Genomic DNA, 57,671 nt, shown 5'->3' with positions numbered 1-57,671 from the left:
CTGAACATTGGTCTGAATATTATCTGCAAGTAATGAAGAGCATTCACTAATAATTATTTTTGATTAAGCAGTTACTAATTTGATGTGACATAATCTTAAATCAACAGAGCTAACCTGATAGATGAAATGAAAAAAATTATTCAAACCATTATTTTAATGACGCTTTCGATACATACCTTTTCTCAAAATATTTGGGAAAACGAAGAAGTATTTGAAAGAAATAAATTAGATGCAAGAGTACCCTCTTACTCTTACACTTCAGAGGAAGATGCCAAAACTTTGGATAGAAGTAAGAGTAAATTGATGATGCTAAATGGCACCTGGAAATTTAATTATAATGATGATGTTAAAAGTCGTCCTTTAGAATTTTATAAAAAAGATTTTAAAAGCAGTAATTTTAAGGATATTGAGGTTCCCTCAAACTGGGAACTAAAAGGGTATGGACAACCAATTTATACGAATATAGTTTACCCATTTACCCCACATATTTTGGAAGGTAAATTACCAAATTATGATTGGAGAGGTCCAAGACCACCTATGCCTCCTTATATTTATAGAGATAACCCTGTTGGATCCTATTACAGAGATTTTGAAATAGCAGAAGATTGGGAAGGTGATGATATAATTTTACATTTTGGAGGAGTAACATCCGCTTTCTATGTATGGATCAATGGAGAAGAGGTAGGCTATAGTCAGGGGAGTAGATTGGCTGCAGAATTTGATATCACAAAATATATTGTTAAAGGTAAAAATAGAGTAGCAGTTCAAGTGTTTAAATACAGCGATGGCAGTTATCTTGAAGATCAAGACATGTGGCGATTAGCGGGTATCCATAGAGAAGTAATGATCTTGGCTCAACCGAAAATATCTATTACAGATTTTAGGGTGAAGACCTTTTTAAATGATGATTTAACGGAGGCCACTCTAAAAGTTGAACCCGAAATGTGGAAATCATCAGAACATATTCAACTGAAGGATTATACAATAAAAGCGAAACTATTTGATGATAACGGAAAAGAGTTAGTGAAAAATCTATCTGATGTTTCTGCTGATGATGTAGTGAATGTTCGTTGGCCTCAAAGAGATCTTCCTATTATACCAAGCCTAAAAGCAACTTTAACTAATCCAAAGTTGTGGTCTGCAGAACATCCAAATCTTTATACTTTAGTACTATCTTTATATGATAATAAAGGGGAATTATTAGAAGCAAGAAGCGAAAAAGTTGGTTTTATCAAAGTTGCTTTTGATAACAATAAAGCACTATTAATTAATAATGTTCCAACAAAAATCATGGGTGTTAACCGACATGATCATCACCCTAAAAGAGGGAAAGCGGTAACAAGAGAGGATATGGAAGAAGAGGTGAAAATAATGAAACGTTTCAACATCAATGCAGTTAGAACGTCTCACTATCCCAATGATCCCTACTTCTTAGAACTATGTAATAAATATGGTTTGTATGTAATGTCTGAAGCCAACATAGAAACGCATCATTTAGGTGGGTATATTCCGAATAAAACTTCTTGGATTGCTCCATTAATGAGTAGGGTTTTCCGTATGGTGGAAAGAGATAAAAATAACCCAAGTATTATATCTTGGTCGCTAGGAAATGAGGCGGGAACTGGTCCTGCTTTTGCAGCAGCAGCAGCTTGGATTAAAGATTTTGACCCTTCTAGATTTATCCATTATGAAGGTGCACAAGGAGACCCAACACATCCACAATATAAAGAAGGCTTTGATATTGGGAGATCACCAGAAATGGCGAATCCTACAGACCCTCCATATGTAGATGTTGTTAGTAGAATGTACCCTAATTTGTCGCAAGTAGTCAATATGTCGAAAAGCGAATACATTAAGAGACCAATTGTAATGTGTGAATATATGCATGCAATGGGCAACTCTATGGGTGGCCTTGGAGAATATTGGGATTATATCAGAGAAACTCCAAATACTATTGGAGGATTTATTTGGGATTTTAGAGATCAAGGGTTAGAAACAAAAAATAATAAAGGAGAAAAGTATTATGCCTATGGTGGGGACTTTGGTGATGTTCCTAATAACCAAAATTTCTGTATGAATGGTGTTTTTGCATCAGATCTTACTCCTCATCCTCATGCTTACGAAATGAAATATGTTTTTCAACCCTTTGAAATCAAGTGGGATGATCAAGAAAATGGGGTAGTGAAAATAAAAAATAGATTCCATGATTCATCGTTTAGTGACTATCAGTTCGTATTAGAACTTTTAGAAAATGGGGTAGAGGTTCAAACCACAGTATTAGATAAAATAGATGTAATGGCAGGTGAGGAATCGACCTACACACTTCCAATCAAAAAGAAACTCATTAAATCTAATGCAGAGTATCTAGTTAACATCAGATTATTAGAGAAAAGAGATAGGTTATGGTGTAAGGCTGGGAGTGAAGTGGGGAAAACTCAACTAATGTATCAAAATAAACATCAATCTATTGTAGTAAAAAACAAAAGAGCTTCAAAAAATCAATTTAATATTAAAGAAGAAGATGATCAGTTAATCGTTAAGAGTGAAAACACGAATGTTGTTTTCTCTAAGAAAAATGGAGAATTGATATCTTATCAAATAAAAAACGAAGAATTTTTAAAACAACCAGTAAAGGTGAACTTCTGGAGACCATCAACAGATAATGACTTGAGAGGCTCGTCTGCATTCTCGATGCGTCAATCCAATAAATTTTGGAAAAACATTGATCAGAAATGGTCTACCAAAATTACTTCAAATCAATTGAAAGGTGGTGAAGTAGAGGTGAAAGTTCATCATAAAATGGAAGAAAAAGTGGACCTTCAACTAACCTATACCATAACAAACGAAGGTGTTAAAATTGATATGCAACTGAATGCAGCTACCGATTTGCCTGATCTGATTAATTTTGGATTGACTATGGGTATCAATAAAAGTTTAAATCAAACTACCTTTTATGGAAATGGTCCTTATGGAAATTATATAGATAGAAACAGAAGTGGACAAAAGGGTCTCTATACAATCAATACGAATGACTTGTATTATGCTTATCCAAAACCACAAGAAAACGGAAATAGAACAAATACAGATTGGGTGAAATTTACGAATAACAGTTCATCAGAATTATTTGTACAAGGGGAACCAACTTTCGAGTTTTCTATATGGCCGTATTCAGCTTCTAAAATTAGAAAGGCATCACATCAATATAAATTGATTGAAGATGATTTTTATACTTTAAATATCGGTTTACGACAAGCAGCCCTTGGTGGAACTTTAACTCACATACAAAAACAGTTTTTGATGAAATCTGGTGAGTATCATTTTAGTTGTACCATAGGTGGTAAAAAAGATACTAAACAAGTAAATTAAAATAGATAAAATCCCACAAGATATACAGCTTGTGGGATTTTTTATTTCTAATATGTATGCAGATGTGCAATCTCTATCAGTCATTCTAAAATCTAGTACATTTATTTTTCGGCATAATACAATGCTTATCGGTTGACAAAATAAAGTCGTAGACAAACTAAAGCCTTTATTTTAGATTTTACTGTAGAATAAGAGGTGGAGGGAATGCCTTTAAATAATATAGTTCTATTTAACATAATATGAATTATATGTAATTTAAAATAAAGATACATAACAGCAAAAATATCAATCAGCCTTATGTTAAATGCCTTACTGCACTCCGTTAAGAGTTACTGAAAATTTCTAGTGTATCATATAGGAGTTCTCTTTCCCGACTAGGGCCGACAAATGATCCACTTCACTACCCTTTTACTGGGCTACATCTTCCCCGTCCACCGCGAGTGTGTACATTTTTACGAAGATAAATCTGCCCAAAGATTAGTTTCCAGGTTCGTAACCTCAAATCTCATCAAGAGAAATAGTTTGAAAACGGATTTTTGTATAGTTTATAGAGGAAGTTCTTTTCCCTATACATCTACATATGGGCATGGAATATACTGAATATGTGTAATGTCTAAAACTTTCCCTACAAATTCTATGTCTAATTTTTGATTATCAGGTGTACAAGATAAATGTTCAATAAGCTTATCTTTATATGAACTTATAAGAAAGTAGTTACCTTGTATTTTAAATAATTCAGGTAAGGCATATATGTTTCTATAGATACCTTTTTTTTCTTAATACGTTTTTATTGTCATCACTGATTCTTGAATATCCATTAACTCTACCTTTGATTTTTTTTAACTGATCAATGTTTGGAAACCTTTTATAGGTATAATCATCAAGTATATGTCATTAAAATGAAAGCTTAATCTGGATCTTCGATAACGCTATGTAGCATTCCTGCACACTGATATTGATCCAAGTAGGTGTTATATTTTCCTTGTGTCATAATTTTAGTTTTTAAATTATCATTTATAAATATCAAAAAAACCTTCTTCTAAAAACTCTGAAGTTTCAAGATATAAATTTATTGATCTCCATTCTCTAAGGTTTATTACAATTGAATTTAATCCATTATAGTCAAAATTGTCGATCTGTACGTGTTATTACAGGGACATTATTAAGCATCTTTTCAAGTATATTTATTTGAGCTGTAACAGCTTCAACATCATTATATGTCTTAACTTCATTCTCAACTTCTTTAAAATAAATTAATAATGATAGAAAATAACAATGGTTTTGAGTTTCCTTACATATTACCCATTCTTTAGTTGACTTTGCTAATTTTGATTTTTCATTCCATCTGTCTGCTAAATCGAACACTTCTTTGGCTTTATCAATGTCTTGATTCGACAACATATTCAAATGTTCAGCTACATGACTGTGAGTAATGTTACGTCTTTTATTAAATTCTTCCTCACTATTTAATAATTGATTTATTTTATACTTCTTAATTATTATATTATATGCTAATAAAGAAAATAGTGTTACGATTAATCCTACTATATATTCCATGATTATTATTTTTTATTTCAATTATAATAGTGTTAATAGAGGCCAAAAACCCTAATTGTTATAAAAAATAAAATGATTTACTTCATTAAAATTATATAAAACTACTTCTCAAATGCTAGCTATCAAACACCTTACAGAAGGCTTAATATTCACAGCCACATTTTGTACTTCCAAGACATCAATATTTTTGAAAAGCTTGAATATTTGGCACTTACTATATTCGGATCATTTGCACCAGACATTGACAATACAAAATTTTATTAGAAATTCAGCTCAATAAAGAAGTAATTCGACTAAGGCAAAAACAAAAACTTTATACTTTCAAATTGGAATTGATACAAGTTGCCAAGGAGAAGAGGCAAGAAATCAGAAATAAGATCTTTGAAATTTACGAAGAAGCCTATTCAAAAAAAAATGGACTTACTAGAATATTTACAACATAACTTGGGAAATATGCAGATAAAGAAAGATTCTTGATAATGAAAAATGAGATTCTAGAAATTAAAGGAGAGATAGAATATTTAGCGAAGTATAACCTATCGATTAGTAGTAGAGTAAAAATCAAGAAAGTTTGTAGCATCTAGCATGGAAAAAATAAAAATCAGTGACTAAGTTTTTTGGCTTTTTGTGGGCCAAAACTTTCTCGCACTTTTTTATTTTTTATCTGAAGTATTGAAAGGGAAGTTTTTCAAACAAGCAGGAGAACTAAGGCCCACCCTCCACCCATAATAAATGACAGAAACCTCTAAATAATTAACAATTACTAATTTTATTCAATCGTTCGATTTATTTGAATTACCTTTGAATCAAATTTATAGGTGATTGATCTATTAAGATTACCTTTTATGTTTAATAACTTAAATATATTCTTTATATGAAGAATTTTACTTTTACAATTTTGATATTGTTTTCATTGTCATTTTATTCTTATTCACAAGACATTTCTAAAGATCAAGAATTGAAAATTGAAGAAATTGATGCTGAAATAAAAGCTGCCGAAAGAAAGCTATCTAGAAATAGAATCAATAAGACAGCAGGTATCATTACTACTGGTATTGGGGCTTTTCTTTTTTGGCCAGCTTCAATACCTGGAATCGCAGTATGGATTGCGTATCCTACCAAAAGATGGGTTAGAGAAATTCAGCGATTAGAGGACAAAAAAGAAATGATTCAATCGAAATAATTGAATCCTAACCCTTTCATTGCCTTAAAAACACTCCGCGGAGCGAAGAACCACAAGAAAAAAATATTATATTGTGGTATTGAAGGCTCTGCTGGGAAGCAACCTTTGTGCAAGAAAGGGTTATACTCTAAATAATTGTGTTTCAGAATGACACTATAAAGAATTCGACCAAAAGGCTCTGATATAATCAGGGCCTTTTGTTTTATGAAATAATTTGTATTTCAATCAAAAATAGACTTATATTCAACACCTTAATTTCTCAATAGCTATTAGCGATCATGATTCATACAAATTCCACTGCTAACGATATATTTCTCACTATTCTTTTGCTAAAAATTTGTATTTCTTTCACGCAAGCTACTAAACTAAATTTCTCTTTTTAAGAGACAACTAACTATGTCTTATAACTCCAATAAATCCAAAAAAACGGGGGGTGCTCTTGATACATTAGCACAACTGAGTACCCCACCTTCTAAAAATGCAAAAATAACAATTTAAATATTACTCTTGCTGAGTCAAGAGAGAATCATAAAAATAACTTAGTAAGGAGAGCTAGAGCTAAATATTTAAGTGACTCAATTACTATGAATCTTATTGATGTCAAAAGTTCATTTTCACCAAAATATTGGACCAGTTGGCATTGTGCAAGGAAACTAAAACATGAGCAAAATAAAATTACAACAAAGTATTGTAATCAAAGTTGGTGTATGTTTTGTAATCGAATCAGAACTGCAAAAGCAATTAATGCTTATTCAAGTAAAATAAGAAGTAATGAAATACAGGTCTTTACTTCCAAAATTAGGAGGAAAAAACTACATTATTTGATGTAATATTTTTTGTTTTCTAATCAAATAAAAATTGGTAGGGATCAGTTGTTCAAATATTTAAGAGAATCTAATTTACTAGTAAGTAGAAAACAAAAGTATCATAAAACAACGAATTCAAAACACTGGATGCGTAAATATCCAAATTGTGTAAAAGGACTTCATATTCATCGTCCTGAGCAAGTATGGGTAGCTGATATCACTTATTTAACTTGTAATACAAAGCACCATTACTTACATTTAATTACAGATGCTTACTCTAAACGTATTGTAGGTTATAAATTATCTAATAACATGCAGGCTGAAACCACTGTAGAAGCATTAGAAATGGCTTTAAAGGGTCGTATATATGATGAAAAATTGATACATCACTCAGATAGAGGACTTCAATATTGCAGTCAGTTATATACAAAAATTTTAAACGCGAATGATATTAAAATCAGTATGACTGAACAAGCTGATCCTTATGAAAATGCAATAGCAGAAAGGGTTAATGGAATACTTAAAGATGAATTCCTTCTTGATATTCATTTTGGAAGTAAAGAAATTATGGAAACACAAGTTAAAGAGTCAATTGCTCTATATAACCAAACTAGACCTCATTTTTCTATAGGTCTTTTAACTCCAAACCAAGCTCATTTACAACAAAAGGTGAAATGGAAAAAGAAAACCCATCTACAAGCAATATGAAGATGGGTATAATGTATTTTTAAATGTCAACTTTTTTCAGGACAAGTCAGTATAATCATCCTTGGATTCCCTTGACTCGATTCCCATGAGGCTGTTTTCATATGAGTCAAAACATTACATAAGAGCTGTTTGCCTAAAGATTAATCACATCTCTACTTGCTGAGACGATACCATAATAATGAAAATCCTTGACAGAATGTTTGTAACTAGGTTTATCAAACTCCTTAATTTCACCATGAGTGGTACTACTGAACCAATTTATAACAAATAACTTTTTCATATTAATGATAATTTAAAGAGTATCTTTTCTGAATTATTTAATTTCGATTGTGAAATCTTTTTGATTGGGGAAGTATTCTCCTTCGTAAAACTCACCTAATGGAGCGTAACCAAATGATTTTGAAGACTCAGTTTCATAATCCGAAGTAATCACTTTAAAATTCCCAATGTATGACCTTCCCTTTTTAGATTCTTGCGTATTTATTAGAATATATTGAACATAGCTATAGTTGTTTGTATATCCGTCATATATTTCCGTTCTGTATTCAATTATTTCGCCTTCTGAATTTATTTTATATTCATTTCTTGTAGAACTATTTGCAGTATTTGATATTTGCATATGAAACCCCTCCTTTAAATATTGAGACTCATTATATTCAGGGAATTGAATTGTAAAGCCTTCAATTTTTTCAGCCTCCTTTCCATTAATAAATACCGTACCAGAGGGATTAACTTCAAAGGTTCTTTCAGTTTTCATTCCTTCGAGTTTGAAAAATTCATCTTCAAACATTTCAAATACTTCCGTATTACCTTCACCTCTAAAGCGACCTTCAGATACTTCTTGAAAAGTTCCTTTTTCGTTGCTAAAATTTTCGATTTCATCACCCACAAAGTGTTTTTTTTCAATAAAGTCGCTTCCTGTGAAATTTATTTCATGAAGTGTATTTTCATTTTGGATGCTGTAAAAACCTTGGAGTTTCGATGTTGGTTCCATTTCATCAGAAGTTGAACATGAAGAAATAACTAATACGATTATTGGAAATAAAATTTGAATATTTTTCATTGAATTAGATTATTTTGATAAATTCATCTTGATTAGTTATACGGGTTTAATCGATACTGTATTTCCAATAAAAAGTCAAGAATTACCTTAAACAGGTCATAATATTTATTGAATGTTGCAAATAGGCTAAGACTTCTTATCATATTACTACAGATTCATATTATGGTAACTATGCTCTTACAGACGGCATAACACCTCAGGGTGAGTCAAGTACACTTAGCTATTAAACCTCGAATTTAGATTAATAGAAACAATTCAAAAGTTAAACAATACTCTTCTAGGGTAGGAAGATTGGAGGTAGCTGTATAACTTCTGAAGCTTGTAGAAAATGTTTTTTTATCAATTGCCACTGTTGGCTTCAATTGGATAATTTTATTTTTGTTCTATTCTAGTAGAGGGTAGCAGAATGATGGTCTTGTGTTAGTAGGCCTTTCTCAAATGTTTTTTGTGTTAATTACAATCATTTATAAATAAAGATGATAGTAAAAAAATCAAAACTTTGGTTCTGTTTTTAAATATCATAGACAATAAAGGTTATGATATTGTTGATTTAACTTATGTAACTAATTGAACCTCTGGCGCTGACTTTTGAGAGTAACATTTAAGTAAAGAGATCAATAAAGATAACAACAAAAAGAAAGGATCAAAGTTTAATTTGATCCTTTCCTACTATCATTTTGAAATACATTTAAGTAATTTTCTTTACTTTTATTCCTCTATAAATTATTACTAATCAAGAAAGAGCTGCACCTAAATTTTGCTTCTCTCCTTTGATATTAATGTTTTAATAATTTGTGCAATTGTACTGTTTACATTCCGACTTGAAGTGCGGATTTTCAGCCAATGGATCACAAACTTCATCACTATCTGTTAATGGTGCACATGAACTTACAACAAGTGCAATTAATAAAATTAGGCAGTATCTCATTTAAATTTTTAAGTTAAAGCATTGAGATTCTTGATCTGATTAGTACTCTTTTAAATGGATCAAGAATTATTAAATTAATTAGATACACACTTAGTAACTTGAAGATCTTAAATGGTTTAAACTACCCTATTTATTCTTTATCAAATTAAGCTCATTTATGATTTACTAACCCTTTTTAAAGGATTGGAATTATTTACCTTGGAACAACATCGATGAATGCTCGCATAATATCTAACCAGAAAAGTTCTTCTTCCGGATAAGTTGCTGCTTTCTTCTCCAATTCTTTCAAAATAGCATCATATCTTTCTACCCAAAATAAACGATCTTCAATATCTGTATCATTAAGATATTGATCTAATGTCTGATGGATTTCTTTTAGATCTCTATTCTTTATTGCATTAAATAATAATAGCTGAATGTTTGTTTGTTCCATATTATAAAAAAATGAGTTACCTCCTCGAAGGTAACACATTTTCTACATCAAACTATATACTTAAGCACCTATTCTTGTCTTATTTTTATGGTTATTTACCCAATTCACCATCATTTCTGAAAACTTTTCATGTTGATCTTGATAAGCAAAATGCCCGCAGTTTTGAAAAATATGTAATTGACTATCTTTCATTCTTTCATGAATTCTAACACCATTATCAAAAGGTAATATTTGATCATTACCTCCCCAGAATATTAATGTGGGAATATCAATGGTATCAATTAATGGATCTACTGTGGCAATACTTTCATTATAAAATTTAAACCAAGCAATCGGTAATTTCAAACGACCTTCATACGATTGGATGTAATCTGATAATTCCGTTTCGTTAGGTACATAATTAAGATAGCCTAATCTATTACCTACTTCTACAAATGCCCCTGATCCTACAAAATTACCAATTAGAAATTGCCAGATTTTAGAAAACCCTAGTTTATCTATGATAGATCCATTGGTTGATGGAGCTATTGCTGGACCATCACCAATCATAAGACTTTGAATATCATTTTTAAATGTTCCTGCATAATATAAGGCTGTTGGCATACCAATGTCTGGTGCCATAATATGAGGCTGACGAATATCAAAAGCATTAATGAAATTGTATAAAAATTCGCCTTGTGCTTTGAATGTCATGAATTCCATTCCACCTTCACTACGACCAAACCCAGGTAAATCATAGGCATATACTTCAAACTCATTGGTTACCTTTTCCCAAATAGGTGCATAGGCTAATATACTTTGAGGTAAAGGTGATAGCATCACTAAAGTATCTTTCCCTTCATTAGGATAATGAGCATATCTAACTTTTACTCCATTTATTTTTGCATACTGCGTTTTAATTTTGACAGGGTTTGCTATCGTAGGTATTTTATTATTATAATTATTATTTACTCTAAAACTTTCTAATTCAGAATATTCTTTAGTAAATGCCATTAAAAATGATGCATAGAATTTATCGATTAATGATACCTTTTTCATAGTTGTATAATTTATAATTTGATACTATATTTTTTATTGAAGATGGATCGCCCTATACATGAACGGGCTTAATTTTTTCAGTTATTTGGGCGGATTGATAGAAATAAACCGCAAAACCAATCACTTGAAGTGAATCAGCAATCATTACAGGAATAAAACTTTCTCCTAATATTGGATCATTCATTAATAGCCAAAAACCACCTGATACCATATATATCTTTTCTAATGTTGCATAAATTAAAGTCGATTTTCTTATTGCAATATTTGATGCTGAATGATAAATCAATACGCCTATTCCGACAATCATTATTCCCCAGTGACCGATGACAGGTACTAAAGCGTCTAAATTAGAAAGATCAATATTTAAGGTTAATAATGTTCCTTTTACAGGAGAAATCATAGATGGTAATGGACCTAATAGAGTAACTATACCTGCTACTTTTAAAAACGCTTTCCAAAATTTAGTATTCATTGTTTTATTCTTTAGATTGAAAGAAGTAATCATCTGATTACCTTACAATTACAAAGGTAGGGAGTCGTGTTCTGAAAAAGTTGAACAAAAAAGTACAATAGTTGAATATTTATTTTCGTGATATATGAAACACTTTATTTCTTCATTTGAAGATCATAAGCAGGTTCAAGAGAAAATGTTCAAAGGTGAGTTTAAAAATGAGATTGAGTTAGCATTAGAAAACGGCAGTATATATTTTCATTCCCTTGATGATCATTTAAAGTCCATATTATTTAATGTTCAGCATTTTAATAAGAACAATATTGAGACGCTACAATTTAGTTCTGATTATGAAATGGATTATGTCTTTATATTTTTTGCGAAAGGTTTATTATTCAAATTAGATGATCAAGTATATGAAATAGATTCCAATCAGGGGTTTATAGTTATGAAAGCAGATTTTGATATTGATATCAATTTTCCATCTTCTAACGAAGCGCATCATATTACTATTTTATGTAGCAAAGAATACATTCATACTTTACATCCCGAACTCTATACTTCTTTCTTTCAACCGTTAAATTTTATGTTTTTTGATGAACACCACGATTTAAGTTTGTGTCGAAATATCTTATCACAAAGTTTTCATTATAGTGGGAAACATCAATATGAAATTCAGAATAACATTTTAAGATCTTTATTCTTTATTGGTTTAGAATATATAGAGAGACATGATAATCCTTTGCTATCAGAACAGATGAATAATTTATCGACTGATATTTTACCTACTATAATTAAGGTTCAGAATTATATCATCCAACATATTGATCAAAAATTAAATACCCAAGACTTATCTGAGATCTTCACTATTTCCGCAAGTGATTTAGAAAATAATTTTCAGATTATTTTTGGAAGTAGTATTAAACAATACTATCAGAAATATAGGGTCCATAAAGGGCGAGAGTTATTATTAACTAAGGAACTTGGACCCAAAGAGATTGCTTATGAATTAGGATTTTCAGATTTACCCCATTTTTCAAGATCATTTAAGAAAGAGTTTGGTTGCTCTCCCAGAGCATATTTAAAACAGCATTAATCAACTGACTCTAAACAATTTTATTGAACTATTGTTTTCTATAATTATTAATCAACAAACATAATTGTAGAAAAAATTTATAGTAACAAACAGTAATTAAAAATTCATTCTGACATCAAATTTAAACCACTCTCCTATTATTTTTATGTTTTTAATATACGTATTACAAAATATTTACAAATTTACTTGACATGGTAACATTGTTACTATATATTAGAATCATCAAATTAATCGACAAAAACAAAAGCCTCATGAAACGTTCTATTTTCACTCTACTTACCTCTCTCCTACTAATGATAACTTCTCAAATGAATTTATCAGCAGCGACAAAGATCAATGTAATTGATACTCACAAAATTGAAGTCACTCACATCATTCTGACTATACAGGAAGGTGATGGTTTTTTCAAATTAGCTAGAAGACTATTTATGGTGATGAAGAAAGACCCTACTGCTGTAACGTGGGAGGATGTCTATAGATTAAAATCGTTTTATATAGAACAAACTGGAAATATGAATCTTATGGCTGGGCAAAAATTTATTGTAGTAAAAAGCGACTTTATCTATTAAAAATAATCAAATCTCAAAAAGCAGGTAAGTATAAGTTACTCATCTGCTTTAAATATACTCCTCAAAGAAAAGCTTACAAATAGTTAATAAACTTCTTCTTTTGTTGTAGAATATCATCAATAAAGCGAAATTTAAAGTTCATTTATATTCGACGAATAACTTTAGAACAAATGTAGTCTTCATTTTAAACATACGTTTTTCTAAGTTATTGATATTTAGAGTTAAAGACATTTATTTTGCGCGTAGACATAGAAAATCCGAGAATCAAATGTTACAAATGTATGAGACCTTCAAGTTCATGTATTTGCAAACACACGAATCCTAAACATACTGAAACACGTTTTATTTTTCTTATGCATCCTAAGGAATATCATAAAGAAAAAAATGGAACGGGACATATGACGCACCTTCAGCTAAAAAATTCAGAAATTATTGTTGGGGTGGATTTTACAGACAACAAACGTGTCAATGAAATTTTGAATGACGAAACAAGGTCGTCTTTCTTACTTTATCCAGGGAAAGAGAACTTCAATTTATCCCAAAGAAATAGTGAGGAAATGAATTCATTTTTGGGCGAAAAACCTTACATTTTTATTCTTGATGGGACTTGGCCCTGTGCTCGCAAAATGTTAAGGCTAAGCACTAATTTACAAACTATACCAAGGGTGAGCTTTGATAATGAAATCAAATCTAAATTTATTATCAAACAACAACCTGAATCACTTTGCTTAAGTACTATTGAGTCGGTGTATACAGTTATCAATTTACTTAATGAAGGAAAAATGGAAGATTGTGAGTTGAAAGATTTCCTTAATCCATTTGAAAAAATGCTTGAATATCAAGTGGAATGTATAATGAAACCTGATAATTATTCCTATCGACCTATGAAAATAAAAAAGATTTCTAAGAAGGATATGTATAAAAAAAGTACTGAACGAAACATTATTTTTGAACAAGTCGAAAATAATAACGGGAAGTAGTTTTTAGAGGTTTTTGTGTTGATGGTGTCGGCAACGATGGGTAGAAACCCATCGTTGGAAACAGTGCTTTTGTTGAGGTTTTCTGAGATGAATCTATTTTAATCTATTCTTATTTTTTTGTGATTATATATCTATTTTAAATTATCCTTGTGGTAAGGATGAATTGAAATCAGATTTGTTTATGATCTCCAACATCTCTTGTTTTAGTTGCGCTTTTACTTTTTGATATTTCTTTTTACCTGATACGTTATTCCATTCATAACTATCTTTTGTATGATCATATAATTCTTCCTGACCATCTTTGTATCTTATATATCTATACTTTTTTGTTCTATATGAATAAGTCTGATTGAATACATATTCATCTGGAAGATCTTTAATGATTTTGATGTGCCATTTTGCCTGTGGATTTGTTGATACTCCTAAACCTTCTATTGCTTCTGAGATTCCAACACCCATTACTGTTAAGGCACCATTAGGACCTTTCCATTCTTTTTGATTGTTGATTAGCAATGATTTCATAGAAAACCCTCCAATTTCCCCTGCACCTTCTTTCACTTCACTCATAGGTTTTAATCTACAAATGTCTTTTAGTGTTGGATAGATATCGATTAATGAGACTGGCTGATCTACTTCCAAACCTTCAATTTGATTTTTTGGATAACGGATAACCATTGGAATTCTTGCTGATTCTTCCCAAGGGGAGTTTTTATATAAATATTCTTTTTCACCAAAATTCCATCCATGATCTGCTGTAAACACTACAATTGTATTCTCTGCAAATTTGCTGTTGTTCAAAGCCTCCATAACAACTCCTACTTGATCATCCATGAAAGTAACACAGGCTAAATACGCTTGTACCACTCTTTTCAAACCTTCTTCGTTGTCTTTATAAGAGGCACACAATGCTTGATAATATTTCAAACCCATTTGAGACATCGGGTAATTGTCTTTAAAAAATGTATCTTCATTATCACCTTCTTTTATGATTGGTAATTTCAATGTTTCTAAAGGATACATATCGAAATATTTATCTGGAGCATAAAGTGGTGTGTGCGGTTTTACAAATCCAATTCCCATAAAAAATGGTTGATCAGAGTTTGACTTCTCTAAATCCTTAATTTTTTTGGCTGCCCATTGTGCGTGTTGTTCATCGGGAAATAAATCTCGATTTTGATCATCAACATAATTAAATTCCTTCTTCGGATATCCCCAACCAGGATTTAGTGTTGTCTTTGTACTATCAAATTGAGGTATATCAGAAAGACGAGCAAACGATCCATCCAAAATATTTATGTTTCTGAATGGTTCAGGTACAGACGGATGTGTAATTATTTTCTCCCCATTGAATGCATGAGGGCCGTAATTATACCTTTCTGGAACTCCCCATTCATCCCAAAGGCGATTGTCATTTTTATGTAATAACTTTCCAGATCCAAACATTGCATATCCGCTGTTTCTAAAAAGATGAAACAGTGTATCGTTGTTTTTTAGAACAAATTGCTTTCTACGTGGCGTCCATCCAAAATCTTTAGACACATGAGGATAAACGCCTGTAAATAAACTATTTCTTGATGGCTGACAAACGGGAACATTGGTTTGAGCATTTACAAAAGTTACCCCAGAATTAGCCAATTGATCAATGTTAGGGGTAATTGCTTGAGGATGTCCTCCAAATTTCCCTTCAAAGTCATTTAAATCATCGACTATAATAAATAACACATTCGGTCTTTCATTTTTTTGTGCAATTGTCATTGAGGAGATACTCAAAAATAACACTATAAACGTCGTCATTTTACTCATCATAACTTGTTTTGTTCTAATTCCTATTATTCAGTAAATGGATGAAAACTTGTTATTAATCACCATCAAAAACACTTTTATTGCATGGTTTTAGAATAATACATAATGATATTATTCATTATTTTTTGAGCAACGGGATCACTGTGAATACTCTTGTTCAACTTTAATGTAGAATATATGCACTTCCCTTTTCCTACATTAGTTTCTAGTAATTCCGAATTAAAATACACTTTACCAACACCTTTATAATTTCTCTTCATATGATCCTGATCAGGGAATCTATCGTGAGTAATTACACCCACTATATTTTTACCTTCAGGGGCAACTATTGCTGTTGTAGTGCCCACTTGATAATAGTCTTCTCCCATAAATTGATTAGACGGAAGTTCATTAAATATAGGATGATCTGTAACAATTGGGGCAGCATTGTGCCATAAGCCATTGGCCATTATTAATTGAACATCGTAAGGAAAACCTTCCGTCTTTTGTAAAGAGGTAAAGATTTCTCTCGGTTCTCTTTCGTTTACTTTTTTTCCCATCACTTCTGTAAAAAACACAGTACTTCCTTTTTTTGCTAGTGTTTTAGCTTGATCCACCTTCTCTTTAAAAGAGGCGGTATCAGATAATTTCCCGACAATTATTAATTGATCTTTTTTATGTTTTCCCGAGAATAGTTCATACGAAATACCTTTAAGTTCAAAATACTTAGCAAACGTATTATCAGCTTCTAACAATACAATTTTCTCTGTTGGTATTTTTAAATTTGCTTCAGAAAAAACATCAAACGTTTCTTGATTCTTACCAATCACTTCTCCCCTAGAATTTTTCATCACTGTATGTAATTTATAGCTACCTTCTAGGTCTTTTGTTTCTAATTGAATTTTTAATAAATCAGAGACTCCGTGAGTTAAATTTCCTTTTGTAGATTGATGTAAGATCTCATTATTATTGCTATCTCTAACGAAGATATCGATAGAGACACTTTCATCCTTGTATTCATTTACACCAATAATTTTTAGATCTAAGGGATTGTGTTGTACTATGTTTCTTGTTCTGATTCTACTTATCACTAACTGTGGTTGATTCGCCAATTTAGTCATTTCATATACTTGACCTTTTGGATTTCGCCAAAGATCTATGATACCACCTCCTAAAATCCAATCTCCATCTGTTAAAGCATGAATACAATAGCCTGCCGTAAGATAATTCGATCTTGATGCTTCCAACATTCTTTTATTTAATCGACCGTGGTAATTTTGCTGAGCGACAACTAAATCATTTAAAGTAGGAAAAACACTACGCATACCTGAGAGATCTAATACCGTATTAAAATCCTGTTCTAAACGTAAATGCTCTTTGTACATAGGACTACGTTTATTTCCTTTTTCTTTGAATAATCTATTATTCGCTGTAAAATCAGGAATTGATCCATAACCAATTTCGGAAACAAAGACCATTGTTCCTGCTTGGTTGTTTTTACCAGGAGAATGTAGTTTCGGATACCCTGCAGCCTTCTTTTCTTCTTTTGTCCAAGAGACTTGATTCAACCCTTGGAACTTTTTATCATCGAAAATCCAACCTGGATAATTATGAATATCAGAAAATTTTATAGCTACTTTTTCGTTGGGTAAATAGATATTTGCTCCATTTGCAAAGCCTCCAGATTCATCTAAAATAAGTCGTGTCGGATCCAATTCTCTAGCCAATAACGCCATTGGATGCAACATTTCTATCAATACCGGCTGCCACAATTCATTAAACAATTCCCACTGAATAACACATGTTCTATTTCTATCTCTTAAAACAGATTCTCTTACTTCTATTTCTACCATTTCAGGTAGCATTGGCGATGCAATTGGTCGATGCATACATTCAATTGCAAGAGAACCTATCGTTAGCACACCCATTTCGTCACATAAATCCAACCACTTTCTAGGAGGAGGTTTTCTCCAAGGTCTGATCATATTAAAACCAGCGTCAAGTGCTAATTGAATTTCTTTTCTAGCCATTTCTTCAGAATCTGGGTAGGCTAATTTTGTAGGGTATAGACCTTCAAAGAAACCACCCTTCATGAAAAATTCTTCACCGTTCAAATAGAATTTTTTATTTTTAATGGTAAACTCACGAATACCAAACTTAAACTTGAACTCATCTGATAAAGCCCCTTCTTTAAAAACCTGAACATCTAAAGTATATAAATACGGATTTTTAGGCGACCACAATTCGCCATTTTCAATGATAAACTGATAATCAATAGTGTTTTTACCTGGTGTTAATGTTTTGGTTTCATTTTTTGTTTTTACTAACTGCCCCTCTTTATCAAGAATGTTGATAAGCACATTAACTTCCCTTAATTCAGTGGCTGTATTCTCAATCTGTACTTCCGTATTTACGGTGGATGATGTGTAATCCGTTGTGATAAATACATCATCAACTAAGTAATCATCTGTAACTTTTAGCTGTACATCTTGCCAAATTCCACCTGTTAATGCTCCTCTCCACATTGGTGTTTGATGAGGTTGTAAGCCATCAATTACTTTACCAGAATATAGAACAGGAGAAACTACTCTAATAATAATAGTATTGTTCTCACCATATTTTAGAGTCTTATTTATTCTGAATTCAAAAGGGGTAAAACCTCCTTTATGATACCCAACAACTTCATCGTTTAAGTACACTTCAGATAAATAATTGACTGCTTCAAATTGTAATGAGATATTTTTACCTTTCCATGCTTTTGGCACAAAGAAATCTTTCTTATATATCGCTACACCTTCGTAATCTTCACGGAAATTTTCCCAGCAGCTAGGAACTTGAATTTTCTCTTTTAATTCAAATTCGTTAAATCCTTTGATTTTATTCCAGCCATTTTCTCTTCCTTCATTCTGATCATCAAAAATAATTTCCCATTCTCCATTTAGAGAGGTTATTTCTTGAGCTCTTACTACAAAAGCACTCATCAAGAAAAGAAATAATACAAGTTTGTTATAAAAATATTTCATCTCGAAAAAGGATAGTTTAATTAATTTGTTGGTTTCAATTCATTGTCTAACATCGCTTCTAACTCATTTTTAATAGAGCGATATTTCTTTTCTTTGGCAACATTATTTTTTTCATAAGGATCTACTGTATGATCGTATAGCTCTTCTGTGTGATTGGCATATCGGATATATCTATATTTTTGAGTACGAATAGAAAAATGATTTCTATTGACTACATCACCCATTCCGCCTGTTATTGCACTTAATGCATAGGGTTTTCCTGTGAATTTTTTAGGCTTCTTTTGTATGAAAGGATATAAACTGTGACCATCCAAAGGTTTACCAAATTCGTTTTTAATGTTAGTACCTTTTAGGTCACACATTTCTATTAATGTAGGATATATATCTATTAAAGAGACTGGATTTGCTACTCTAAATGAATTCCCTTTCCTTGGATCTTTAATTAACATTGGAATTCTAGTAGATTTATCCCAAAGGGCATTTTTATATAAATACTCCTTGTCACCCATCACATAGGCATGATCTGACACTAATACAACTATTGTATTCTTTGCAAATTCAGAATTGTCTAATTCATTTAATAATGCTCCTATTTGTTCATCAACAAAAGCAATACATGCTAGATAGGCTTGGATATATTTTCTTAAAGCTAAATCTTGATCATCACCAAAACTAGCCACTAATTTTGCATAATGTTCAAAACCTCTCTGGCCTGCATTCCCTTCTTTTTGAGTACCATATTTTAGTTTTTCAGTATTAGAATTGTTATCAGGTAATTGAATATCTTCTAGTGGAAACTGTTTAAAATATTTTTCTGGTACATACAAAGGTGTGTGTGGACGATTAAAACCTACACCTAAAAAGAAAGGTTGTTCTTTATTTTCTTTAAACGATTTTAAAAATTTAATAGCCTCTTTTAGTTTTACTTCATCAGGCATTAAATCTCTATCGTCATCAGAATTATATCTGAATGGTTTTACTGTAAATTTTGGCCAATTACTTACTTTATCAAACCAACCTTTATTACCATTCACTTCGGGGATATCAGATAAAGGAGCAAAACTACCATCCAAAGCACCAACACTTCTAAAAGGTTCTGGAACACTTGGGTGTCCTATTGTTTTTTTGCCATCATAAGGAAAAGGTCCGAAATCTGATTTCTCTTTAAAATCATGGTAATGAGATTTATCAAAGTGATGCATTAATTTACCTGTACCTGCTACTCTATAGTTATTTTCCATAAAGAGTTCCATCATAGTTTTGGAACCCGATAATGTTTTATTGTTTTGGTATTTTTTAAAAGCAAAGTTTTTTGAAGTATGCGGATATAAACCTGAAAAGAAACTAGCTCTCGATGGTGCACAAATGGGATTATTAGAAAAAGCACTTGTAAATATTACTGATTCATTAGCCAATTTATCCATGGCAGGTGTTGCTGTTTGAGGGTGTCCACCTAAAAAGCCAACATAGTCGTTTAAATCATCTACAACTATTAAAAGTACATTAGGCTGTTTATTTTTCTCCTGTTGTCCTAAGCAAAAAATTGATATCGGGAGTAATAGTAAAAAAAATATCGTTCTCATATTATGTATTGATAAGTAGTAATCCATTATATAGTAAATGTCGGGTTTTTAAAAAAAAGTAGAGAACACAGAATGATTATGAATGCTACTAATTTGATTTTTTTGAACACAAAATAGGCCCTATGATTGCTGAATAAATGCTCATAAATACTCACTGATCTGATTTTCATGATTTTAAGATAGTCAACTAGTCAAACTCTTGGTCTTAAAAGTGAAGAGAGTATTTTTTAATTACATTAGCCATAGATAAAACAAAAAGCTGCCTCTGTTTAACAAAGGCAGCTTTCGTTTTATAATATACAACACCCAATAATTGATAATTAAAGGGGTTAAAATTCACTTTGATTTAGGTGGATTTTCCAATAGAGACTGTACCTCATAATAAGATTTATTTACTCCTAACTGTCTATTCCAAAGACCTACTTTTACTTTCTTTATGCGAGTAATTTTGTGATCTGTAGTGTTTAAAGTCCAAAGAGCACATGAAATTAGTACTGATAATTCGTTGGTGTTAATTGAATTATTTATACAAGAACTTAGGAATTAATTTATCAAAATGATCATCACCAAATTTTCCAATCATTTTCCATCGTCTCATTTCGGCTTGTAGGTTGTTGTTGTCCATTGGTCATTTCTTGTACATGTTTGCTCACTTCTTTTTTTAATTCACTAATCGTCATAGTTTCTTTCAGTTGTAATTGTTTCAATATACAATATGTAAATACACCATTTTTAAGCTCACCTCGTTCCTGTGCAAATTGTGTTCCTGCAGCAGCCGAAATAACGGTTGTGCCAGTTGCTCTATCTACATTATTGAAAAACTCTTTCATCAGTTCAAAGCTATTTTTAAGTCCGATTTTGTTTTCTTTTTGTTTCACTATAACAAGACCTTTGACTCCATCTTCTAACCCTTCTGCATTAGCAATTAATTCGATTCCTTCTTTATCTACCTCGCCACTATGGCATGCATCAATAAATAGTACTTTTTGACGAGCAGGAATGCTGTCTAACAAATACTCTAAATTATCGTACAATAAACCGTTCTCTTCTGGAGCTGAAAAATTTACATCATGTGTTGCTAAATAATAATCCAAATTTTGACTTAATAGACCATGCCCAGAAAAACTAATAATTACTTTATCATCTACTTTCGAATTGTAAAGTTGTTTTTTTAATGCCAAAACATTTTTTACGGTCACCTGATCATTAAATAAGGTATCAATAATTATTTGCTGACCATATTTCTCTTTTAAAGCTTTTGATAGATCTCGAATATCTTTAACAGAATAGGCCAAATTATTCTCTTTATCCTTGTATTCATCAACTCCAATCCCAATAAAATATAATTTCTCTTTTTCTTCTTTTTTTGGAATGTACTTTACATATAATGGATAACGATAACTTTCTATTCCTTTTGCATTAATAACAGAAGTCTCAATTCTATTCATCCCTTTAGATAAGGTAATACTTACTTTTTCATTAATGTTATTTGTATTTAAATCCTTTACTGATAGACCCTTTTTTCCGAAAACTGGTACTTCATTGACCCATACATTATAACGATCTAAAAACTGAGTACTATCATGAGCTACAATCGTTAAACGTATTTTTTTTTCATGTTGTTCGTAGGTGTAACTTGTTCTATTTTTAAAATCGCTTGTAGGTACCGAAAAACCTTGATCGAAGCTTGCTGTATCAATACCTAACTTCAATACACGTTTTTCCCAAGCTTTTTTATAAGCATCAATAAGACGTGAATCTTCCCTGTTTGTAATCTGATTTAAAACTGCTAATACTTTATCCGGGCGGTTAAACTTGATATCTAGTTGTTCAAATCCAACGCTTTCTATACCATTGATATAATACAATTTTGACGAAGCTCCTTTAGAAGCAAAATAATATCCATTTGGTAATATCCATATCACATCTTCCTTGTCGAATATAAATTGTCTAATTAGTTGTTTACCGGTCAATAAATCCCAAATGATTACACTTCCATCATAAGAAGAAGTTAATAAATAGTTAGTCCCTTCTAAAATTTCATACGTTGTAATTGCATCTTTATGACTCGTTAATTTATGCAATAATTCTCCTGATTTTTTATTATAAACTTTAAGCAGATCATTTTTATAATCATGTTCAATTCTATAAATATCATTACTTTCTTCTAGGTCTACTTTTGTTTCTTTTTTAAAAATTATGTTATGTGATAAATTTCCTGTTTTAATATCCCATACTTTCTGTGATCCATCACTAAAAAACGCAGATAAATAACGGCTTTTTAAATCAAATTGTAATTTATTTACCTGTGACGTATCAATTTTAATGGATTGTAATTCTTTCCCTGTTTCTGACTCCCATATTTTAATTGTTCTATCTTGTGATGCTGTTGCTGCTAGATTATTATCCAGACTTATTTCCATTGCAGTGATTTTTTGTGTGTGCCCTAATAAATATTTATGGGCCTCCATCATCGCTTCATTTTTTATTGTAATCATAGCAATAGTAGAATCTTTATAAGAACCTGTTATACCAAAACGTTGATCTGGGAAATCATAATGATAAGTGTTATGCATATCTTCAATGATATGTATTAATTTTCCTGACGCAACTTCCCATACCCATTTTGAATGTCTCCCTAAAAGCTCTAATCCAAACTCTTCTGACATTCCTGTATTTACCAATCTCTGATCTGCCTCCATCATCAGATAATTACCATCTTCTGAAAACAGTGCATCAATCACAAATTCGCTATTTAAAATACTATTTAACCGACCTGTAGTTAAATCAATAATTTGTGATTGCCCTCCTCCTGTATGCGTCATTACAGAAAGGTGATTTAGATTTTTATCAATTTTTGCGGACCTTATTTTTTCGGTTTTAGAATTAAAACTATGTATTCTGTTTCCACTCCATGTATTGTACATCACAAAGTAATTTGAAGAACCAATAGAAGCGTGATACTCACTTGTAGAACCACAAGGGACTACTGCGAAATATTGATAATCATTGGTAAAGGTGATACCACATACGCCATCATAAAAGTCAGGAATTTCATAAACTGTTTTCTTTTGAGTGTAATTATATCCCACTAAATTACGGTTATAATACCCTTCATTATTTGTACTAATCACTTGTAAAATAAAATCTTCCCCTTTAGGCGTTTTTATAACATCTACTACATCAATCCCATTTAAAGTATCTTCGGAAACTGTTTTCATTTTCTTATCCAAAGTCAATAAATAGTCATCATCTTCGTTAAAATTCACAATAAAAAAAGGACTATTCTTTGAGATATAGATTTGAGTGATATATTTTCCAAAATCCTTATAATATACTAATGTACCGTCTGATTTTTTGCGTACCTGTATCTCATTATTATTTGATGATATTACAAAAAAAGGAACTGATGAAGAGGTTGAAATACCATTAAAAGAATCTATTTCCCCACACTTAAATACATATTCTAATCTTTCTTTTTCTAAATTATATACTTTGCAAAGACTATCATTTTTTTGCTGAAAAACCACTTTATTCTCATCTATAAAACCTCGTATCTTCCCTTCTGTCTTCAAAGTTTCTTCTAAAAAAAGATTGTATTCTTTTTTGTTAACTTCATTTTCATTTATCTTTTTTTTTGCTTCTTGAAGGGTCAATTCTTTAATTAAATGTCCCGTTTGTGTTGACCATAAGTAATTTTTCGAACTAGAAGATGAAATAACATACTTACCATCTTCTATAAAATTGATTTCTCCAATTGGGCCATTATGTCCTAAGGGAATACCTAATTGTAAATTTTGAGCTTGTACAAATTGTAATGTAGTATATAGAAAGTAGATCAAGAGGTAAAATGTCTTATTCATAAAGAAGAGCTTATTCAAAAATTAAATTATAATATATCATCATAAAATAAGTACAATGAAAAGATTTATTATTTCATCTTAATCGCATTCAACTCTACTCATTCCGGAATTCATGATGAAGAAAAATGTAAATTAGTTAATAACCAAAAAAAGCTATCTATTTTACTTAAAAAGGTAACCTTAATGATAGATTTCTACACTTATCATCCATAATAATTAAGTATTAAAATTAGAAAACGTCAACAGTAGTGAAATTCTAACGGGTCTTTTGGAGCAAGATGCCCCTGCTTTTGAATAGTACCTCTCGCAATATTTGATGAATGCCTTTAGTTACAATGATTTCAATATGAAAAGCTTCCCTGAAAGGGTTTATCATGCTTTTGTATTAGGATTAATGGCACATCTTTCTAATAACTTTATCGTGAAGTCTAACCCCTAAACGGGTCTTGGCAGAGCCGACTTAATGATCTACCCTAAGGATAATAATGATGCTCGTGGATGGATTCTTGAGTTTAAAGCAAAGAAGCCTTATCAGAAACAATCTTTAGAGGCAATTGCTCAAGAGGCGATGCAACAAATTCATTCTTCTAAGTATTTGGCAACGCTGAAAGAACTTGGAAAAACGGACATAATGCTTGTCGGCGTGGCTTTTGATGGTAAGGAAGTGGGGGGTGTGATGGGGTGAAATCTCACAAAATGAATATATAAAAAAGCAAATAAGTTGGGATGGCTTATCTGCTTTTTAAATTATGTACAGTGAGCATGATCCTCATTCAAAAAAGGTTCTAAAAAACCAATTAATTTTTCACCTCCATGCGACCAACGTATGCCATGACCCGTCTCTACTCTAATTTCATAAACCAACTCATGTTTATAATGATGAAACACGTTCCACCACGTTTTATACTCCAGCATTTGATGAATTAAACTTCTCACATACTCTTCTTTATCAGATGGCGATCCTTTCACCTCACCCCAAAAATTATCAGAATGACGACCAACATGTTTCTCCCATGCTCTTGTTGCTACACTGACCTGAGAATTATAAGGTGTGAAACTACTTGTTAGTAATGTAGTTTTTAAGGGAGGAATATCGTTTGAATCTGTTATACTTGCGGATGTTAAGCGTTGTCCTAAAAGTAGAAGCAAATAGTGAAAGGGTAAAGCTTCTATTAACTTCACCCAGCTCTCATCTTCAGAGTAAGCACTAACTTCTAAATACTCCTTTTTTGCATGTATTTCTTTATATATTTCATCCCAAGGAGGTGTAATTTCATCCTTAAAATAAGGTAATCGATTTTTAGGGAAATTAGCATTGAATACTAAAGTAAGATTCGCTAGAAAAACTTGAAAGTGTTCTTCAGCAAAAAAGTTAGAATATTCTTTTTGCCATTTTTCTGAAAAATGCTCTTTTAAAATACGATGGGATAAATTATACATTTACACTATTATTTGAAACTCTAAATCACTGCTTTAGGATCAGTATATGGATCGTATATATGTGGAATTGGTGGCACTCCTTTTTCTTCTATCAGGTATTTGATGTAGGCGATTTCATAAGCTTCTATTCCTAATATTTCTCCTGTTTGTTGTTCTCTTTCTTGCATTTTTTTTGTGAAATTTCCATCCCAAATATTATTCCATGAAATTCTTGTTTGGGTTAGATCTGGATTTACAATATAATATTCATAAAACTTAGCCCAAGAAATCATTTCAAATGATTCAAAGTTGACATAATTATAGCCTTCTTTGTTTTTCCATTCAACACCTCTGATAAATGCTTTTATTACATCACATCTTAAAATTTGATGTAATGTTCCTAATTTTTTTAAAGTACAATCATCCTTTTCCCAATCTTCATATTCATCAAAAATACTAATTGGATTAAAAATATTGATATCATCGTAATTCAATAATAGATCTTCTAATACATATAACCGATCTATTTTACTTTTAGCATTAATCAAAAATAACATTCCTTGACCTGCATCATCACGCCAACTGAAGGGTATTATTTTGGCTGATTTAGAAAAAGTAGGGTGAATATATTTAATCATAATGTCTGGAATTCTCCTTAACATATCTATATTCTTAGATATAGAATTTATATAAGGAATAAAACTTTCATTACCATTACCATTAAAATAACTCATACCATTACCAAAATTACATAAAGATATCTTTAAATAATTAGGAAGCTCAAATCCTAATTTGGTAATTAATAATTCTATTTCTTGATCTTTACAAGGTTTAATAAACCTTGATTTTGAATTATCAACAGCATTTAAAAAACTTATTATTGAATTGTAAAATTCGTTTAGATTATTTTTCATAATTAAAATTTAAATTATGATATAAAGTGCCAAAATCATAAAATATAGGTTTAACTGGACAATGTTTTCTATGCGTATCAATTATATTTTCACAAGATTTACAAGGATGCATTTCAACTATTATTTTAAAATCAACTATTAAATCGTCATGCAAGTAACCTTCTTCTAAAAGATCTTTTCTAGATTTTTCTAAAAGTATATTTCTCTCTATTCTTATTTTCTCTAAAACATATTCAATAACCTTTGATTCTGAATCCAAAGCTGAACCTACAGCAGCATCAATATATCTTTGTGAGTTATCAGAAAGTCTTTCTCTATCAGTAGGAATTATTCTTTTATTATTAACAAATCCACCTCCATTTTCAATCAATTGTTGTGTAGGTTTATCATTACTTAAAGAAATAAATTCTTCTTCAAATAATATATTTCCACTTTTATATTTCACAGAATATGAACCATAAGAAACACATGCAGTTGCAAGTTTATTAACATTACTTTTAGAATAATTTCCATTCTTAACTAATTCATACCTTAACATTTTACGAATGTCTAAAATTTGATATAATATTAAAATTTTTTGAAGAGCATCATTTAACCCCATCGTTTCAATATATCGGCTTCTCATTCCATCCCCCAAATAATATAAATTATAAAATGCCTTATAAAATGCATAAATCTCTCCAGTACTTTTGATTGCCCTACGAATATCTGACTTTTCAGCAGGACGTGTATCCCCTTCATTGATAGCAGGTAATGGAGTACCATCATCTTTACAATCTTGCCATAAAATCTTTGTCTTTTCTTAAATCATCTCCATTGATATAAGCAATTTCCCAACCACTCACCAAAGAAGTATCAACTTGTAAAACAGTCTTTAAATTTTCATTAGCTTAGATATCAGCTATTATCTTATCTTCTTTTTCCATTGGCTTAGTTTGTTGTGATAAGTTAAAAACTTATACAATGGGACATTCTAAGTAACGCCTAGCGGCTTAATACTGAGAATAGTGGGGGTAAACGTCAACAGCAGTGAAATTCTAACGGCTCTTTTGTGACAAAATATGATGATATAAAAAAGCAGATAAGTTGTAGTGGCTTATCTGCTTTTTTATTTATATGGAAAGGAATGTAAGGTGGAGTTCATGAAAAGGACGGTAGTCTTTTCTCCATTTTTCTTGTGGTTCTTTGATCAAATCAGCTGCTAATGCTTGATACCACTGATAATATTTTTCAAAACCTGAATTATTACATGGTTTTAAAGTTATCAAAACTTTCTCCGGTATATCATCCCATAAAAAATCTTTATTATAACGTAATAATTAGTAGTTTGAAAATTGGAAATGAAGAGAAAAGCTTATCATTCACATCTTGTATAGTTTGATATTCCTCAAAATATGGATTTGTAAAGAAGCTATCACGTAAAACTTCGGACAGTGAAAGTATAAAATTTACTTTGATTTAGGTGGATTTTCCAATAGAGACTGTACTTCATAATAAGATTTATTTACTCCTAACTGTCTATTCCAAAGACCTACTTTTACTTTCTTTATGCGAGTAGTTTTGTGATCTGTGGTGTTTAAAGTCCAAAGATTCCAAGTTACCACACCATTATCTCTATGTTCCAATAAAGTTTTGATAATACCTGAATAAATTACACTGTGCTCTTCTTCATTCAATTCATCTTCCAATTTTGCATGAATATTATTTTCAGTTACATGAAAATCCAAATCGTTTTGATGAGCCCATGAAATTAATGCTGATAATTCGTTGGTGTTTATTGAATTGGTTTCCCATTGGCTTGGATCATCCTTTATTAATTTGATATGTGCTTGCCAACCAATGCCATCCACTCTTAAGCCTAAAGATCTTAAGTACCTCACCATGTCTTTTACTTTGTTCCAAGCGGCAGGTTCCATACCTAAATGTTGGTTGATCACTAATTTAATATTTGGAGCTTCCTTGTTTGCTATTGTAAAAGCATCTATGATATACTTTGGTATTTCACCACCTAAATGTTTAAATTCTGGAGGCGTTTTTACATATCCCATCTTCTCCCATGGCATTTCCCATTTTAAACCCGGAAGTGCCTTTTTCCATGACCCATCTGGATCTACCGTTTCATTAACAACATCCATCCAAATAACGTTTTCAACATCGTTATAACGTTGACATAAAGCCGTCATATATTCTTTTAGATTTTCTTCTAATTCTTGGGCTGTTCTGTGATCTTTTCTTGCCCATTTAGAGCATTGAGGTGATATTGGACCATGTATCCTAACTGCTTGATTGTTCTTTTTGGCAAATGCTATCCAACCATCAGAAGCTTCCCAATCCCAAACTCCAGGTTTAGGGTGAATACTTGTTTGTTTAAAATCATTCGCTGGAGTAATATAACTAAACTCATTTTTTAAGATATCTCCTAACGGTCCTTCGGTTTCCTTATAACTAGTTGTTGCCCCTATATATACATTATCATTTGTATATTTTTCTTTTACTATATCTCTAAATCTTCTACCATCCGGTTGGACTAAAGCTACATTCTGTTCTGTTGGAGTAGTTTTCTTCTCTTGTGCTTTCACATTAAAAAAGAAGAGTACACATAAGAAATAAAATAATATATTTTTCATTAATATTGAAGTGATTAACACAAGTAAATAGAATCTCTTTAATGTTGATGTGATCAGGTAATTATTGTGTGAGAATATCTTATTTTTTCTCACTTAAGTGATCATTTTCATCATATGCAACATAATCAATGTAGTAGTTTTTTTGGTTAAGAAATCGTTCTAATGAGTTGAATAAACGACTATTACCCAAATTTACTTGACTATTAGTCAATCAATTAAATCTATTCGATATCAAAAATAGACGTCCTTACATATTATTCTACGATGCTGAATTCTCACTCGTAAAAATGATTGTAAAAACGTCTATTCGAAAATTTATATTTAATGAACAATTCAAGTATTATTCAGAGGCTTGTTGCATAGTATATATCTGCTTAAGTATAATTTTTTTAGGAGTAAGAGGCACTGCTTTCATCATAATTTTCTGAGAAAAAGTCAAACCAGAGATGACATCTAATTTCCCTTTTATCATACCATTGTATCCGTCTAATGCCACTGTATAAGGTGATGCCGTATCTTTAAATAGTTCTGTCTTATCCATTCCTGATGAACTACCGATACCTGTTTCAGTTGCTCCCGGCATTAATGTCGTTACTGTAATATTTGTATCATGTAATTCTTGAGCAATTGCATTACTGAAGAAAGTTACATAGGCTTTTGTAGCATAATAAACGGCTTGTAATGGTCCAGGCATAAAGCTTGCAGTAGAGGAAACATTTAATATTTTACCCTTATTCTTTTTGACCATATCGTCTAAAAAGAATCGTGTTAAAGCCGTTAATGCCGTGATGTTTAAATTGATCATTGCCAAGTCTTTACTCCAATCTCTTTCATGAAATTTTCCTAGTCCACCAAATCCTGCATTATTAATTAGGTAGTCAATTTCGATCTCTTGTGATTTTACTTCTTGATATACCTCTTCCACTTGAGACAAATCACTTAAGTCTTTTGTTATGATGACAACTTTAGTGTTATACTTCTCTTCTAAAGATTTTTTTAAGGCTAATAATTTGTTTTCAGATCTAGCTACCACCACTAAATCTCCTCCTCTTTCTGCATGGATTTTCGCGAATTCTTTCCCAATACCTGATGATGCTCCTGTGATTAATGCTATGTTTTTCATAGTTAAATTTTAGTTAGATGTTTTTTTATTACTCTACAAATATCAGAAAGTCTTCAAGAGGAAAAGAACACAAATAACTTGTTCTAAAACACAAATAAAGGAATTGAACTTTTAGGTTTATTTTGAGTGTACCTTTTGTTTTTTAAAAGAGTAGTTGAGATCTGTTAATTACTGTCTCTGAATTGATTAGGCGTCATACCTGTCTTATTTTTAAATAGACGACTAAAATAATGAGGATAATTGAAACCCAAATTATAAGCTACTTCACTAATGGATTGATTCGTACCTAATAATATATGTTTTGCTTTAACAATAATAAAATCGTTAATATGATCTTTGGCGCTTCTGCCAGTTTCTTTCTTCAATAAATCACTCAAATAATTGGAAGATAAATTTACCTCATCGGCAAAATACTGAACATTTGGAACTCCTGTTAATGTGAAATTCCCCTCTTCATAATATTTTTTAAGTAATTGATCTACCTGACTAACAACAGTAGAATTTTGATTTTTCCTTAGGCTAAATTGTCGATCATAATATCGAGCACTGTAGGTTAATAATAATTCAATATTAGAAATGAATACATTTTGACTATGGTTATCAATTCTATTATTTAATTCTTCATTCATATTATCGATAACAATTTGCATGATTTGTCTCTCCTTTTCTGATAGATGTAAAGCTTCATCAATATCATACGAAAAGAAAGAAAACTCATCAATTTTATCAGCCAATGGAGATCCTGAAAATAGATCGGGATGGAAATAGAGTAACCATCCTTCAGATTCTCCTTTTTTTATTTCTTCTGACATAGAGATAATCTGATGTGGACCTAAAAACATTAGCGTCCCATTCTCAAAATCATAAGAACTTCTACCATATTTCAAGCCATTACAATGGTCTTTAACCGCTATATAATATAGTTCTGAAGTCATCTTCACTCCTAACATTTCTTTAGCAAAAGCAATATCTTTGGCATCAATAATTGAAACCAATGGATGAAGTGGAGCATCTAAGTTTAAAAGTTTGTGTAACTCGTGAATACTCTTTACAGAGATAATTTCTTCTTTCATGATTAGAGGTGTTTAGTGCTGTTGATCCAATATTGAAAAGATCATATTAAAGATAAAGGTGAATACAAATATCAAAAATGGGGTGCAGAGATTCTATCACAAAATACTGAAGTTAAAACACAAATGCATAAAAAAAGTTGATGCTATCGAAATAGCATCAACTTTATATTAAAACTCGAATACCTACTACTTGTTGTAGTATGCAGATACAGGAGGAATAAAATCATTTTTACGAGAAATCTTCCCTTCCAAAGCAACACCTAAATCACTTTTAGAGATACCAAATGCTTGCTCCAATACTTTAAAGTCAGCATCATCAGCTCCAATAACTACAGAGTTATTTGTAGTAAGATCAACGTAAGCAAAGAACAATGCAGAGTAGCCATCTTTCTTGTTGTTAATCATTGCTGCTGTAATTTCATCGTGCTTTGCTTTTACTTTATCAATTAGTAAACTTTCGCAAACACCAAAACCGATTTTGATATCACCAAAAATGAAATCTTTATAATCTAAGTTTAAGATTTCAGCTGCAGTATATTTAGAAAGATCAGATTTTGCGATCAACATCTGCTGACCAAAATCTGCCACATCCTCGATACCAGCAATTTTTGCTAATTTAGCAGCAATTTCTTTATCAATTTCAGTAGTATGAGGTACCGTTAATGCTAATGTATCTGAAAGAATACCACCTAACATTACACCTGCCATTTCTTTAGTGATTTCTACATTCATTTCTTCGTAGTAATCAGCAATAATAGTACAGCAAGAAGCTACAGTACGCATATCAATATGGATAGGTCCTTTTTGGAAAAAGAAGTTATCCTGAACTGCGTGATGATCAATAATAGAAAGGATGTTAGCTTCAGTCATAGAAGCAGCAGATTGAGTGGTTTGGTTATGGTCTACCACTACAACATCTTTTCCTGCAAAGTTATCTTCAAAAGCAGGTGCTTTAACACCAAATTGCTCTAAAACAAAAGTTGTTTCAGGGTTTAATTCACCTTGTATGATTGGAGTACCACCCCATAAGTTTGCTGCTGCGATTGCCGAACATGTACAATCAGTATCAGGGTTTTTATGCCCTACAAATAATGCATTACTTGGAAAAGATAGTTGAAAACTCATTGTTTCTCTTTCTTAAAAATTGATTTAATTTAAAAACATGCGAAATTAAGGATATTTTTTTTAAAACCTTATTTCTAAAGAATCTAAATGATTAATGGATTACAAATGATTCTTATTTTCTTCAAATAGTCACTTCCTATCAATAAAAAAATAGAATATATAAAAAAAGACCTTCGAAATGTCGAAAGCCTTTAGTGCTGTACGAATACTAAATCTGTTCTGTATTTATCTATCAATTTTAATGTCTTAATGATTAAAATTAACGATCAAACTTCTTTTAATAACCTTGTATAACTTTTGGTTTAGTTTTTAGCTAAGTTTAAATTTCTACATTTTAATGGTCTAGTTTAAAGCTAAGTCTCAATCTATCTATTCATCTATCTAACTCTTTTCTATCGCATTGATTTATTTAAGTATAAATCAACTTGATAATGTATATTTTTTGGTTAAAGTCTTTAGCAAGTCATATTTAATTGGTCTAGTTTTTAACTAAGTCTTCATCTATTCATCTATCTAATCGTTGGTATTTTGTGATTTTTATTCTGATAAAAACAACTCAATACCTAATATTTTTGGTCTAGTTTCTAGCTAAGTCTTTTCAATTGGTTTAGTTAATGTTAGTAGTTAGTAGCAATTTTCAACTGTTTTATCGTTTGTTACAATTATAATAACGCACTTTCACTACCCCTTGATGAATGTTTTTACCGAAACAGCCATTTTAAATACCCAAACAGAAATATGGAAGCATGAAAAGGACAACTCTTTTCCGAAACGTCTAAAACCATGATTAAAACATCATGTTAATTGATTTCTACCTCTTGCTATTTCATTAAATGATTTATAATTTGATATATCATTTATTATATACCCCAAATATTAACTATGTCTATTCAAGAAATTGCCGACAGACTTGTCGAACTATGCAAAGCAGGTGACTTTGCTACAGCACATGCGGAACTTTATGCAGATGATTGTGTAAGTATCGAACCTGATGGTGCTCCTGTAAAAGAAGTAAAAGGAAAAGAGGGTCTAGCTCAAAAAGGAAAACAATTCGATGAAATGATGGAAGTACACGGATTTACCGTATCAGCACCTATTGTTGCAGATGAGTTCTTTTCTATAGTATTAGGTATGGATGCAACATTTAAACCTACTGGTCAAAGGAGTAATAGTTCTGAAATAGCCGTTTATGAAGTAAAAGATGGTAAAATAGTGAAGGAAGAGTTTTTCTTTAGACCACAAGGGTCAGGGATGTAAAATGGATGAGATTTTATATCACTAATTTTTAAAGTCTTGTATAAAAAATCCATCAAAATTTAAATATTGATGGATTTTTTATTTGAAATAAACATAAACAACCACTGAAAACTATACATATATACACACATTATTCGAATGTTATACATATGTTGTTGTTGTTACACTGTAATATGATTAAATTGATAGGAAAATAAATACAAATATGTTTGATCTTAATGATTTTCCTGATAACATCACGAATCTTGAAACGATAAAAATCTTCAAGAAAATGACTGAAACGGTAAAATATGTTGAAAGACTTAATCAATCAGCAAAGCTTTTACCAAATCCAAATATTTTATTAAATACACTTTCTTTAAGAGAAGCAAAAGAATCAAGTGAAATAGAAAATATAGTTACTACTTATGATAAATTATATACTGCTCTTGAAATTCCAAAACTTACTTCTCAAGCTGAAAAGGAAGTCCTAAATTATAAAGCTGCATTAAATAAAGGATTAGAAGCTATCAATTCTATTGGAATTTTGACTGAAAGTAGCATTCTAGAAATTCAAAAAATAATAGTAGGTAATAATCAAGGTTTAAGAAATCGCCCTGGTACAGTAATTAAAAATGATGTTTCCGGAGAAATAATATTTACTCCACCTCAAACAGAATATGAGGTCAAAAAATTCTTTTACTCTTTTACCTCATTTTTTAATAATGACCCAAATATTGATGCGCTAATTGAGGTAGCTTTACTACACTTTTATTTTGAATGTATTCACCCGTTTTTTGATGGTAATGGAAGAACAGGTAGAATTTTAAATATCTTATATTTAATTCATAAAAGAGTAATAGACTATCCTATTCTTTATTTATCACATCATATTAATAATTCTAGAACAGAATATTATAAACATCTTAAAAACATGAACCAAGGTGTTGGGTTTGAAGAGTACGTAATTTACTTTTTAAATACTATAGAAGATGCCTGTAAAGATACTATTAATCTCATTGATCAAATTAATAAAAGAACAAAAGAACTAGATGCTTTGTTAAAAGAAAAATTAAGAAAAGCATACGATCCTAGATTAATAGATTTACTGTTTATTCAAGGATATACACGTTTGAAATATCTTGAAGATGGGTTATCAATTACAAGAGTAACCGCTTCAAAATTGATGAAGTCATGTGTAGAATTAGGTATATTAAGAGAAGAAAAAAAAGGTAAAGATAAAATATACATCAATATATTTATTGAATCTCTAATTGGTAAGTAATCAATTGAGACAAAAATTCATGTACGAAGATGTATTGTATTATTATCAATCTATCAAGTAATTACTTCATCGAATAGTATAGAAATCATTCAATAAAACACTTACCCTTTACGATAAAATATTTAAACAGAAAGAGGTAATCTCATAACCCTATGAAATTACCTCTTTCTTTTTTGATAAAATATCTATAGCTATTGAAATAATAGTTTTACATATTTCATTTATTGTTTCACCCAAATCTTCAAAGAAGTAGCAGGCATTTCAATATTTTGCTTACCACCCTTTAATTTTGACAATTTCTTATCAGCATCTTTCACCCCTTTTTGGATGTTTACTGCATTATTATTGGCCACTAATTTCCAGTTTCCTTCAGGTAATTCTATGTTATCAAATTTGTTTGATTTTTCGTCAACATTAAGAAGAACAAATACCTTATTGTCTACGATGTACCCTAACTGATTTTCATTTTTAGGAGTAATAAATTGATAATATCCTTCAGGCACTTCTGTACCTAAACGGAATACTTTACCAATTTCTGATAATCTCAATTCATTCATACCTCGCCAAAACGCAAGCATGTTTTTGTAATCATTGGTATTTCCTGATTGAGGCTCTTGACCTACAGTCTCCCAAGCATATTGATTGGCTGTTCTATGATTATATGTATCTCTATAACCGTGCATGTACACCTTATACCCTTTATTCGTGGTTTTGAATACCTCTTTTAATGGGGCATCTGCTTTAGAACGCATAATTTCAGAACCTCCGTTCGTTACGATAGGTCCTAATGATGTATACATTAATGTAACAGCAATTTTATAGTTATCTTGATCAACACTTGTACGACCATCAAACTTTTCGCCACCATATTGATCTGAAAGAGCAAAATTATCGTGAATATCTAAATAAGTAATTCCTGATGTGGGTGTTTTATCCTCTTTATTAGAATTTTCTAACCCTTTCATCACTGCAGCACGATCAGAAGATTTACCTCCTGCCCAACCACGGTCAGTTTTAGGATCTGTCAGCTTAAATACCGGCCCTTTGAAAGCAGTTCTAGAATCATCTTGGAAGAATGTGATTGGAGAATCTTCTTTGTACCAATCCCATGATGGATTTCCTTCAAACTCTGGATCATTAGATCCTATCCATGGTTCACCATAAACGATTTTATCTAGACCAATAGTTTCTTTTAAAACAATTAATGTTTGCTCGTCCACTTGTCCAGCTAAATCAATTCTAAATCCATCAATACCAAACTCCTTGATGTAATACTGACATTGATCGATCAACCAACGTTGAGTCATTGGACGATTTTCTGTTTTCACTTCGTTACCATAGTCGCCAATATGCTCTAAATCTTTCGTTCTATAATAGTATTGTTTATCGATACCATTAAAATTGAAGATCCAGTTATTGCCATCCATATTTTCTGCCGTATGATTAGGCACAATGTCTATAATTACTGCAATATCTTTGTCGTGAAATGCTTGCACTAAATCTCTGAATTCATTTCTTTCTTCTCCCGCTTCTTTACCAACTGTTCTATAACGAGTTTCCACTGCCATAGCATGAGTAGTACGGTAACCCCATTGATAATTTTCTTCGCTTACCCCTTGAGATTTCATGTATTCATCATTCTCAAAAGAGGCTTTCCAATCGTCTGTTGGGTAATGTAAGTACTCCTGAATTGGCATTAAATGAATAACATTTACACCAAGATCTACCAAATAATCAAACCCAATTTTTTGACCTTTACTATTTTTCAATCCCGTTTTATGCATTGCTGCTAATCTACCTTTAATAGATGCATCAACAGGTAAACGATCTGTAAAGTCTTGAACATGTACTTCATAAGAGATCACATCTTCCATTGCAGGAATTCCTCCTTTTAAAGGTGTGGCAGGGGTAGTACGTCTCCACATTCTACACTTACCCCAAGTATCATCACTTACTCTTGTATAAGGGTCTGAAACATGAGCTTTTGTTGTTTCATAAAATAAGTTACCCGGATCATCATAACCATGAATAGTGAAATCATACCAAGTGCCGTGTAAATCTTCATCAAAAAAGGCTTCCCAAACACCATCGTTATCTACTTTCATTTCAACTACTTCTTCCGCCTTCTTATCGTCTTTTCCATTGTATAAATAAAGTTTCACCCCCGTAGCTCTTGGAGCAAATAAACGAACAGTTGTTTTGCCATTATCAATGTTTGCCCCCAATTCTTTTGTAGAATAAGTTTCTCTAAACCATCCATCGAAAGAACAAAAGGCAGTTAACTCTTGATCAGGCATGTGTAAATAATAAACCCTCTTTTTGTTTAGAGGTTCTGCAGGAACTATTAAAGTTGTAGTTGCTTCATTTGGTAAAACACCTTTTACTTTAATTGTATCTCCTTGTGCATTTGTTATTAAATATTTTGAAGGATCTAATGGCCTATCTCCTATTATGGTTGCCCAAATTAAATTTTCATTTTTTAGTTCTGCTTTAAGTCCAGGAAGAACCGCATCCATCATAAACACTAAATTTCCTCCTTTTTCATTTTTAGAAACAGGCGATGGCCCTAACCATTCACCATCATTAATTCTAAATTTGAATTCCATTGTTGGACCAATCACTTTATAATCGGAATTATCGAGTGTCAAAATCCATTGTTGTCCTGTTTTCTTTAAGTCCCATTCTTGTGTATCGAGATCGTCGTCCCAACCTCTAAATGCACCTGTTACCACAACTCTACTGGGTTGTTTATCATAAATCAATTCATCAAAAATAAATGATACTTGATTACCAAAAATGGCATACCCTTGGTTGACTTGTTCTCCAGTAAAAGATTGTGCATGGATCTGAAAAGAACAAAAAGTCAATAAAATAAATAGTATTTTTTTAAGGCTCTTCATAAATATATATTAATCACTATTGAATTCAGATTTAAAGATAATCTTATATTTTGAATAAATAAGTAGAGAAAAATCACCTTTATATATTAGTTTTTTAATGATTTTTGGACATTGTTTATATATTTGTTAATGTATTACTTATTGAAATAACATATAATAAGGTTTGCAATCGGTTGTTAAACCTTTTATCAAATAGTATTATTTGATGATTATTTTGAACAAGAATATTTAATTATTCTAACTTTTTTTTTCACAATTAGAGTATTTATATGCTTTAATGTTCATTTTTCGACTCAAACGCTTCAAAACTGTATGATAAAGTTTAGCCTTCTTAAACAAAAAACAATTGGAAAATCTCCTGAGGATCTCGTATTCGTTGGCGAAAAAAAAACCAACGATGTAGTTGTTACATTAAGGGATTTCGGACCTGATCATTTTCACGAACAAAATATAAAAACTGTTGAAGAGGCACGTGAATATGTTGATTCTGATTCTGTTACTTGGATCAACTTTAATGGGATACATGATGTGCCTTTGATAGAACAATTAAAAGACAATAAAATTAACCCTCATATCTTATCAGATGTAATTGATACCACTGCTAGACCTAAATTTCAAGAGTATGACAATGCTTTTTTAATTACAATGAAAATTTTAGGGTATAACAAAAAAGAAAGAAAATTAAATGAAGAACATTTTAGTTTAGTTTTATATAAAAACTGTGTACTAACTTTTAAGGAAACAGATGAGGATTTATTTAGACCTCTAATCCAAAGAATAAAAATTGGCAGAAAGAAGATAAAAGGTAGTAATGTTGATTATCTCATTTTTAATCTACTTGACATTATTGTAGATCATTCAGTTAATGCCATACGAGAAATTAGTGAAGAAATTGATGAATTTGAGAATATCCTCTTAAGTAATCAAAAAATGGAAATTATTGATGAAATTATTTCCTATAAAAAGGTAGTAAATAACTTTAGAAAAAATATTAAGCCTATTTTAGAAATGTTTAATCAACTCAATAAATATCAACCTCTATTTATTGAGAAAAAAAATAAAGCTTATTTTAATGAACTTTTAAATAACACGAAGCAAGCCAGTGAAATTGCGGATAGTTATCGTGAGATTCTATCGGATCAATTAAATATTTACCACACTACAATTAGTTCGAAGCTAAACAGTGTAATGATGACATTAACTATCTTCTCTGTCATCTTTATTCCTCTTACTTTTATTGCCGGTATTTACGGTACCAACTTTGATAATATTCCAGAATTACATTACCAATATGGTTATTACTCGATGTGGTTTATCATGATAATCATTACTATCTTCATGTTATTTTATTTCAAGAAGAAAAAATGGTTAGCTTAAAAATCATACATTAAGATATTCAAATAAATAATACCAAATAAGTCCATTCTGATTATAGTTATTTCTTTTAAGATGTGTTGATAGTTGTGACCATCTTTGAAAAGAACAAAAAAGATAGATTCAGATAATTCTATATTTCCTTTAAAAGGATTCATAGAAATTTTATCATGATATATAATTAATAAAAGAATCAAATGGTACTTATAAGGTATTATTATACTTAAGGTTGTTTCTATTCTGACGGCCCTTTAAATTTGAAATAACCCATTAAAGATTCTTACTCGCTCATGCTACTTGAAAACAATTCTACTGAAAATCTGAGTATTTTTAGTAACTGGAGAATTTATCCAACTCTAGTACAAGATACGACAACAGTTTACCCACCTATAATAGGAGAACTATTTAAGGTTGAAATTCATTCTGTGAAAAATAATATTTTACTTTATAAGTCAACACATAAAGGAAACACAGAAATTAATTGTAAGGATTGGCCTGAAGGCATTTATAAAATCCATATAAGGCAAGGAAACCATAAATTTTGTTTCCGTTTTTTAATTCACCTTTTATAAAAAGTGAACAAATTGATATTTGATTAAAAGGAAGTAACAAAATAGTCAAAAGAGTTAAAAAGTTTGATAGTGTGAATATTTATAAATATTATTGTTTAAACTTAAATTATTACCAATAATATCTACACCTAATTGTAGATTTAAATAGAACTAGACTATGAAACATTTACTTAGTGCCATTATCATCTTCCTTACCTTTTCTATCTCAACTCAAGCACAAGGATTAAACATCCAATTGGTGAAAAGCCAAAACAATGAAAAGGAAGTAAAGAAAGAGAAGAAGAAAAAACCGAAAAAGAAATCTATCAAGAAGGAAGATGCCTATTCCTACTTAATGATTAGAAAAGAATATTTATTTCAATAAAAAAGAATCCTCAATGTTCTAGACATTGAGGATTCTTTTTTTATATCGATTTTAATTAAGTGATTATTGTAACTATCAAACCAATTACAAACACTATTAATATATTTCTCCAATCTTCATTCATTTTATTAGGTCGTTTTATTTAAAGTCTAAATCGTTATCTCAATTATAAAATTAGCACTTTAGCTTATTGATTTTATTATGGGTTCAACCATATTAACTAATACTCTTTTTACGAGGGTAAAGGACTTTTGTTTCTTAATTATTTATAAAAATAAATCTTTCTAAACCTTAAATTTCACAACAATAACCTGCTATTGTACAACAACTTTCAACTATCAAAAAGCTATATTTATTCTTCATCAATAAATAGAATTAATATGTCTCAAGAAAAATTGACTATTGTAGCTAGAATCTTAGCAAAAGAGGAAAAAAGAGATCTTGTAAAATCAGAGTTACTAAAATTAATTGAAGTGACCAGGGCAGAAAAAGGTTGTATTAATTATGATTTACATCAAGACAATGAAAACCCAAATCAATTTTTATTCTTTGAAAACTGGGAAAATAAAGAATTATGGGAAACCCATATGAACAACCCACATCTATCCGAGTATATGAAGGCAACAGAAGGTGCTGTAGAAGAATTTATCGTTCATCAGATGACTCATATCGCATAAAAAAAGGGAGTAATTATACTCCCTTTTCTTTTTATTTATATTTGGCTTTACTTACATATAAAGCCTCTACTTGTTCTCTAGCCCAAGGAGTTTTTCTTAGAAACTTTAGACTTGATTTTATAGAAGGATTACTATTAAAACAATTGATCCGTATCCTATTACCTAGTTCTTCCCAACCATAATAATCAACTAAAAATTCTAGGATCTCAGCTAATTTCACCCCGTGTAAAGGATCTTTTTCACCATTCATTTTAATTCTTTTTTAGATCAACATTTAAGTTATCGAAATTTACTATGTCAATAATTTCAGTAGAATTTTCATCATATTTCACACGAACACTATCGCCCGCTTGTGTTATTGGTAATTCTCCAGAAATTAAAGACGAACCTACAAATAATTTATGAGGATGTCCCTCTAACATAATATAATAATTGGTATTACCATTTCGAATATCATTAGCAATACGTTTTACTTGTGCTTCAATGGCTTTAGATTCATCATAAGAACCCGCACTAATTGAATTGCCTTTACTATTTAAACTATTTTTATAAGATCGTAATGCTTCTTTAATATTATTACCCACTCCAACAATAGTATAGTCCTCTACAGAAACCATCGCAATCATTTTTATTAAACCAGCTCTATCTTTTAAAGACATCACATAAGTAGGAATACCTGTTATGTTATAGGTGATAGGAAAAGAGGCTACGTAACCTTTTTCTTGCACTTTACCCATCGCAGAAGATCTAGCTGCTTGTTCTGTAGCTCCAACTTGACGGTACCAAACTGTTTCTTTTGTTCTTGTATCAACCAACACAAATCCTACTGTTCCTTCATCACTTCCTACAGAGGTTAAACCAGTATACCAATACGAACGATCATCAGAACCATATACTAATGAAATTCCTTTAGTTGTAGTTAATTTATTTTTATTAGAAAAATTGAAATATCCATGCACAAACTCACCCCAGTCATCCAATTGTCTAGAAATAAATTTTTCTGGTTGAATACGATCTATCCATTTCGGAGCATCTTCAATAGAATATTCTTTGATGTCACCATTAGCTACATCAACTACAATTACACCTGTGGCATTCTCACCAGAAAAGCCCACCTCTCTTTTATATAATGTGATGATCCAATAAGGATTGCCTTCATCGTCGATTTCAAAAGAAAAATCGGTGTAACCTTTAGTCATATAACCATTAAAATAAACATGACGACTCAAATCAGATCCAAAGTAAGCTCCAGGTTGATATTTTATGCGTACTGGTTTCCCTTTAACATCCTGAATTAATCTAACATCTCTTTCATTAGAAGCAGATACCATCACATATCCTGGCGTTCCATCTTTATTATTATTCCATTTAAAAAAACCAGAATGTAGTAACGGTGCTACCCAAAAAAGTTCACCTTTAACATTTTGTATACTGAATTCTCCTAAATAAGCTTGTGATCCTAATGAAGGGATAGAACCTAATACTTTATCACCTAATCTATTGGCAGTATATTGATCTACAATTCTAATTTCTTCTGTTGATATAGGAGCCACCTGTTCCGTGAAATCCTTTCCCATTTTAACTTCACCAATTAAATCTCTATAGGCACCACTTCTAATAACAGCAGAGGTAGTAATCATTGGTAATAAAAATGTATATATTAATAGCAAAAGGACAACAATACTCCCTACCGTTTTAAAAACAGTAATTTGTTTTCCTGAATAACCAGATTCAATTATTAAAATTACAGTAATAATACAAGTTAACCCCATAGACCACGCGTTGAAACCATAGGCAATGGTTGGTAACGTGAAATAAAGAACGATGAATGTTAGTAAGAGAGTTACCCCTCCAATTAGTGCTATTTTTTTCATTTTGTAATACATTTAATCAATAATTAAAGATACGATAATACTAAATCATATACATTATTAGAGATCATAAAGGTTAAGTATCTTTGAAAAAAATAGTATTATGAATCAAATCAATCAATATATATTATCTACCGTTAAAGCGACATCAATTAGCAAAACGGAGGAAATCCAATCTCTCTGGAGTGGGTATGGAAGTATAAAAAGGTATTTCTTAGAAGGTGGCCGTTCAGCTACCGTAATTGTAAAGCATGTACAATTATCTAAAGTTAAAAATCACCCGAGGGGATGGAATACCGATTTATCTCATCAAAGGAAGGTCAAATCCTATGAAGTTGAAACAAATTTTTATCAGAATTTTAGTCAAAAAGCAGATGAATTCTGTAGAATTCCTCAATGTTTTGGTGTTCAACATTTTGATGAGGACGTCGTTATTGTCATGGAAGACTTAGACAGTGTTGGCTATCCTTCTCGACTTGGGAATGCCAATTGGGAGCAAATGAAAGGATGTATTGATTGGTTAGCTCATTTCCATGCTCAATTTTTAAATACAGCACCTATAGACCTATGGGATATTGGTACGTATTGGCATTTGGATACTAGACCAGATGAATTAGATGTTTTGGACGATATCCCATTAAAATCTGCTGCTAAAAATATCGATGATATTTTGAATAATGCAAAATACAAAACACTTGTTCATGGAGATGCTAAATTGGCTAATTTTTGTTTTTCTGAGGATCATCAATCAGTTGCAAGTGTAGACTTTCAATATATTGGTGGTGGATGTGGTATGAAAGACCTCGCCTATTTTGTTGGAAGCTGCCTGTACGAAGAAGATTGTGAAAAATATGAAAAGGACATACTTCAATACTATTTTGATCAACTAGAGTCTGCTGTACTCAAAAAGCAAAGTGATGTAGATTTTGAAGAATTAAAAGAAGAATGGACTCGTTTATACCCTATTGCATGGGCTGACTTTCATCGTTTTTTAAAAGGTTGGAGCCCTGGTCATTGGAAAATCAATAGTTATTCAGAAAAAATTTGTCGCCAAGTAATTGCAAGTCTAAAGTAGATTAGCCATGAGTATTGACCTATTAGAAATTGTAGAAACAGCCAAAGAGACTGCTAAAAAAGCTGGTGATTTGGTAATGTATTATTACCATAAGGGAGTTAGTGTTGAAAAAAAGGAAGGATTGGAAAACCCTGCTTATGAAGCATTTACTATTGCAGATACAAAAGCTCAAGATTTGATACTTTCCTCACTTCAACCTCTAACAGACCGTTATGATTTTGGCATTTTAGCAGAGGAATCTGTTGATGATTCTTCACGCTTTGAAAAAGAATACTTCTGGTGTATTGACCCTTTAGATGGTACACTTCCATTTACTGAACAAAAAGAAGGTTTCTCTATCAGTATTGCTTTAGTCTCCAATAAAGGAGAAGCAGTAGTAGGTGTTATTTATAACCCTATAAAAGAAGATCTCTACCATGCTGCAAAAGGACATGGAGCCTACAAAAACAATCAACTATTCACTTGGCAAAACCAACCCTTTTCTACTTTAGTTTGTGACCGGAGTTTTTTAAAAACACCTCATTATCAAAAAGCAAAAGAAGTATTAAAGCCCCAAAAAGAGATCTCATTTGGCGGTGCTTGTATGAATGCGATGTGGGTGATTGAAAATGCTCCTGCACTTTATTATAAACCCCCTAAAAATAATCTAGGGAATGGTAGTATATGGGATTATGCATCCTCTTCTATCATATTTAGAGAATTAACTTTACAAGCTACTTCTTTTGATGGAAGCCCATTACCCTTAAATCAAAAAAACACTTTTATGAATGAATGTGGTATTCTTTATTCTTCTTTATTAAATGATAAAGACATTATCCATAGATTAAGATGAGATTATTTTGCATCAAAAGATACAATGGGTATTTGTACATTAAATGATTGTAATACTCCATTCTCATCTTTTATATCAGCTGCACATGATAGTATTTTAGGACGACCATTTTCAAGATATAATTGTGGTCGTTCTAAATGATCAACTACTTGCACCTGCCCATTTTTCCATTTAATTTCTAATTTACTGACTAGTGGATTATCAGATAATTCCCAATCGAAACCATTTTCTGAATGAAATAGCACAAGAGCTCTACCATGCTTAGTAAAAGCACCATGCATGTCTTTTACAATAGCAAAATAATGATTGTCTTGATACCAAATAAACGGATCTTCTGCAGAGAAATCATGATTCTTTGATTGAAATATTGGCTCAGAATATTTTTTGAATGGACCTAATGGCGAATCCGATGTAGCCACACAATGAACAACAGGTCCTCCCCACTTTCCTTTTCGCTTTTTACCCACAGCTTTGTATACCATTAGAAAATCACCCTCTTTATTTTGAGTAACACTTGGGTTACTTACCATTAAAGCATCCATGGCTAAAGAATCACTAGTGACATCAACTAATGGTTGATCATACCTTGTCCAAGGACCATTAGGGTGGTCGGCTACGGCAACTCCAATTTTTTGATTATTTCTATGAAGAATATTCAATTGTATATCACCAGGGCTTCCCATCACTTTACCATCTCCGGTATTCCCCATATAATACAGATAATATTTTCCATTAAAATGATGGACAGTAGGGTTATGAGTACATAATCCGTCCCAATACTCAGCATCTCTAGGAGTTAAGGTAATATCTTTAAATTCAAAAGGACCATCTGGTGATGAAGAGGTAGCATGTGCAATTTCCGAATGAGTCACCCATGCCCATCCCAATTCTTTTTTCCAACGAGAATAAAATAAATGATAAATACCTTCTTCATCTTTAATAATGGATCCACCCCAATGGCTCCACTCTTTGTCTTCGAACTTTGAGTGTAAAGCTACCTTGCCTAATTTAAGAGTATAATGTTTTACGTCTTCTTTCTCTTTTAATTGTGCAAAAACAATAAAAAACAAAGACGCTATGATAACCTTTAGTGTTAGTTTTGAAAAATGATGCATAAATTTTAATTATAAACGTTTACTTGATGGTTCATTCATTAACTTTTTCAATTGTGGTAAATGTTTCTGATAAACTCCTCTTGGAGTTACCTCTTTATTTACACAAATAGATGCGGCTAAACCTACAACCTCTCCCATCATCCCACATGTTTTCATCACTCTAACAGGACCTAATCCATCTCTACTAACACTAATGTTTCTTCCAGCCATAAAAAGGTTATTGATATTACGACTATAAAGTGTTCTATAGGGTGCCCAATAAGGCCCTTCATAATCATAGCCTTTACCCGTTGTGGCAAAAGAAATAAACTCTTCTCCTTTTACTCCTTCATCAAATTCCTGATGTGCACTATGTATATCAATTCCCCAAGAGCAAGGAAAAACTGCATCCTCAAATTGAACATTATCTCTAAAATGATTAGCCGTTAATTGTATGTCCCCCATTAACCTTCTTGACTCTCTTTTACCTGAAATAAACGCAGACCACCCGAGTCTATGATTTGGGTAAAGTTTATCGACATTCTTTAGTGCATCCCATGCACCATACATAGCTCTAAAATTTAAATCTCTAATTTTTTCAACATCTGTAATTGGGTTTTTATCAAAACCGCTTTCCCAGAACCATCCACCTAAATTACCTAAAGGATCTTCCGATCCCCATTGACCTTTGTAATTAGACCTTCCTGGAAAAGGTTTATCTGATAAATCTAATGCCCAAGGACATGATGGAAAAGGTTGCTCAACTTCTCCCACTTCGCATGATAATGTTAAGGCCGTTTTATCTTTACACTCACATTCTAATACATCTTCTTTATCTGCTGCATCGAGTACACTCCACATGTTTGATGAACCCATAAAATTAGAAGAAGACATTTTATATTTTGCTCCTGCCAAGAAACCAACTGAAGCATCACCTGTACAATCTGCAAAGTATTTACCTTCAACTTTTTGTTGAACACCTGTTTTAGTGTTTTGAGTAATGACAGCATTTATAGTGGAGTTATCACTTACCACTTCAATCACTCTTTCTTCTAAAAGCAAAGTGATATTCGGCTCTCCTTTTACCACTTCAATTTTTCTATCATCAAAATAATTATCTCCCAAACGGGCATTTCTAGTTCCGTATTTACCTCTATCTAAATCATCAGGCGATATTTCATCTACAATTTCACCAATGTGTGGATAGGGCTTTTGACAAGTATGTCCTTCAGGCCATACTCTTACTTCGGAACTTCCATTTCCTCCTAAGACAGGTCGATCTTGAATTAAAGCTACTTTTAATCCTTTTCTTGCTGCCGAAATGGCTGCACTTGTCCCTGCGAAACCACCGCCTGCAACAACAAAATCAAAATTACCACCTTCTACAGGTTGATCAGGAAAACCTAATAATTTCCTTCTGAATTTAGTGAGCGCTTTTATATCATCTGTTGGTGTAAAATCATGATCTCTACAAAATAAGATAGCATCACACCTCCCTTCAAATCCAGTTAAATCATGAAGTTTAAGTGTTGACTTTTTCTTGACATCCACTAAACCTCCATCATGCCAATGCCATTCAGCACCTTTCGTTCCAAATGTTTCCTTTAATGTTTGGTCATTAATAATTAGATTGAATTTACCAGGTGTACCCCCAACTTTCCAAGGAGCAACCCAATCTTTAGTTCTTACCCAAACCCTATATTTCCCTCTTTTTGAAAATGTTACTTTAGTTGTGGCATCTTTTACAGGAACCCCTAAACCATGTGCTAATAAATAAGGGGAACCCATTTGATCCATTGATTGCTGATCAACATCCCAGCCTCCCAAGTCGTCAAATTGTTCTGCTTCTACAAATAGAAAATCACCTGTTAGTTTATTTATTTTATTGGTACTAGCTAAAATTTCATTGGACGCTAATAATAATAAAGCGGTTTTACTTCCAATGTTTAAAAATTTTCTTCGATTCATTTTTATTCAATTCAATTCATTTTGGTGCAGTATAGTTAAACGACATGATTGATAAAGGTATTTATTACTCTTAATCGAAGGGAGATATTTATTAAATCAAAAAAAAAGGATGAAAAATTAGAATACACCCTGTGTAAAGTATAATTCTTAACCTTTAATCATAATTGTAGAGATAAGAACTCCTAAGAAAAACATTGAAGTGGTTGAAAGATGAGATATCAAAAATGATATATTTCAACTTACTAATATATCATAAAAAGAATTATTAAGTTATTTTAATTTTAACAATAATGCATATCAAAATAACTTTAGTAGTTTACAATTTAATTAAAAAAAATACTTCACTAATCATTAACTTCCAGATGAAAAAGACCATTTCAATTCTCTCTTTATTACTTTTCAGTATTGCTTCTATGGCTCAAGGTGTTCAATTTTTTGAAGGTACTTGGGCTGAGGTAAAAGCGGAGGCGAAGAAACAAAATAAATACATTTTTATGGATGCCTATACCACTTGGTGTGGTCCTTGTAAAATGTTGAAAAAGAAAGTTTTTCCAGAAAAAATTGTAGGTGATGTCATGAATGAAAACTTCATTAGTGTTGCTATCGATATGGAAAAAGGTGAAGGAATTGAGCTAGCCAAAAAATTTGAGGTAAGAGCTTATCCTACTTTACTATTCTTTAATGCCGATGGTCAACTAGTGGATAGAGTTGTGGGTGCAATGAATGCCCAAAAATTTGCTGAAATGGCTAAAGCTTCATTGAATCCAGAGAATCAACTTCTGACACTAAAGAATAGAGTATATAATACTGATAACCCTTCAAAAGAAGATTTACAATCTTATATTAACAAAACGTATCAGGCTTATTCTCCTGACACTGAAATGTTAAAGAAATGGTTGGCAAAATTATCAGATGAAGATTTTAAAGATGAGGAAGTGATTGCACTTATTATAAGTGCTTCATATACATCAGATATTCATAGTGGTCTTCTTACTTACCTTCCAAAATTAAAGACAGAACAAAAGGAAATTGATAAAGCAATTGAATCATTAGGTTTTAATACTATCCGACCTGCGATTAGAAATAATGTTTCCGAAGCTGAATTTGAAAAACAAATTGAAGCCATTGAAAAAGCACTACCTACAAAAGCGGCAACAACTACCATTAATAATGCAAGACCTTCTTTCTATTTGAGAAAAAAGAACTATGCTAAAGTAAACAATGCTGTAGATCAGTTAGTAGGCACTTTAGACGATAACAATAAAATTAGTAGAGCATTAAATTCTTATGCTTGGAAATACTATGAAAATGACGTTGAAGCTAAATACATGAAGAAAGCATTATCATGGATTAATCGTTCTGTAATGTTAGACGCTAACTATGCCAATGTGGATACTCAGGCACATATATATCAAGCATTAGGTAAAACTGATAAAGCTATTGATGCAGCTCAAAAAGCGATTAACTTAGGCAAAGAAGCTGGACAAGATGTTTCTGAGACAGAAGATTACCTTCAAAAGATTTCTAAAAATAACTAATCAGATCTGCTAAATATAGTAGCAAATCAATAAAAAATATTAAACCACTTTCCATATTATGGGAAGTGGTTTTTTTTATTTGTATTATCCATTACGAAAACTATAATTTTGAATTTTATGAAAATCCTTTTTACTACAATTATATCATTGTTAACCCTTAATGTCTTTAGTCAGACGTTTACAAACCCTATTATTCAAGGTGGATACCCCGACCCATCCATCACTTATGATGGAGAATATTTTTACATTGTCAATTCCTCTTTTGAATACTTCCCAGGTTTACCTATTCATAAAAGTAAAGATTTAGTCAACTGGGAATGGGCAGGTTATGGATTACATAAAATAGAACAATGTAATGCTGATATGAACCTCGTGGATGTACAACAAAATGGTGGTATACATGCTCCTACTATTCGTTATCACCAAGGAACATTCTATATTATAACAACCAATGTTTACTTACCCAAAGAAGAAGGTGCTCCTGCGGAATTAGTGAATTTTATTATTACTGCAAAAAATGCTGCAGGTCCTTGGTCTGAACCACATATTATTGAGGGTGCTCCGGGAATAGATCCTGATATTTTCTTTGATGATGATGGCACAGTTTGGTTTACGGGGACTCACTCTCCAGAAAATCCTACTTATGAAGGAGAAGGTGAAATATGGACACAACAATTAGACATTGATAATTGGAAATTATTAGGTGAAAGACACTATTTGTATAGAGGTGCCTGCGGAGGTGTTTGGGTAGAAGGTCCACATATTTATAAACACGATAATAGATACTATCTTATGGTAGCAGAAGGAGGCACAAGTTATAACCACGCCATGATGATTGCGGTAAGTGATAAGATAACAGGCCCTTATGTATCTAACGAAAGAAACCCTATTCTTACTACAAGAAATTTATCTTATAACAATTGGGTAAATAGTACTGGACATGCTGATATTATTCAATTAGAGGATGGGCGTTGGTATATGGTCGCATTAGGTATTAGAGGTGATGTGGACCAAGCAAGTAACATGGGAAGAGAAACATTTTTAATTCCAGTTTCATGGGAAAGAGAGCCTTTTTGGTGGAAAGAACCAAAATATGATTGGCCAGTTGTATCGCCTGAAAATGGTAAAGTGATGAAAAACGAGAAATTACCTTTTACTAATCTTTCTCAAAGACGTAATGATTCTTTTATAGATCATTTTGATCAACCAACATTAGATTATGAATGGAACTTTAGAAGAGTACCAAGAGATTTTTATCAAATTGATACTCAAAAGAAAAAGTTGGTGCTAAACGCTATTCCACAAGAAGTTGGTTTACGAGAACAATATGGTTTTATGGGGATTCGACAAAAAGAAAGCCTTTTCAGTTTTGAAACACAAATGTATTTCCTCCCTAAAAAAGAAAAAGAACAGGCAGGTATCATGATCATGCAAAAAGACGATAATTATATTTCTTGTCTTGTAGAAAAGAAAGAGAATAATTATTACTTGACGTTAAATGTAAAGGAAAAAAAGAAGGATGAATTAAATCTTGAATCCATAAAAATAGATAATTTTAAAGGTAACCTACTGTTCAAAGTAGAAAGTATTGACAATAGTTATCATTATTATTTTTCGACCGATAATGGAGTTAATTATCAGAAACTAGGGGAAACTAAAAATGATATTTTATTGAGCTATGGATGGAACAGTGGTTACACTGGCGGATACCTTGGTGTTTACTGTACTTCGCATCAACAAAAATCTAAAGCAAAAGCATATTTTGATTGGTTCTCTTATAAAGGATTTCCAATGTAACATAAGAAAAGCTATCTCAGGGTAAATGAGATAGCTTATGGGTAGTAAAGAATCATAGATATGTCACACTGATTTTTCTCAACAATACAAATATATTATAGATACTAATATCATACTATCCCCCTTTTTAGGGATTTTATAAAAAAGGGTTGCTTATAAATGTATTACGTTTATAAGTAACCCTTTTATTTAGACAAAACTTTAACTACCGGAGTAGATTAAAAATGTCTTATCCTTAAGATCAATAAGAATAGTTTGTATTAATTACTACTGATCTTTCAGGACTTGAAGGTGATACTTTAATAGGTTTCACCATTTTAAGTTTCCTTGGTTTGTTTGATTTAGAAACTCGACCATATGCAATAAAAACACAGCATATGATTAGAATAAAATACAGAAAAAAAACTTTAATACTCATTGTTAATGAATCGATTGATAGTAAAATGTTTAAGCAGTAAAAACTGAAACACAAATATCATCAATTGATTATTATAACCTTTGCTATTTATAGTGTTTTAACTTATTTCAGTTCTATACTAAATGAGTAATCTTGAGGTTTAATCAAATACTTTGGTATTGGCCATGCTCCCCAAGAATAATCTCCACCAACTCCCATTTGTAGATGATCGATTGTAATATCTGTCAAAGGTCTTTTAATAATATCTGTACTATGTCTTTGACCTTTTTTAGGACCGTCTTGATAATCTCCTAAAACACTATGATGTGTTGTGAACAAAAAGGGTTGCTCTCCATAAATAGAATGACCATTTGTAAATTTCACATAACGAACATCAGCTCTTGCTCCATTCTCTTGAGGACGGATATATTCAAAATCAAAATCACTTACATTTAATTGATAGATACCCATCATTGCAGAAGTTTTTCTATCCCAATAATTTTCATGTGGCCCCTTACCATAAAACTCTACTTGATTAAATTTTTCATCTATGGCATAATTAATCCCTACTCTTGGAATATGATTATTTGTTGTAATATCAAATAAGTCCATGGTTATTCTTAACAAGCCTTGGTCATCCATTTGATATATCATGTTTACTTTGGCTACTCCAACATCAAATAATGCTGTGATTTTGCCAGAAGAACTATTCACTTCAAAAGAAAGCAATTTTTGAAAATCATTGGCTTTTTTCCAAACTCCTAATGTGTCGTAAATCTGAAAACCTAAATCGTTATCTAATGGTGCTCTCCAAAATGTTGGTTTAAAAGGACGTTGTAAAATATTTTTTCCTTCTTTCATCCAAGCCACCATATATCCACTAGTTTTAGAAAAGATCCATTGAGTAGTATTCGATTTTAAAATCACCTCATTATTCAACATTTCTACATCAGCTTTTGCATCAGATAATTGTGATACATACTTCTTTTCTTGAATCAGAAACTCTTCTTCTCCCACCAATTCATTCTTTTCATTGTAAACAGCTACATATAAAAACTGTTCTTCCTCATTGTCAATAGCGAATTGCTGTAATGTTACAGATTTTTCAGACATAGGTTGAATTCTCGGTAACTTCATTTTCTTTTCATCTACTACTCTACCGTTTTCTTTTAATTGATATTTCAAAGTGTAGTTAGTGGTTGCAAGAAAAGAGTATTCATTATTCACCATTAATTTGTTTTCCGAAAGTGTAAAATTAATGTTTTGATACACCTTTTTTACTTCTAATAAAGAGGGCTTGATTTTACGATCTGCATTCACCAGTCCATTGGCACAGAAGTTTTCATCGTTCGGGTATCTTGATGCTCTCAAATCACCACCGTAAGCAAAAAACTCTTCTCCTTTTTCATTTTTAGTTAAGATTCCTTGATCTACCCAATCCCAAATAAAACCTCCTTGAAGAATCTTGTGTGCACGATAAATATCCCAATATTCTTTTAAATCTCCTACAGAATTACCCATTGCATGAGCGTATTCACACTGAATATAAGGACGTTGAAACCTTGGTTCTTTATCAAAATCTCTCACATAGTCTAACCCACTTTGTGCAATATTATACATGGGTGCAGAGATATCTGTATTCGTAAAATGATTGGCACTCTCCGATTGAACAGGGCGGGTTTTATCATTTTCCTTTAACCAATCATATGTTTTATAAAAATTTTGACCATTTCCGTTTTCATTACCTAAAGACCAAATAATTACCGAAGGGTGGTTTTTATCTCGTTCATACATTCTGATCGTACGCTCCATATGTTGTTTTTCCCATAACGGTAAATAACCTAAAGATTTGGTAGTATCAGGATGATAATACTGAGAATCATTACCAAAACCGTGAGCTTCAATATTGGCTTCATCTACTACATAAAACCCTAATGAATCACATAGTTCATAAAAAAATGAAGGTTTTGGATAGTGTGAACAACGAATCGCATTGATGTTATGTGCCTTCATAATGGCAAAATCCTCTAGATAATCTTCTCTAGTTACAGTATGTCCCCTTGTCATATGATGATCATGAAGATTCACCCCTTTAACTAATAAATATTGGCCATTTACCTGTAACGTATGATCTTTGATTTCGACAGTTCTAAATCCTACTTTAGTTTTTACAGCTTCCTCACCATTATAAATCACAAGATCATATAAATTTGACGTTTCTGCAGACCATTTCTTCACAGATTTGATGGTCTCATTCACCTTTAATATAGTTTTATTTACTTGAGCAATAGTTTTTGATTTAATGATCTTCCCATTCTCTAAAAGTTCCCATTTTAACTTTGATGAATTTGGTTTTGACAAAGTAATTTCAATATTCAGATCACCATCTTTATATTTATTTTTTAAACTAGAAATGATGTTTAAATCTTTTATATGTGATGGTTGAGCCGCCCATAAATAGACATCTCTTTCAATCCCTGCCAATCGCCAAAAATCTTGATCCTCTAAATAAGAACCAGAAGTATATTTTACTACTTTTAAAGTCAGTTGATTGGTCTCCCCTACATTAAGGTATTCAGTAACATTAAACTCTGCAGCGGTCTTACTTCCTTCTGAATAGCCTACTTCTTTTCCATTGACATAAACATATACACCGCCAGCAACTCCTTCAAATCTTAGGTAAATGTCTTTACCATCCCAAGAAGTGTTAGGCGTAATTTCTTTATGATAAATAGCCGATGGATTATACGCAGGATCTGGCATTTGACCATTTCCCTTAAAAGCAAAACCTACATTTTTATAAATAGGAATACCATGACCTTCCATCTCCCAATTGGAGGGAACAGTGATGTTTCCCCATGCTGAAAAATTAAAATGAGGTGAATTAAAATTAGAAGGAATATCAACTTCAGAATTATAAAATTGGAATTTCCATTCTCCATTTAAGTCAAGGACGTGTTGACTGTTTATACTACTTACCCCAGATTTCACTTCATCTTTAGTTTGTATATAGAATGAACTTCTTGGGGTTTCGGTGTTAACTGTAACGATTTCTGGTTTTTGATGTGGTAAATCTTGCGCTTCGGCAAAAGAGATACTCATGGCAAATATCAGAATTATTTTAAGTATATTTCTTTTCATTTTATCAGTCTAATTTAATGTGGTTTTAATTTCCTTGTTGATCAATTTAAAAAGGCAACTCAGTTAAAACTTAACTGAGTTGCTCTGAAAGGAAATATTGAAATTCTAAATTCTATTCTATAAGTTTCTATTCTCAGCATCAATAGCTGCTTGGTCTTTACCAACTTTCTTTCCTGCCATACTTTCTACTTTTGAGATTTCAAAAGCAATAGCAAATTGTGCTTCTCCAGCCTTTTTAGGCATGTCCACTAAAGTCGAATTACCCTGACGAGAATACTTCACATATTTACCCGTCGCAACATCTTTAATTTTTGCACCTTTAGCTACCAAACAACCAGGAAACATTGCTTTATTCATTTGCTCACCTTCTTCCAACAACACAACAGCATATACTTTCTCTCCCTCTTTTTCACGAGTATAACGAATGTTAGCCTCTGCAAAAGGAGCAATTGCTCTTGTACCATAAATGGCATTTTCATTCGCATGAATCCATTTACCCAACTGACGCACAGACTTGATTTCTTCTGCATTAAACCAGCCTTCTGGAGAGGCTCCTAAGTTGAGTAATAAGTTGCCTCCTTTAGCTACAATATCAATAAACTTATGAGTTAGTTCTCTTCCACTTTTCACATTAGTTTCTACACTTTCTTCGAAACGATAAGAGAAGCAACAGTTGACAGTCATATTAGTTTCCCACGGAATTGGATTCGATTCTGAAGGAATATGTTGTTCTGGTGTTCTGTAGTTTTCCCAAGGTCCGCCAACCCAACGATCTACTACTAAAATACCTGGTTGGTTTTCACGACACATATTACCAACTTCATCCATTTTCATGTCTTGTTTCAGATTATTTTTATCTGCCCAAGCACCGTCTAACCAAAGGATATCGATATCGCCATAACCTGTCATTAATTCTTCTACTTGGTTGTAGAAGAAATCAGTAAAGCTTTTCCACCAATCTGGATGTCTATCAATTTTGTAATTTACATTTCTACCTGGAGATTGAAATGATTTAGACCAGTAGTGAGGATGATGCCAATCTGGTTTAGAGATATACGCACCAATCATCATATCTTTTGCTCTCATAGCATCAAACAATGCTTTTGTAACATCTGCTTGTGGCGCTTTTGCATAAGGAAATTCAGGGTTTGTGATTTTATAATCCGTCTCCTTTGTATCCCACATCGTAAACCCATCATGATGTTTTGTTGTAAACACAAAATACTTTGCTCCCATTTCTTCTGCTAAATCAGCCCACTGATTGGCATCAAATTTAGTGGGATTAAAACGTTTTGGCAGATCAAAATATTGCTTTCTAAAAGCATCCAAATCTTCATGAGGAGTTAACCAATCTACATCTTCAGATACAATAGGCCAAGACTCACATAATCCATCTACAGAGTAAGCGCCCCAGTGTACAAAGAACCCTAATTTAAGATCCTGCCACTCTTCCAACTTTTGTTGTACTTTAGGATCTTGATCTACCACATATTCTTTACCTTTCCATTGTGCAAATGCCCAATTTGATAGAAAAAGTGTTGCTATTAATATTAACGATTTTCTCACAGCTTATAAGATTTATTTAGTTCAAATTCAATTGATTGTAATTCTGTTGATGAAGGACCAACCATTGCTTTAAATTGCCCTGCTTCAACCACCCATTGTTTCTCTTGGTTCCAAAGTTTTAAATCATCTTTATCTAGTTCAAAAGTATAATTGATCGTTTCCCCTGCCTTAATCAGTTTTTTATCAAATGATTTTAATGATAGTGGAGGAACTGTAACAGAAGATATCATGTCACGCACATACAATTGTACTGTTTCTTTGCCTGCTACTTTAGAGGTATTTGTAACATCAATAGAGACAGAAACTGTAAAATCACCATTTGATTCTTTTACTTGAACTTTAGGCTTACCATACTCAAAAGTAGAATAACTTAAACCATACCCGAAGTTGTACAAACACTTATCATCCTGATCTACATATCTGTAAATTGTGGTCGGCTTTTGATTATAATAAACAGGTAATTGTCCTACTGATTTGGCTACTGAAATCGGCATTTTACCTGATGGATTAACTTCACCATATAACATATCAGCAATAGCATAACCGCCTTGTTCTCCTGCAAACCAAGCTTCTACTAAAGCATTTGCATGTTCTGAAACCCAATTGGTTGATAAAGGACGTCCGTTTTGTAAAACAACAACATAAGGTTTACCAACTTTAGCTACTGCTTTAATCATTTCTAACTGATCGCCTGAAAGACCCAAATGTGCAACATCTCTATTCTCATTTACTGTTTTGGTATTTTCACCAACCACAATAATTGATAATTCAGCTTCTTTTGCTAAGCGTATAGCATTCTGAATACCATTGTCTTTTTTAGACCATCTCAATGATGCTGTAGCATGCCATTGGTTATCATAGTAATCATATTTTAATTTATACTTTTTCCCTTTTTTGAAAGTGAAAGGCACCTTTTTGATTGGTGTACTTCCATTCCATGCATCCAAAACTAACTCATCATTAATATAGATTCTAGATCCATCATCACTTGTAGTTCCTAACCACCCTTTTACATCTACATCTGTTTTGATGTATCCTTCCCAACGTGCAGAGAAAAAGTCATCTTCCACTCCTGGGTAAGGGTTCCAAGGCCATTCAAAATCAATTTTATCATGAATCATTTCCAATACAGGATCTCCCTTTAATTCCATGTTATTAAAGAAAGAAGCTTTTAAACCTTTCTTTCCATTATCATGAAATAAATATTTTGCTTGGATTGCGGTACCTCTTTCTACAATATTGGCTGCTTTCTCATAAGTAAAAGTAGTCTTAGG

Annotated in this window: 41 protein-coding genes and 1 pseudogene (1 of these 42 running past the window's edge); 17 read left to right on the top strand and 25 right to left on the bottom strand. The window is 31.7% G+C overall.

Annotated elements, in window-relative coordinates; all coding sequences use genetic code 11:
• The first annotated feature begins 126 nt into the window (after window positions 1-126).
• A complete protein-coding gene (locus NH26_RS21550; RefSeq protein ID WP_044221035.1) occupies window positions 127-3,366 on the top strand; it encodes a glycoside hydrolase family 2 TIM barrel-domain containing protein in 3,240 nt (1,079 codons plus the stop codon).
• A gap of 1,122 nt (window positions 3,367-4,488) precedes the next feature.
• On the opposite strand, the gene NH26_RS21545 is transcribed toward NH26_RS21550, so the two are convergent.
• On the bottom strand, window positions 4,489-4,923 hold the full coding sequence (locus tag NH26_RS21545) for a hypothetical protein (RefSeq protein WP_044221039.1): 435 nt from the start codon (window positions 4,921-4,923) through the stop codon (window positions 4,489-4,491).
• Between the two features lie 874 nt (window positions 4,924-5,797).
• Between NH26_RS21545 and NH26_RS21540 the strand changes: the two genes are divergently transcribed.
• Both NH26_RS21540 and NH26_RS21535 read left to right on the top strand, forming a co-directional pair.
• Entirely contained in the window at window positions 5,798-6,106 is a 309-nt protein-coding gene (locus NH26_RS21540; RefSeq protein WP_044221042.1) for a hypothetical protein, read from the top strand.
• Window positions 6,107-6,942: 836 nt separating this feature from the next.
• Window positions 6,943-7,620, top strand: coding sequence for an IS3 family transposase (locus NH26_RS21535; RefSeq protein ID WP_084812317.1), 678 nt, complete (start codon window positions 6,943-6,945; stop codon window positions 7,618-7,620).
• 313 nt (window positions 7,621-7,933) lie between these two features.
• On the opposite strand, the gene NH26_RS21530 is transcribed toward NH26_RS21535, so the two are convergent.
• The 4 genes from NH26_RS21530 to NH26_RS21515 all read right to left on the bottom strand — a co-directional run bounded on the left by NH26_RS21530 (window position 7,934) and on the right by NH26_RS21515 (window position 11,554).
• A complete protein-coding gene (locus NH26_RS21530) occupies window positions 7,934-8,683 on the bottom strand; it encodes a hypothetical protein (RefSeq protein ID WP_044229557.1) in 750 nt (249 codons plus the stop codon).
• A 1,121-nt stretch (window positions 8,684-9,804) separates the two neighbouring features.
• Complete coding sequence (locus NH26_RS21525) at window positions 9,805-10,044, bottom strand: hypothetical protein (RefSeq protein WP_044229559.1); 240 nt, start codon at window positions 10,042-10,044, stop codon at window positions 9,805-9,807.
• A 60-nt stretch (window positions 10,045-10,104) separates the two neighbouring features.
• Window positions 10,105-11,082 (bottom strand): alpha/beta fold hydrolase, encoded by a 978-nt coding sequence (locus NH26_RS21520; RefSeq protein WP_044229562.1) that lies wholly within the window; start codon window positions 11,080-11,082, stop codon window positions 10,105-10,107.
• 52 nt (window positions 11,083-11,134) lie between these two features.
• A complete protein-coding gene (locus tag NH26_RS21515) occupies window positions 11,135-11,554 on the bottom strand; it encodes a hypothetical protein (protein ID WP_139263227.1) in 420 nt (139 codons plus the stop codon).
• Between the two features lie 124 nt (window positions 11,555-11,678).
• Here NH26_RS21515 and NH26_RS21510 point away from each other — a divergent pair, with 124 nt between their 5' ends.
• The 3 genes from NH26_RS21510 (at window position 11,679) to NH26_RS21500 (ending at window position 14,178) form a co-directional block, all read left to right on the top strand.
• Window positions 11,679-12,629: a helix-turn-helix domain-containing protein gene (locus tag NH26_RS21510; protein ID WP_044229566.1), complete on the top strand. Its 951-nt coding sequence runs from the start codon at window positions 11,679-11,681 to the stop codon at window positions 12,627-12,629.
• A 251-nt stretch (window positions 12,630-12,880) separates the two neighbouring features.
• Window positions 12,881-13,198, top strand: a complete 318-nt coding sequence (locus NH26_RS21505) for a hypothetical protein (RefSeq protein WP_139263226.1) — start codon at window positions 12,881-12,883, stop codon at window positions 13,196-13,198.
• 236 nt (window positions 13,199-13,434) lie between these two features.
• Window positions 13,435-14,178, top strand: coding sequence for a tRNA-uridine aminocarboxypropyltransferase (locus tag NH26_RS21500; RefSeq protein WP_262494313.1), 744 nt, complete (start codon window positions 13,435-13,437; stop codon window positions 14,176-14,178).
• A gap of 141 nt (window positions 14,179-14,319) precedes the next feature.
• Here NH26_RS21500 and NH26_RS21495 read toward each other — a convergent pair whose 3' ends face one another.
• The 4 genes from NH26_RS21495 to NH26_RS21480 form a co-directional block, all read right to left on the bottom strand.
• Entirely contained in the window at window positions 14,320-15,933 is a 1,614-nt protein-coding gene (locus NH26_RS21495; protein ID WP_052432313.1) for a sulfatase, read from the bottom strand.
• Between the two features lie 125 nt (window positions 15,934-16,058).
• Entirely contained in the window at window positions 16,059-18,983 is a 2,925-nt protein-coding gene (locus NH26_RS21490) for a glycoside hydrolase family 2 protein (RefSeq protein ID WP_044229572.1), read from the bottom strand.
• Window positions 18,984-19,003: 20 nt separating this feature from the next.
• Window positions 19,004-20,566 (bottom strand): sulfatase, encoded by a 1,563-nt coding sequence (locus NH26_RS21485; RefSeq protein WP_174549723.1) that lies wholly within the window; start codon window positions 20,564-20,566, stop codon window positions 19,004-19,006.
• Window positions 20,567-21,129: 563 nt separating this feature from the next.
• Window positions 21,130-24,429 (bottom strand): caspase family protein, encoded by a 3,300-nt coding sequence (locus NH26_RS21480; protein ID WP_044229888.1) that lies wholly within the window; start codon window positions 24,427-24,429, stop codon window positions 21,130-21,132.
• A 454-nt stretch (window positions 24,430-24,883) separates the two neighbouring features.
• Between NH26_RS21480 and NH26_RS21475 the strand changes: the two are divergent.
• Window positions 24,884-25,114: pseudogene (locus NH26_RS21475) on the top strand (PD-(D/E)XK nuclease domain-containing protein); the annotation flags it as partial.
• Between the two features lie 62 nt (window positions 25,115-25,176).
• On the opposite strand, the gene NH26_RS21470 reads toward NH26_RS21475, so the two are convergent.
• From NH26_RS21470 to NH26_RS21440, 8 genes are all read right to left on the bottom strand, one after another.
• A complete protein-coding gene (locus NH26_RS21470; RefSeq protein WP_044229881.1) occupies window positions 25,177-25,869 on the bottom strand; it encodes a hypothetical protein in 693 nt (230 codons plus the stop codon).
• Window positions 25,870-25,889: 20 nt separating this feature from the next.
• Window positions 25,890-26,762, bottom strand: coding sequence for an SMI1/KNR4 family protein (locus NH26_RS21465; protein WP_044229879.1), 873 nt, complete (start codon window positions 26,760-26,762; stop codon window positions 25,890-25,892).
• The gene (locus tag NH26_RS21460) at window positions 26,752-27,363 is read right to left on the bottom strand and encodes a hypothetical protein (protein WP_044229876.1); all 612 of its coding nucleotides are present in this window, start codon (window positions 27,361-27,363) and stop codon (window positions 26,752-26,754) included. Before NH26_RS21460 ends, NH26_RS21465 begins: the two co-directional genes overlap by 11 nt.
• Before the next feature lie 511 nt (window positions 27,364-27,874).
• Entirely contained in the window at window positions 27,875-28,030 is a 156-nt protein-coding gene (locus NH26_RS25535; protein ID WP_158021999.1) for a hypothetical protein, read from the bottom strand.
• Between the two features lie 180 nt (window positions 28,031-28,210).
• Window positions 28,211-29,389 carry an endo-1,4-beta-xylanase gene (locus tag NH26_RS21455; RefSeq protein ID WP_071397255.1) on the bottom strand — a complete coding sequence of 393 codons (1,179 nt, stop codon included), beginning with the start codon at window positions 29,387-29,389 and terminating at the stop codon, window positions 28,211-28,213.
• Window positions 29,390-29,729: 340 nt separating this feature from the next.
• Window positions 29,730-30,512, bottom strand: a complete 783-nt coding sequence (locus NH26_RS21450; protein WP_044226385.1) for an SDR family NAD(P)-dependent oxidoreductase — start codon at window positions 30,510-30,512, stop codon at window positions 29,730-29,732.
• Window positions 30,513-30,676: 164 nt separating this feature from the next.
• A complete protein-coding gene (locus NH26_RS21445; protein ID WP_044226384.1) occupies window positions 30,677-31,585 on the bottom strand; it encodes a helix-turn-helix domain-containing protein in 909 nt (302 codons plus the stop codon).
• A gap of 186 nt (window positions 31,586-31,771) precedes the next feature.
• A complete protein-coding gene (locus tag NH26_RS21440; RefSeq protein WP_044226383.1) occupies window positions 31,772-32,710 on the bottom strand; it encodes a manganese-dependent inorganic pyrophosphatase in 939 nt (312 codons plus the stop codon).
• 882 nt (window positions 32,711-33,592) lie between these two features.
• On the opposite strand from NH26_RS21440, the gene NH26_RS21435 reads away from it, so the two are divergent.
• A complete protein-coding gene (locus NH26_RS21435) occupies window positions 33,593-33,967 on the top strand; it encodes a nuclear transport factor 2 family protein (RefSeq protein WP_044226382.1) in 375 nt (124 codons plus the stop codon).
• 205 nt (window positions 33,968-34,172) lie between these two features.
• The gene (locus NH26_RS21430; RefSeq protein WP_044226381.1) at window positions 34,173-35,231 is read left to right on the top strand and encodes a Fic family protein; all 1,059 of its coding nucleotides are present in this window, start codon (window positions 34,173-34,175) and stop codon (window positions 35,229-35,231) included.
• A gap of 221 nt (window positions 35,232-35,452) precedes the next feature.
• On the opposite strand, the gene NH26_RS21425 is transcribed toward NH26_RS21430, so the two are convergent.
• Window positions 35,453-38,131: an alpha-amylase family glycosyl hydrolase gene (locus NH26_RS21425; protein ID WP_044226380.1), complete on the bottom strand. Its 2,679-nt coding sequence runs from the start codon at window positions 38,129-38,131 to the stop codon at window positions 35,453-35,455.
• A 312-nt stretch (window positions 38,132-38,443) separates the two neighbouring features.
• Between NH26_RS21425 and corA the strand changes: the two genes are divergently transcribed.
• From corA to NH26_RS21405, 4 genes are all read left to right on the top strand, one after another.
• Window positions 38,444-39,508, top strand: coding sequence for a magnesium/cobalt transporter CorA (gene corA, locus NH26_RS21420; RefSeq protein WP_044226379.1), 1,065 nt, complete (start codon window positions 38,444-38,446; stop codon window positions 39,506-39,508).
• Between the two features lie 287 nt (window positions 39,509-39,795).
• Entirely contained in the window at window positions 39,796-40,077 is a 282-nt protein-coding gene (locus NH26_RS25885) for a T9SS type A sorting domain-containing protein (protein ID WP_044226378.1), read from the top strand.
• A gap of 157 nt (window positions 40,078-40,234) precedes the next feature.
• Window positions 40,235-40,441, top strand: coding sequence for a hypothetical protein (locus tag NH26_RS21410; protein WP_044226376.1), 207 nt, complete (start codon window positions 40,235-40,237; stop codon window positions 40,439-40,441).
• A gap of 380 nt (window positions 40,442-40,821) precedes the next feature.
• Window positions 40,822-41,118: a putative quinol monooxygenase gene (locus NH26_RS21405; RefSeq protein WP_044226375.1), complete on the top strand. Its 297-nt coding sequence runs from the start codon at window positions 40,822-40,824 to the stop codon at window positions 41,116-41,118.
• 31 nt (window positions 41,119-41,149) lie between these two features.
• Here the strand turns inward: NH26_RS21405 and NH26_RS21400 are convergent, their stop codons facing one another.
• Together NH26_RS21400 and NH26_RS21395 are read right to left on the bottom strand one after the other, a co-directional pair.
• Window positions 41,150-41,368, bottom strand: a complete 219-nt coding sequence (locus tag NH26_RS21400) for a VF530 family protein (RefSeq protein WP_044226374.1) — start codon at window positions 41,366-41,368, stop codon at window positions 41,150-41,152.
• Window position 41,369: 1 nt separating this feature from the next.
• The gene (locus tag NH26_RS21395) at window positions 41,370-42,992 is read right to left on the bottom strand and encodes a hypothetical protein (RefSeq protein WP_044226428.1); all 1,623 of its coding nucleotides are present in this window, start codon (window positions 42,990-42,992) and stop codon (window positions 41,370-41,372) included.
• 100 nt (window positions 42,993-43,092) lie between these two features.
• Between NH26_RS21395 and NH26_RS21390 the strand changes: the two genes are divergently transcribed.
• Window positions 43,093-44,064 (top strand): oxidoreductase family protein, encoded by a 972-nt coding sequence (locus NH26_RS21390; RefSeq protein WP_139263225.1) that lies wholly within the window; start codon window positions 43,093-43,095, stop codon window positions 44,062-44,064.
• Between the two features lie 7 nt (window positions 44,065-44,071).
• Window positions 44,072-44,896 carry a 3'(2'),5'-bisphosphate nucleotidase CysQ family protein gene (locus tag NH26_RS21385; RefSeq protein WP_052432165.1) on the top strand — a complete coding sequence of 275 codons (825 nt, stop codon included), beginning with the start codon at window positions 44,072-44,074 and terminating at the stop codon, window positions 44,894-44,896.
• 2 nt (window positions 44,897-44,898) lie between these two features.
• Here the strand turns inward: NH26_RS21385 and NH26_RS21380 are convergent, their stop codons facing one another.
• Complete coding sequence (locus NH26_RS21380) at window positions 44,899-46,011, bottom strand: glycoside hydrolase family protein (protein WP_052432164.1); 1,113 nt, start codon at window positions 46,009-46,011, stop codon at window positions 44,899-44,901.
• A 9-nt stretch (window positions 46,012-46,020) separates the two neighbouring features.
• Entirely contained in the window at window positions 46,021-47,958 is a 1,938-nt protein-coding gene (locus tag NH26_RS21375; RefSeq protein WP_044226372.1) for an FAD-dependent oxidoreductase, read from the bottom strand.
• Window positions 47,959-48,320: 362 nt separating this feature from the next.
• Between NH26_RS21375 and NH26_RS21370 the strand changes: the two genes are divergently transcribed.
• Both NH26_RS21370 and NH26_RS21365 read left to right on the top strand, forming a co-directional pair.
• The gene (locus NH26_RS21370) at window positions 48,321-49,496 is read left to right on the top strand and encodes a thioredoxin family protein (protein WP_158021998.1); all 1,176 of its coding nucleotides are present in this window, start codon (window positions 48,321-48,323) and stop codon (window positions 49,494-49,496) included.
• 117 nt (window positions 49,497-49,613) lie between these two features.
• Window positions 49,614-51,293, top strand: coding sequence for a glycoside hydrolase family 43 protein (locus NH26_RS21365; protein ID WP_044226371.1), 1,680 nt, complete (start codon window positions 49,614-49,616; stop codon window positions 51,291-51,293).
• A gap of 520 nt (window positions 51,294-51,813) precedes the next feature.
• Here the strand turns inward: NH26_RS21365 and NH26_RS21360 are convergent.
• The 3 genes from NH26_RS21360 to NH26_RS21350 all read right to left on the bottom strand — a co-directional run.
• Window positions 51,814-54,831, bottom strand: a complete 3,018-nt coding sequence (locus NH26_RS21360) for a glycoside hydrolase family 2 (RefSeq protein WP_044226369.1) — start codon at window positions 54,829-54,831, stop codon at window positions 51,814-51,816.
• A gap of 117 nt (window positions 54,832-54,948) precedes the next feature.
• A complete protein-coding gene (locus tag NH26_RS21355) occupies window positions 54,949-56,397 on the bottom strand; it encodes an alpha-L-fucosidase (protein ID WP_071397254.1) in 1,449 nt (482 codons plus the stop codon).
• Window positions 56,394-57,671: the end of a glycoside hydrolase family 3 N-terminal domain-containing protein gene (locus NH26_RS21350; protein ID WP_044226366.1), read on the bottom strand. 1,359 nt of this gene lie beyond the right edge of the window; the window shows 1,278 of its 2,637 coding nt (coding positions 1,360-2,637); the start codon falls outside the window, past its right edge — the gene reads right to left on this strand; it ends in the stop codon at window positions 56,394-56,396. Before NH26_RS21350 ends, NH26_RS21355 begins: the two co-directional genes overlap by 4 nt.

It is taken from the genome of Flammeovirga pacifica (assembly GCF_000807855.2).
Taxonomy (GTDB): domain Bacteria; phylum Bacteroidota; class Bacteroidia; order Cytophagales; family Flammeovirgaceae; genus Flammeovirga; species Flammeovirga pacifica.
The sequence above is the reverse complement of the archived record's forward strand: the minus strand, read 5'-3'. Positions and strand labels throughout refer to the sequence as shown.

Bases quoted from the DNA above. Each gene is read 5' to 3' on its own strand.
- NH26_RS25885 (WP_044226378.1), top strand. From the start codon at position 39,796: ATGCTACTTGAAAACAATTCTACTGAAAATCTGAGTATTTTTAGTAAC.
- NH26_RS21440 (WP_044226383.1), bottom strand. From the start codon at position 32,710: ATGAGTTTTCAACTATCTTTTCCAAGTAATGCATTATTTGTAGGGCAT.
- NH26_RS21380 (WP_052432164.1), bottom strand. From the start codon at position 46,011: ATGCATCATTTTTCAAAACTAACACTAAAGGTTATCATAGCGTCTTTG.
- NH26_RS21375 (WP_044226372.1), bottom strand. From the start codon at position 47,958: ATGAATCGAAGAAAATTTTTAAACATTGGAAGTAAAACCGCTTTATTA.
- NH26_RS21370 (WP_158021998.1), top strand. From the start codon at position 48,321: ATGAAAAAGACCATTTCAATTCTCTCTTTATTACTTTTCAGTATTGCT.
- NH26_RS21460 (WP_044229876.1), bottom strand. From the start codon at position 27,363: ATGGGGTTAAATGATGCTCTTCAAAAAATTTTAATATTATATCAAATT.
- NH26_RS21510 (WP_044229566.1), top strand. From the start codon at position 11,679: ATGAAACACTTTATTTCTTCATTTGAAGATCATAAGCAGGTTCAAGAG.
- NH26_RS21505 (WP_139263226.1), top strand. From the start codon at position 12,881: ATGAAACGTTCTATTTTCACTCTACTTACCTCTCTCCTACTAATGATA.
- NH26_RS21400 (WP_044226374.1), bottom strand. From the start codon at position 41,368: ATGAATGGTGAAAAAGATCCTTTACACGGGGTGAAATTAGCTGAGATC.
- NH26_RS21455 (WP_071397255.1), bottom strand. From the start codon at position 29,389: ATGAAAAATATATTATTTTATTTCTTATGTGTACTCTTCTTTTTTAAT.
- NH26_RS21480 (WP_044229888.1), bottom strand. From the start codon at position 24,429: ATGAATAAGACATTTTACCTCTTGATCTACTTTCTATATACTACATTA.
- NH26_RS21385 (WP_052432165.1), top strand. From the start codon at position 44,072: ATGAGTATTGACCTATTAGAAATTGTAGAAACAGCCAAAGAGACTGCT.
- NH26_RS21530 (WP_044229557.1), bottom strand. From the start codon at position 8,683: ATGAAAAATATTCAAATTTTATTTCCAATAATCGTATTAGTTATTTCT.
- NH26_RS21445 (WP_044226384.1), bottom strand. From the start codon at position 31,585: ATGAAAGAAGAAATTATCTCTGTAAAGAGTATTCACGAGTTACACAAA.
- NH26_RS21435 (WP_044226382.1), top strand. From the start codon at position 33,593: ATGTCTATTCAAGAAATTGCCGACAGACTTGTCGAACTATGCAAAGCA.
- NH26_RS21470 (WP_044229881.1), bottom strand. From the start codon at position 25,869: ATGTATAATTTATCCCATCGTATTTTAAAAGAGCATTTTTCAGAAAAA.
- NH26_RS21545 (WP_044221039.1), bottom strand. From the start codon at position 4,923: ATGGAATATATAGTAGGATTAATCGTAACACTATTTTCTTTATTAGCA.
- NH26_RS21515 (WP_139263227.1), bottom strand. From the start codon at position 11,554: ATGAATACTAAATTTTGGAAAGCGTTTTTAAAAGTAGCAGGTATAGTT.
- NH26_RS21495 (WP_052432313.1), bottom strand. From the start codon at position 15,933: ATGACAATTGCACAAAAAAATGAAAGACCGAATGTGTTATTTATTATA.
- NH26_RS21490 (WP_044229572.1), bottom strand. From the start codon at position 18,983: ATGAAATATTTTTATAACAAACTTGTATTATTTCTTTTCTTGATGAGT.
- corA (WP_044226379.1), top strand. From the start codon at position 38,444: ATGATAAAGTTTAGCCTTCTTAAACAAAAAACAATTGGAAAATCTCCT.
- NH26_RS21520 (WP_044229562.1), bottom strand. From the start codon at position 11,082: ATGAAAAAGGTATCATTAATCGATAAATTCTATGCATCATTTTTAATG.
- NH26_RS21390 (WP_139263225.1), top strand. From the start codon at position 43,093: ATGAATCAAATCAATCAATATATATTATCTACCGTTAAAGCGACATCA.
- NH26_RS21485 (WP_174549723.1), bottom strand. From the start codon at position 20,566: ATGAGAACGATATTTTTTTTACTATTACTCCCGATATCAATTTTTTGC.
- NH26_RS21405 (WP_044226375.1), top strand. From the start codon at position 40,822: ATGTCTCAAGAAAAATTGACTATTGTAGCTAGAATCTTAGCAAAAGAG.
- NH26_RS21395 (WP_044226428.1), bottom strand. From the start codon at position 42,992: ATGAAAAAAATAGCACTAATTGGAGGGGTAACTCTCTTACTAACATTC.
- NH26_RS21430 (WP_044226381.1), top strand. From the start codon at position 34,173: ATGTTTGATCTTAATGATTTTCCTGATAACATCACGAATCTTGAAACG.
- NH26_RS21365 (WP_044226371.1), top strand. From the start codon at position 49,614: ATGAAAATCCTTTTTACTACAATTATATCATTGTTAACCCTTAATGTC.
- NH26_RS21465 (WP_044229879.1), bottom strand. From the start codon at position 26,762: ATGAAAAATAATCTAAACGAATTTTACAATTCAATAATAAGTTTTTTA.
- NH26_RS21450 (WP_044226385.1), bottom strand. From the start codon at position 30,512: ATGAAAAACATAGCATTAATCACAGGAGCATCATCAGGTATTGGGAAA.
- NH26_RS21540 (WP_044221042.1), top strand. From the start codon at position 5,798: ATGAAGAATTTTACTTTTACAATTTTGATATTGTTTTCATTGTCATTT.
- NH26_RS21550 (WP_044221035.1), top strand. From the start codon at position 127: ATGAAAAAAATTATTCAAACCATTATTTTAATGACGCTTTCGATACAT.
- NH26_RS21425 (WP_044226380.1), bottom strand. From the start codon at position 38,131: ATGAAGAGCCTTAAAAAAATACTATTTATTTTATTGACTTTTTGTTCT.
- NH26_RS21525 (WP_044229559.1), bottom strand. From the start codon at position 10,044: ATGGAACAAACAAACATTCAGCTATTATTATTTAATGCAATAAAGAAT.
- NH26_RS21360 (WP_044226369.1), bottom strand. From the start codon at position 54,831: ATGAAAAGAAATATACTTAAAATAATTCTGATATTTGCCATGAGTATC.
- NH26_RS21410 (WP_044226376.1), top strand. From the start codon at position 40,235: ATGAAACATTTACTTAGTGCCATTATCATCTTCCTTACCTTTTCTATC.